The following is a 41,461-nucleotide window of genomic DNA, read 5'->3' as shown; positions in this document are numbered from 1 at the left end:
TTCGGAAAATAAGGCTGAAGGCGCGCCATCTGTTCGTCAGTCAACCAGAATAGATTGCTCATGATATACCCCTGAAAATCAGGGGCTTGAATCACGCAGCCGAGATGGCGGCAACCAAATTAATGGGTCCAGAACCTAGGCATCGTGGGGTTTGGTGCGTTCGGACAACTTGCAGCACTTCATCTCGGACAGCACTTCGAGATATCGGCCTATGATCCGTCGCCGGACCTTGCCAAGATCGCAAAGAAGCTCGGCGTGCGTCTGTCATCCTTGCACTCAGTATCGCAGGCTGATGTGATCCTCATTGCGGCACCAGTGTCCTCTTTCGAGCAGGTTGTCAGAGAGATCGCGGTTGCTTGTGAACCCGGCGCGCTGATTGTCGATGTTGGCTCAGTTAAAGTAATTCCCGCGGAAATCATGCGGCGGCTGCTGCCGAACCATGTAGACATCGTCGCAACCCACCCCTTGTTTGGTCCTCAGAGTGCCGCGACGGGTATTGAGGGTCTAAAGATCGCGGTCTGCCCCATTCAGGGAAACCGGCATACAAGGCTGGCTGCGTTTTTACGCAAAGCGCTCGGTCTGACCGTCATCATGACGACACCAGAAGATCACGACCAAGAAGCAGCAGTTGTCCAGGGACTCACGCACCTCATTGCCAAAGTGTTACTGCGAATGGGACCGCTGCCAACGCGCATGGCAACGAAAAGCTTTGACTTGTTATCTGAAGCAATATCCATGGTTCAGCACGATGCGCCAGAAGTATTCGAAGCGATTGAGAAGGCCAATCCTTATGCCGAGACGGTGCGACGACAGTTTTTTGATTTGGCCGCAAGTTTGAGTGTTGAGCTGGAAACAGCGTCGAGGACGCTACCGCACGATGAAAATGGAGATTGATGGAGCGGCATCCAAGGGTAGGTTTGTCCGCATATCGGCCGTTCCTCTTGATCGAGCAAACGTCCGCACCGAGGCCAGAGCGGTCATTTGGTCCCGAAGCTACTTATCCTCAAACAGTGCCTTTGCACGTTCTGGATTCCAGCGGCGTTGCGTCAGTCCCTCGGCCTCCCATTCGAGGCGTTCGGCCTCAAAGAAATCACCCCCATAGATATGGATTGCGCCGGTGTACTTGGTGAGCGGGTTGATCACAGAGTGGATCACGTCCTTTCCCAACGGTGCCACATCGCCCGCGCTCAATGCCTTTGCTCCAGCCGCCTCAATACGGCTATTTGGGGAACCTTCGGAGCGACGCCAAAAGATATTGTCTTCGCGCCCTGTGTAGATGCCTATGACGGCCCACATGTTATGATCATGGGGCATGAGTACCATCTCGGGTCGCCAAACCATATTGAGGATAGTCAGCTCTGGCGATTTGTAGATCGTATTGAGGACACCAGATGTCGGCTCTCCGAGAGCGTTGGTTACAGCACCGGGGTCGGACATCGCGGACCTCAGGAGTTCGGAAATTGCGCCCTGCGTCGCATCCTTCCGAATTGTAGTTTTACAGTCCTCAACGAACTTTTCGAGATCAAACATTCCAGCATCTCCGGCAAGCACTTTCGGTCGATTTTGACGATCTGACCGCTATGCACTTGAAGAAGCTTTTTAGAAGCCCTTGGGATTTCATTGATTTGTTCCCTAATATCGGAGGCAATCACGGCTGGGTTTTGATAGGAAGTTTTTAAGCTATGCGGTTTTTCTTTGCCGATTGCGTTCTCGACATCGCGAGCCACTCATTCTCGCGGGAAGGCAAAGTGGCGACTATCGAACCTCAAGTATTTGATCTGCTTCATTTGCTCGCGTCGCGAGCCGGTCATCTTGTCACAAAGGACGACTTGGTCGATACGGTTTGGAAGGGGCGCATTGTATCGGAAGCGACAATCGGTGCCCGCATAAACGCAGCCCGCAAGGCCGTCGGCGACAACGGAACAGACCAGAAAGTTATACGGACAATCCCGCGCCGCGGTTTCTCAATGGTTGCTCGGGTCTCCAGCGACGCTGGCGGGCCTCGAAACTCAGAAACGACGGTGAAGCAAGTCGTTCAGTTCGCGACTTCTCAAGACGGAACCCAAATCGCATATGCGAAGTCGGGAGAAGGTCCGCCTCTGCTGCGTGCCGGACACTTTCTCACGCATTTGAAGCGAGATTGGGAGGGATCGGTTTATCAGCCGATGATAGCAGCGCTCAGCGCGTCGCATGCCCTGGTACGGTACGATCAGCGCGGCACAGGGCTGTCGCAGACCGATGTCGACGATTTGTCCCTCGAGGCGTATGCGAATGACATGCTTGCGGTAGCGGACGCGGCTGGCTTCGACAGGTTTCCCATATTTGCCACGTCGCAGGGCGCACCCGTATCTGTCCATTTCGCCGCGACATACCCGGAACGTGTCAGTAGGCTCGTGCTATTTGGAGGTTTCGCACAAGGCCGGATGGTCCGCGAAGATGATTTCTCTCGCGACGATGCGGACGCATTGATGACCCTTATCAACAAAGGGTGGGGCAAACCAGATAGCCCTTTCATGTCGGCGTTCGTGTCTCTGTTTTGTCCGGACGCATCACGCGAGGAGCGAACGAGTATTGCCGAAAGCCAACTCGCATCAGCCACGCCCGAAATGGCGGCCCGCATTCGTAGGACAATCGATCAATTCGATGTGACCGACCGGCTGCACAACGTTCAAGCGCCTACCCTCGTCATTCATGCCAGTGGGGACGCGATACACCCCTTGTCACAGGGACGTTTGCTGGCGGGGGGAATAAAAGGCTCAGAGTTTCAGATGGTTGAGAGCAACAACCACATTATCTTACAGTCATCGCCGGTCTGGGATGAGATCGTTGTGGCAACGCTGGAGTTCATCGCTCGGGGTTCGAAGGCTAACAGCCCATAGAGCGGGAATATCGGAGGTGGGATCTGATGAGCGGCTGCTTTGCCCGCATCTCGGGATTTGCAAAGCCTAGTTTGGAATGTCCGGTTTGGGCTGCCATCGGTCACAGATGAGAAGAGCTACGGACTGACACCTTTAGAATTGATATTTCGAAGTGAACCTTAGTTAGCATCGCGAAATGCGTTAATCACTCACCTTAATTCTAGGTTTCGCCAGCCAATAAGACATTTTGCTCGGCTGTGTGTTTCAACGTAAGTTTGGGAACTTGCAGGCTTAGCAAAATGCCCAGGCACAAGTTTTGGTCACAAAAATCTATTCGTCTGTTAACTTTGGTTCAGAGGAATTGGTTTAGCTAAAAGGATCACATCGACTGATGAAGCGGAAAATTGCTGCGATCCTAAGCCTAGATGTCGTCGATTATACCAAGCGCATGTCAGAGGATGCTGAGACCACGCTGAACACTCTACAACGCATTTTGGACGATGTGATCAGACCGTTGGTCCATGAAAACAAAGGACGAATATTCAAGCTGATGGGAGATGGTGCTTTGGTTGAGTTTGTTGCAGCCACAGACGCTATTAATGCTGCCAGCCAGATTTTCAATCAGATGAGAGATGAAGACGTAACACTTCGAGGAGGTCTCCACGTTGGCGACGTAATGCCAAATGGCACAGACTTGTTCGGAGAGGCCGTTAATGTTGCGTCGCGCCTTCAGTCCAGCGCGCATATTGGAAGTTGTCTCGTCAGCAAGACAGCTGCTGAAGTTGCGGGAACTTCGCTGGCGGTTGCTTTGCGACCAGAAAGCTCGATACGGTTGAAGGGAATTCCAAATCCAGTGGAAGCCTACTCTATTGATTTAGATGGTGACAAAAGATGCGCAAAGAACAAGCTGCTGGCTAACTCTCAAGACGTCCGCTTTGCAAAATCAAAAGACGGTACAACGCTTGCCTGGACATCCACTGGAAGCGGTAGAAAGTTACTGGTCACACCAAACTGGCTCAGGCATCTGGAATACGATTGGACGATGAACACCATCGCCGGGTGGTTGCCGCTGCTTTCTGAAAATCACCGCCTTTATCGGTTTGATGGTAGAAACAATGGCTTGTCCCAGCGGGGCGTGCAGGATGTGTCTTTGAATCGAATCGTCGAAGATGTTGAGGCCGTATTGGACGCAGCCGGGATCGAAAAAGTGCCATTGTTTGGCATTTCTTTTGGGGCAACCATTGCGGCGGCTTTTGCCGCACATAATCCTGACCGTGTTTCGGGGTTGGTTCTACTCGGTGGATTTGCACAAGGACTCGCGGTGCGTTCACAGCCCGGAATTGCCGCGCTTGGGCAAGCAATGATGGATATGAGTCTCGAAGGCTGGAACGATGAATACCCTTCTGCAAGAGACTTGATGGCCCAATCATTTGCTCCAACCGCAAGCCCGCATGACCAGCGCACTTATGCAGAGTTTATGAAAGTGGCAATGGACCATCAGGATTGGCTCAAGATTGGACCGCTGGTCGCCGAAGTCGACGTAACCGACCTGCTTCCGCAGATCACCTGCCCAGCTTTAGTCATGCACGCTAACCGAGACAGGATGCATAATGTTGAACAAGGTAGAATATTCGCCTCCGGCATCGAGAATGCGCGCTTCATTGGCATTGAGACGGCAAACAATACAATGCCAGAGTATGATCCTGCTTGGCCGAAAACCTTAGTGGAAATAGAGCGTTTTTTGAGTTCAATTTGAGCAGTGTATGTTGTTCTTCGCCACGTCTACATTGTTCATAGGTAAGAGGATGCCGTGCGCCCTTCGATTTTCGATACTGGAATTTTAAAACTCTAGGCTTCTCGTCATCGACCGCTTTGTCCTGATCTCGGAAATTGCAAAGTCTTGTTACGAATGTCCGGTTTGGGCTGTGAAAAGTCATAGGCACGGGAGGCAGCGAAGGTCGATGACGAGCCCATTCTGAACAATGCTGCGCGGGGCACGAAAGACAGCGATGCGCAGTGACCGGACTTTGCAAAGTCTGAGCGATTTACCTAAAGCGGACTTTGAACCTCGTCGCGACTAATGACAGCGATGAGCCGTCTCCAACACGGGAGCAAAATGCAGCCCATGCCATAAAGGGGAGCGCCTTGGGTGTCGTTGTAAGGTGAAGTTGGCCAGCGAAACTCAAAAGTAAGCAAAGTGACCACTTCCTACTTTAGTTCGATACTTAGATGTACGGCCAATCCCGGAAGAAGAATGAGGTCAGGATTTGGTATTTCCACCCAAACCGGTAGTGCGCCATCAGAATTCAACTCTGTTCCAACGAAAGCCACTTTCCCAGATTGTTCATACCGCTCACCTGTTGGCAATGTGACGTGAACAATGAACTGATTCAGATTCTCAGAAATGCGGTTCGGCGCGGCCTGATGCAGTTCCAATAAGGAATCATACGGATGCACATACGAAACCAGAGCAGGGTCGACCTGAACAACTTCCGCTAGGGGCCTTCCGGTCTCGGTTTTCAGGAATGCGCCACGGCTTAGTCGAGGCGACTCGACGTATCCGGAGATGGGGGCTGTTATCGTAGTACTGTTCAACTCGAGCTTTCGCAGTTCCAAGCTGGCCCGCGCCTCTTCGACTGCAACCTTTGCAAGCGCAAGCCTATCCGAAGCTTCGTCAGATTGCACTTGCGTTGCCGTCCCTCTATCCTCGAGCAATCGGACGCGCTCTGCATTTGCCGCGGCGGCGTTCAACTCAATACGTCGTCTTTCCAAATGCACTTGCGCCGCCTTCAACTGAACTTCGTACACTGCGCTGCTTAGGGAAAAGAGTAATTGGCCAGCCTCGACGAAGTCTCCGGTCGTAAAGTGTATTTCGTTGAGGAAGCCGTTTACTGAATTTGCAACCTGCATTCGTTTGCTGGCCTCGACGCGCCCCTCAAATCGCATCTTGGCCAACTTTTCACCAACCAAATCTGTGCTTTGAGCAAGCACCGCGGCTGGGAAGATCAATAAGAGAGCTAGCAAAGCACGCGTTTTCAAAATCCAGATTCTCCAAATAAGGAAGGTGGCCAAGAAAGCATACCATGGACAAAGACTGTCACAACATTAACATATATCGAATATTGAATTGCAGTTCAGGAAGGTACGTGGTTTTGAAAACGCGAGTAGCAAATAAAGTGTACCAAATCGTTGCCTGCGCATTGTTGGGGGCGTCGACGATTGGCACCCCTTCCTATGCTCAGTCGGCATGCTCCAATGAATCCCTGCTACAGCTACCGGATGTTTCAATTGCTTCACTGACGGAAGAGACCGTTCCTGTACCTCATTGCAAGGTTTCCGGGGTAATCGGCGGAAAGATCAACTTCGAACTCCTGTTGCCGGAAATCTGGAACGGAAAATTTGTTATGGGCGGCGGCGGCGGATTCGTCGGGTTGGTGATGAATACTTCACTTCTCTATGGTTCGCTTCAATTGGGATATGCCACAGTCGGCACCGATACGGGGCATCAGGGCCACCCCGTCGACGCCAGTTGGGCTCTCAACGACTTGGAAGCGTTGGTCAATTTCGGGCATTTGGCTGTACATAGAACGGCAGTGACGGCAAAGGCCCTGACAAGCGCTTTCTACGAAAGACCGATTTCCCGAAGTTACTTTACGGGGTGTTCCCGAGGTGGTGGTCAGGCAATAATGTCAGCGCTGCGCTACCCCGAAGATTTCGACGCAGTCGCAGCAGGTGCGTATGCTGTGGATTGGACCGGTATCGCGGTGCAGGCGACCCAGATCAGTCAGGCGATGTATCCGGACCCAAACGATATCGAGCAGGCGGTTGTTGGGCCGGAGGCACAGGCTTTGGTGGAGACATCATATCTGGCTGCCTGCGACGCGGCAGATGGGCTTGAGGATGGCATCCTGAATGATCCCCGGCAGTGCAATTTTGAAGTGGCTACTCTGCAATGTGTAGGCGACAAGTCTGAAGGCTGCCTGACTGTTGAGGAAGTCGCCGCGTTCAATGCCGTCTATGACGGACCCAAGGATTCTGACGGGAACAGCATGTACTTTGGATTCCCGTTTGGAGGGGAAACTGCCGAAGGTGGTTGGAGCCGCTGGTTGACAGGCGGTTTGAAGTACCAAGACGATAATGGAGACTTCCAGGAAGGCATCGACACGGGCGAATTTGACGAGCCGATCTCGCCCAACGCCTTCTTTAGCTTCGGCAACGGCATAATGAAGAATTTCGTCTATCACGACCCGGATTGGACATATGAGAACTTCGATTTCAGCACATATGCACAGGATTCTTCGGCGGCGGCAGAAACCCTGAATGCCACAAATCCAGATTTGTCTGAGTATCGTGCGCGTGGTGGCAAGATCCTATTGTACTCCGGCTGGTCCGATAACGCCCAATCCGGACTTGCGATGGTTGGATATTACGAGGACCTTCTTGCCCATGATCCAAGCGCGGTCGACGATGTTCGCTTGTTCATGATGCCGGGAGTAGAGCACTGCTTTGGTGGCCCCGGACCATCCTGGGTCAACTATCTGGATGAAATCGACAAGTGGGCTGAAACAGGACAGGCGCCGGACGAAGTCACTGCCCTTTGGTTGGATGCCACGGCCCAGCCGGACGGAGGCCGACCTGTCTGCGCCTATCCAAATGTTGCGAAGTATGACGGCCACGGCGATCCGCGCGCGCCCGAAAGCTTTGCCTGTAAATCTGGTGACTGATGGGTTTCACATGACTTTTAATGTCTGCTTCCGCTATGATCGCACAAGAATGCGGTTTCCGCTTCGGGCTGATTGCGGTCATTGAAGCCGCTGCGGTGAACGGCAGAAAGGTCCCGCAAGGCGGAGGTCACCACGCTTGGATGTGAAGCTCCGGTTTGGAGCTCAATCCATACTTTGAAGACTTACGAGAACGGCTCAAATGAAATTGCCTTTAACCAAACGACGAACTTGCTGGGGTCTCGTTAGGCAAACCTGCCGTTCGTAGTGTTCCAACGGAAATTCTGTGCGGAACCCGGATTTGCGTTAAGGTTGCGTACACATCGTTGCTTCCTCATTTTGAGACGAAGTGATCCAAAACAAGATTGAAAGAGAATTGAATGAAACGCCTGTTTCCATCTCTGCCCGAGAACGCAACACTGGGAAGTGTCTATCAAGCCTTTCCGGATAAACTTTCTCCGCTTTGTGCGTACGAAAGTCTGGTTATGAGGGGCGAGAGCGATCTCTCGGTTGCTGAACGTGAATTGATTGCAGCCTATGTCTCTGGCTTGAATGCTTGTGCGTATTGCCATGGGGCGCACATCGTTTTCGCCAAAGCCTACGGAATTGAGGTCGAGACAATCGAGGCACTGATGGAGGACCGCGATACGGCGCCGATTGAGGACCACCTCAAACCGTTACTGGCATACATTGAAAAGCTCACTGTCTCTCCATCACGAATGACGGAAGCCGATGCAAAAGCGGTCTACGCGGCAGGCTGGTCGGAGAGTGCGTTGTTCGATGCAATCCAAGTGTGCGGTGTCTTTAATCTCGTGAACCGCTTCATAGAAGGAACAGGTGTCCAAAACCCTGGCAACGACCCCAGACAAGCAGACGAAGCTACTCTAAACCGATGCCGCAGTGACAGCTTCTATACCGATTTCGGACGAGAGAACGGCCTCGACATCCCTTGAATTGATGCTGTTCTAACGTTCGAACCGCTATGAAAGGCTGGTCCGATAAAGCGGCAGAAGCGTCCTTATCTCCCCAGGTTAACCAATTCGTCGATACCAGTCGGAACCTTCAGTTATTTTGGTGGATCCATGCTCAAGACTCAACGATCCGTCCTGCTTTTCGTTGATAACCCATTTTCTGATAAGGTTTGGAGACTTGTGGGCTTTGTAAGGGGGAAGAATTGCTTAAGTTTAACGCGGAGACAACGAAATTACTTGAAATCGCCTATCAAGGAGCGGAATTGACTCGGCGAAGACAGGCTTCATTTGATGCGCTGTGCCCTGCTCCCGGTGAAACCATTTTGGACATCGGATGTGGCAACGGGATGTTAACAGCAGAGTTGGCTCGCGCAGTTGGCTCGGATGGTCATGTCATCGGGATCGACCCAAGCGAAGATATGACAGCAGCCGCAAGAGAACGATGCAGTGACTACGCAAACGTGGAGTTTCGTGCTGGTGCCGCAAATAACTTGCCCGTTGAGGATGAAAGTGCTGACAAGGCCGTCTCGGTACAAGTCCTTGAGTACATCGACGATGTAGAAGGAGCGCTGGCTGACACGCTGCGGTGCGTCAAACCCGGCGGGCGGCTTGTCATCAGCGATCTACACTTTGGCAGCTTGATTTGGTTCAGCGACGAGCCTGACAGAATGCAAAAGATGCTGACATCCTGGAACCAACACTTTGTGAGTGGTTCCGTCCCGGAGAGACTGCCTGCACTAATAAAGGCTCGCGGCGACCATGTGGAAGATGTCTTGTCGTTCACTATGACGGATCACCAGCTAAAGCCTGATGGCCTCGCAATCATGATGATGCACCTCATGAAGCAATACGCTGTCGCAAATGACCATGTTGATCCCGCTGTTGCGCAATCGTGGTTCGACGAGCAGTTCGGCCTTGCAAAGGTTGGACGCTTCTTTTTTTCGATGACCCAATTTGTCGTCGTGACCGGCAAACAGGGTTGATCGTTCTACAATGCGCCACTTGACCTCGGCCGTGCGCGCCAAACCATCGTTATCGAGCAAAGTTTGTGGCTGGCAACTGTTTACTGTCGCGACTCGAATGCCAAGAGTTTATGGCCGCCTCGCAATCAGTGTTGCAAAGACCTGATAGCCAAAAAGTATCCCTTCTCTTGCTCGACGGCGATACTCGGCGATTAATCCATTGTGCAGATCCTCCCCAATTTCACCGCGTTTCATCAGCACTTTTCCAGCCTCTTCGACCCAGGTGAGCATTTGGTCATTGTCCAGAACACTTCTACTTTGAAGACTGAAGTCTTCGACTGTGAATCCCGCATTTGAGGCCAGGCCGCGCAACTTGGCGACAACAAATGGGTCGGTGACAAACTCGTTCACAAATATCTTGGCGCAGGCGTCCAGAGGATCGTTTGACAAGTTTCCCAGGGACGCTTTCGAAAAGTCAGCGTCACACACCACGAGATACCCTCCCGACCTTAGAACACGCCTTGCCTCGGTCAAAAGCGGCGCTGGGTCTGCCACATGGGTAAGCACCGTGTGCATTATCACGTTATCAACTGAGCCATCATCCAGGGGCAGCGACGCTCCTCCTGCGACCTCAAACGCCACATTGTCGTGGCTCCCGACCCGCGCTCTTGCTTCGGTCACAAAGCCGACAGACGGCTCAAAACCAATGACGCGCGCGGGTTTGGCCTTCTCCGCAATGCGGCGCGTGACAGCTCCTGCACCGCATCCGACTTCAATCGACAGGCTATCTTTGGCAAACTCAAGTTTGGCCAGATAATCTGAAACGATCTTTTCCATTGTGGGGTCGGCTTGACGCGCGTCCATCGAGTCGGCAAACGCGGAAACGAACTCCGCTCCCGCAGCATCAACATCTTGAAACGGATCAGCCATCCCTACCACCCTCCAACACCGCTCAGTATTCTCTACCAAAAATCCTAGCATCACCTGAACTAAGAACAAGCCGTGCCGAAATGCTTAACTTGGGGCAAATAGGAGGTTTATGCCAAGGGCAGAGAGCTTCAGTAAAAAGCCCTGAGCGAACCTCGTATTCAAGCATTTGGAGTAGAGGGCCGCATCATCTATCGTCGAACGCATGTCGGACAAGGGACAACAGTTGCAACGAAGGTTGGCGGCAATACTGGCCGCGGATGTCGTTGGGTATTCGGCGCTGATGCACAAAGATGAGCAAGCCACAATTCTCATGCTTAATCACCTGGAAAGCGACATCGTCACCCCAACAATAGCAGGCCAATCAGGTCGTGTCGTGAAGAGCATGGGCGATGGCTGGCTGGTGCAATTTGACAGCGCGGCGCAAGCGGTAACTGCTGCAATGCAGCTACAAGAGCAGTTGGCTGAGCACTCGTTAATGAACATGCGGATCGGTGTTCATGTGGGCGACGTCACAGAAAAAGGTGATGACATCCTGGGTGACGGAGTGAATATTGCCGCACGGCTTGAGAGCATTGCGCCAGCCGGTGGTATCGCAATTTCTGAACCGGTACATTTGAACCTTGAACACACTCTGGCAGACGCCTTCAAAGCAGTTGGGAAAAAGAAGCTCAAGAACATCCAGCGCAGCTTGGATGTGTGGATTCACGATGGACCACACCTGGGTGCATCGCAAAGCTCGCATTCTTTCACAGAGACGAGCTTGCCAAAGCTCTTCATTCATCCCGTCATGTGCAGCGACCAACGCACAGAATTACAAGAAATGGCTGCGGCTCTCACTTCAGACTTCGGCTCTTATTTTCGAACGATCAACTGGTTAAACGCAGCGATATCCTCCGCGGAGCCTTCAGAGGGATTTGCGCTTCACGGCATGCTGCGTGGGCACGGCGACCGATTGCGCTTGGAAGCCCGCTTAAATGACCCTTCTGGTTCTGAAATCTGGACGCAGAAGTTTGACGGTTCGGTCGAAGCTATCTTTGATTGGCAAGACGAAGTTGTAGAAAAACTGTTGGATGCGGTTAGTGGGATCTTGATCCAGTCGCTGACCGCAAAGCTCTCCGCTTTGCCTGAAGAAGAACTGACTGCCGAACAGTGCGTTCTGATGGGCATGATCACATGGTCGGAGGCCAGCATCGACAGTTATGAAGAGACGTTGTCGTACCACGCCAGGGCCATCGAAGCCAAACCAACCCTCGCTGCCGCCTATGCCGAAGCTATTTGGACAATGAATGGCGCGAGAACCTATGATCTTCGTCGCCAGCTGTCATCCTACTATGAGAAATTGCCAGGCTGGATCGAGGCCGGGCGACAAATGGCGGGGCAAAGCCCAACGCTTGATTTGAGTATTGCAGTGGCTGACTACAATGTTGACGGGGACGCGGATCGCCTTTCCGTGGCGCTGGAGCAAATCCGGCAACGAGCGCCGTTGGATGCCCGCCTGCATTTGTTTATGGGGTGGGGTTATAACTGGGCCGGGTTTCCTAAAATGGCATTGAGCTGTTTTCAGACGGCGCTTCGGTTGGGCCGGTATGGAGCTGTTTTCGTGGGTGCTTCCGGGGGTGCCGCCACCTCTTGCGTAATGCTTGGTCGAGACCATGATGCTATCGCCTTCGCAGAGGCAGGATTGCGCTTCTCAAAAAACTATGCCGCACTTCACAGCACGAGGGCCGCTGCTCACGCAATGCTTGGGGAAACTGAAAAAGCGTCAGATGCGTTGGCGCAAATGCTGCAAATGGAACCTGATGAAACGATCTCGAAGTGGCGTAGCAACGTGGACTATGGTGGCTCTGAAGGCGCTGAACGCTACTTTGAGGCGCTTCGCCGGGCAGGATTGCCAGAATAGCGGTTTGGAACCAAGTTGCGATGCTAAAATCGACGGCTTGGTTGCGCATCTTGGTAGCTGCAAAGCTCGGATTTGAGGGTCGGCTTCGGGCTGCGAGCTCTAAAGCATCAATCTGCAATGGAAAGCTCTCAAACTGGGCTTTAGGGCAATTTAAGTTGACAATTCATCTGTGAAATCGCCGGATTTCTTGGGCAACAATCTTGGAGGTGGTGAGCGCTCGCCGCTTGGGGTCGATACGATTTATTCAAATGCCGGGTCAGCCCATGATCTAGGGGCGAGTATTTTAGAACTCAATGCAAGCCCGGACGAAGTACAGTGTGTAGTCGCAGAGGTAGAGGCTGCTTTTACAGTCGAGGAAGCTACCCGAGACGTTGAAAACTGGTATCGGTTGTAGCCTCGTGTAAAAGTTCGCTCTTTGGCGTCTTGGAAACTGCAAAGTCTAACTGTGCATGTCCGCTTTGGGTTCGCGCCGCCGAAAAAACAAAGCGCAGAGAAACGCGTCATTGAGGCCGCGCTGTTTGGACAAACGAGTTAATGTCGGTGTCAGCCGGTCAACCCTGCCGCCCGTAGCCCATCGGCAAGACGTTTGAAATCATCCGGTCGCCGCCACATCGACCTGAACCCGCGGGCAAGACTATCCACTGTGTCATCCTCAACCACAATACCTCGACTTGTGAACTCATCGCGACGTTCGGAGACGAATTCTCGCAACGCGTCGGAAGCGTCCCGCTCTCGTTCGAGCTGCGCGTAAGACGCGGCGACAAAGGCAGTTGCCAGTGAGTTGAGCCGCGCTGCTCCCATCAGAAAACTAAGCGATGCTTCCAAGTTACCGTTGAAGAATTCGACCTGCCCCATAATCCAGTCGATGGCGGGCGGATGCAGCGGGTCCAGCCCCATAGCTTCCGAAACTACGTCGCGCGCCTTTTCGTGCTGGCCTAGCAGTAGGAAAGCATAGCCGCACCAAGCCATCGACTCCGCTTCGGTTTCTATCATGGAAAGTGTTTTGTTGAATTGCGCTTCGGCCTCACCCCACAGTCCGGCGCAGAGATAAGCAAACCCAAGTTGGTCCTGAATGTAGACGTCCCGGTTATCCAGTGACACGCCCTTTCGGGCGATTTTCAACGTGTGCGTGGGTGCGTCGGCGTCTGCCAGCCCAAGCCACAAGTCTATGACATATGTGTCTGAAAGATACATGTAAGATCGTGCGATGGTTGGATCGAGTGCGACCGCTCGTTCCAACAACGCTCTCGCCTTGGCCGTATCTCGTGCGTTCAGACCATCGCGTAGCGCCTTGCCCTTGAGCATCAGTTCATAGGCCTTCATCTGATCCGCTGGTATCTGTGTCGAACGGTCGACGACGTCGTGCTGGACCCTGCCCGGCAACACTGCGACAATATTTCGGGTCACCTCATCTTGTACTGCCAGAACATCCTCCAGTTCATGGTCGTATCGATCCGACCAGAGTTGAGTCCCCGTTCGTACGTCAGCGAGTTGTACCGAGATTCTAACGCGACTGCCGGACTTCCGAACGCTGCCTTCAACCAGGTAATCTGCGCCGAGAACTTCCGCGATTTTAGCCGGATCTGTGTCCTGTGCCCGGAACCTGAAAGACGCATTTCTGGAAACAACCTTAAGTGTCCGAAAACGCGATAAGCCCACAATAATGTCTTCCGCAATCCCGTCGCTAAAAAAGGCCTGCTCGGGGTCATCGCTCATGTTGTGTAGAGGCAAGACAGCAATAGTGGCTTTTCCTGATGATTCAGGCTGAGGCGGCTCAGCGCGTACTGCGCTTGACCCCCCAATGCGCCAAGCATGTACCGGTTCGGCAACGTTCTTTACCGTGTGCTGACCAGTATCCTCCCAGGCGACCGGTATACGGTTCCCGACCACACGATAAACAGCGTCCGACACCAACACACCGCCGGGTGGGGCAAGCTGCTCCAACCTCGACGCAAGGTTCACACCGGACCCAAAAACATCTCCGTCGCGCATGATAACGTCGCCAAGTGTGATGCCGATGCGAAAGCAAAGCGGGTCGGAACCTACCACTGGCACATTTTGCCATTCAACCGCGCAAGAAACGGCATCGACAGCGCTGTCGAAGCTGGCGAGCAGACCGTCACCCATCTGTTTGACGATGCGGCCGTGATGCCGACCAACAAGCGGAACTGCGGTTTCGTCAATGTATGCTGAGAAGACTTCGAGCGTGCCTTTCTCGTCCCGCTCCATCCGTGCGGTAAAGCCGACAAGGTCAGCAATCAGGATGGCCGCCAGCTTTCGCTCCACGCGTTGTCCTCCTTTCTGTTTCATACCGGTCGCTACGTGTTTAGACTATGCGAAAGTGAACACGGGCGGTTTCTGAACTTGTTTGAAGTCTGTTTCAGCTTTGGGAAGCGCTGCGATACGTCTGCTTAAACAGCTCAGTGGGCAGACGGTTTTTTTTGTCCTCATCTTGCAAAAAATCATGGCCGCTTAGGGTTGTTGTTATCCATTCACGTTGAACACCAAAAACATTATATCAAGTGAGCAGGCGTCCATCTGAAAAGGCATTTCTCATATTCGGTAATTGAATTAGAAAGCCACTTCTGAAACACTTTTGCCGCTGGGCGAACTGGTCCAGGCAGCGTGACGAGGTGATATCCGATCTGCGGGATTGGATCATCGAATAGCGCCACGAGTTCCCCAGACTTCAACTCAGCAGAGATGAATGCCGGCACCGTTGCCCCGACACCATCACCACGGCGGATTCCATCAAGCAGCATGTTGCCCGGCAAACGAACAACTCTCCTATCGGCACCAGGTGGTACTCCAACCTTTTCCAACCACAGGTCAAATTCGACCGAAGCCTGTTCCTGAAGAAGAGTAAAGTCGAGCAATTCAATTGGGCCTTTGAGCACCCGTTCTCCAATCAATTCTTTTGCAGCAACCACTGTCAGACAGCCAGGTAGCAACATTTGCGAGACCAGTCCCGACCAGCGCCCGGTGCCGTATCGAATGGCTATGTCAATGCCCCCTGGTTTGAGGTCGACAGCCTGGATTGTTGAGTCGATCCGAAGCTCAATATCCGGGAATTCCTGAACAAACGCCGATAGACGCGGCATGAGGAATGCGCTTGAAAACATCGGTGTCGCACTGACCACCAGCGGGCGAACCGCCTCTGCACTTGATATGCTCTCAGTCAGGGACGCTATTGAGGCGAATGCTTCAAGTAGGCCCGCCGCTAAGAATTCTCCCTGCGCGGTCAGAGCGATACCGTGTCGCGTCCGAGTAACAAGCTGGGTTCCTAGATGCTGCTCCAGTCCTCGGATTTGTTGGCTGACCGCGGAATGGGTCACGTTCAGCGCCGCTGCTGCGCGGGTCAAGTTTTTAAACTCTGCGGCGGCAGCAAAGGCTCGGAGAGAAGTCAGCGAGGGAAACGTGTGCCAATCCATGAGTCAGAAAATCTAACAATAAAGAAAAATTTACAACTACGCGATTTCTCGATTCTTACGCATGTTGACTGAAACACCAATGACCAGAACAGGAGGAAACCATGGCAACGCTTACGGTACTCGGATTGGGCAACATGGGTTCGGCGCTGGCGCATTGCCTGCTCAATGCAGGTTACAGCGTCTGCGTCTGGAATCGGACACCTGAAAAGACAAAATCGTTTGCAAAGGTAGGTGCAGTTATTTGCGCATCGCCAGAAGATGCTGTTGCAGCGTCCGATTTCGTCATCGTTTGTATCAAAAGTCACAAGGAAACCGTCGATTTGATCAGCGGTCTAAGTGTATCGTTGAATGGGAAAACAATCTGCGACATGAGCACCGGCGATACGTCCGATGCCGATTCATTAGTCTCATTCCTTAGCAATAAAAACGCCGACTACATGCTGGGCATGATCAATGCATACCCTTCGGGCATTGGCAGCAGTGACGCCACCATCCTCACCGTGGGTAGTGCCGGAACTTGGGACCGCCACGGCGAAGTCATAAGGTGTCTTGGGGGAAAATCCGCTCAGATCGGTGAGAAACCCGCAGCTCTTGCAGCACTTTTTGCTGGTCTCTTCACTGTCCGGCAAGGGTTCATGTTCGGGATGATATACGGCGCACTGGTTTGCCAGAAAGCAGGTGTTCCGATGCAGGTCTATGTCGATCAACTCCCTGCCACGATCAAATTGGTAAATGACTACTATGATCTCTTTGCCCGAACTGTTCCGACCGAGGACTATGACGACTCTGAAGCCTCGTTGAAAGTCTACGCATTGGCCCAGGAGGACGCTCTAAAGACCTGCATATCTCTGAATGCACCAGCTGACTTCATCCGAATGATGCATGACCGCACAAAAGCCGCGTGGGCGGATGGATATGGGGACAAACAATTGACCTCGTTGGTCAAGCACATGACGGATGCCGGATGACGTCGGGCGATTTCTGTCAAATTGGTCGTTCGACTTGGAAAAAAAATCTGCTGCAAAGTTGCGTACATAGGATTGCGAAGTTTTGTCGCCAATTTCCGTTTTGGGCTGGTTGCGGTCAACCATGCTCATCGTAGAGACTGGTAGTACATGGTTCCGCAGAGCAGTGTTGGGGAAATGCTTATCCGGGGCGCTTTGGTTCCTAGCAGGAGAAGCGCTTAGAAGAAGCGCGCACTACTACAACGACAGTCGCCATAGACTTCTTATGTTAAATATTGGGTAATGGCGGCAGGTAAGCTGTACTAGCGGTCTGGGTCTGTATCGAGTTTGCCCCAGAGATCATCAACCAGATCTGAGAAGCCATCATTCGAGGCCTCCTTGGGCAGTAGACCAGCTCTTCGCCGGCATTCGACCTCGGCCATTAGTTCCTCCTCTGTTGCTGTCTCAACCACATCACATCGAAGAGCTTCAATCTCGTCCGCTGTCCACGACTTAAATTTGTCAGCGTAGAAGCCCAGGGAATACGGTTCGTCATCAGAAATCTGTTTGATCACAGCATTCCAATCGTCATTCTGGTTCGATGCCTTTTCGATCCTCTCGTCTGGTTCGCGAATGGACTCACGGATCAACGGCAGCAGCTTTGCCTGAGCGCTTTCTTCACCAGCACCAGTCCCTGCAAGCCAAAGGTCTGCGATCTTGCGAACAAGCGACCAAACAGTTTGATTTCGTGGGTGGTCTTCGATTCTGCCGCCAAGGCCTCGTTCTTCAACACCGAGCTGTTCAGATGCCCTCTCATTCATGCGGATATCGTAATTAGACACGTCAGCCAGATCTGAAGCGTTCTCAGCCACAGCTCGGGCGACCTCTTGATCACCAACATAGACAACCACCTTCAACATCCCGCTACCTCTTCCTTCGCCGGTTCATCACTCGGTCCAGGTGGCTGTAGTCTAGATCTCGCATTATCCTTTGAACTCGCTCTGGATCGACTTCGCGATCTTTTCCAGCAGTGTGGACGATTTGTCTGACTTAGATCGTCAACGCGACAATGATCACGGCGGATAAGATCAAGCTGATATGCTCGTCCCCCATCACTAAGTCTTCTTCCTTGGGTCTTCGATCCCGAGGTCGTCGAACACGTTGCCGCTGCCATCAGTGATCTCGACATCATCGTCGTCAGTCACTAGATTCCAGTTGTTCTCTTTGACCCATTCATCCCGCCATTTGGGCGCATCGGTCGGACGCTGTGCAAAATCGGCGATTTGCTCGAAAATCATTTTGCGCAATGCAAGCCAGACCTCCGGACCCTCTCTGCGACGAGCTTGCAACTCTGCGATCAAGTCATCCAGAGGAACATCCTGTAACGGGCGCCCGAAGATCTCTTCTTCTGAAAAATCATCTGTCATCACTCAACATCCTCGACACTGGTCGTCAAGACTAAGATCTTGTTTGGTTTTACAGTGATCTCCTTTCCTTCAATCTCTCGAAGTTTGCCGTTCACCAAAGTCTCGCAGATTACGAAAATTGGGCTTTCCTCTTCTGTAGTCTCGTTACTCATCTGCCTTACCCTTCGGCTCAGCAATCTTGCGTGCCCGGATCTCATCTGCGCTGATCGGCTTGGTTAGTTTTGCTCGACCGGCCGCGATTTCAGCTTCCAATAGCTTCAGCAAACGCATCGTCTCTTCGTCCACCTCAACGTCGTCGTCATCACCCATCAGACTTCTCCCGAGTACAGTAACAGTGAGAACAAAGCGCTTGAGAACTGTCGGTTGTCCGAACGACGTCACCAACGTGGCCACACTCTTCACACGTCACACCGCATCGAAATTCCATCCAGTCAGCGTACTCCTGAATGAGATCGTGGTATCGACTGAAACCGATGGAAATCTTGCCATCCTGGCCTTTCTTAATATCCGAGATGTGAATAGTTCCAGGGTCCAGTGCCTTGAAATCCTGACTGAAGGAAAGCTTGTGGAGTGCTAGCGAAATCATCATGAGCCAGCCTGGGCCGACCGCAGGAACAAGAGATGCGCAATCTGCGGAAACGAGGTCCGGATAGTTTGCCGCAATGTCCAGCTCCAGAGATTGCGGCCAGGATGCTGGTGCGCAATCGTAACGACGACGCAGCTCTGCATTGTAGCACCAGCTGCACAGAGTCGTCACGAAGCCCTGAACATGCTGACGTTGGGCAGAATTAGAACAACCTTCACAAGTTTGCTCAATCTCATCGACGCGCCACTGGATTTCTTCCATCGTAGACTGTTTGCAGCCCGGGCCCTCATAGACGCGCAAGCCTCCCAATTTTTGCTTGATCTGAACGATGGATGGGTACTCGTCACCAAAGAGGTCAGGCCGTTCATCGATCAGCCTCTTCACTTTCTCAAGTGCAAGCGTAAGCTGCTCCGCCCACCCGGTACGATACTCACCAAGCTGCTTGAAGACGCTTCCATGAATATCATTCCAGTCGACAACACTGCCCATCACTGACCTCCGGGCCCGCGCCTCTTTGAGATCGTGTGAAACCTCCGCCATAGCAGTCATCATACGGTCGACCACTTCGCGGTCATCACACTCGACATGCAGACCCTCGGTCGACCATGTGACGTCAGAGACGTGCGGAGCTAGGTAGTTGTGTGCCATCACCAAACGCATCTCTTCGGCGTACCAGGCGTCAAATGAGCGGAGATCATCTTGAGCTCCATGGTCCTCGATCACACCTCGAACCTTTTCCCGGAATTCCTTCCAGCTCTTTTCGACATCATCCATCAGTCACATTCTCCAGAACTTGGGCTGGTTGAGATGGAAGACCCCTCCCGGGATCAGGCAAAGGGCAATCGGAGGGACATGACCTGTGGCCAGCGAGCCCGTATCCATGAGCTTCCGGGCGTAGTCCTCATCATCGTAGGCTTCCATAATCTTATTGAAGATCACTTGTTGTTCGGCGGTCATCACCAGTCCTTCTTCACGCACGCGGTGCACAGATTACGGTCATCCGTTCGGTCAATCTGGCGGTAATATTCGCAACACCGCAGGCCATTCGATCTCGAACACGCTTTTTTCGAATGCCCCAAAGCCTCTTCCTTTCAGGGTGGCGCTTGCTCGCGACATCATGCGCGCACCAACAACACAGAGTCGTGTACCAGCCGTCCAACAGCTGGGTCTCAGCAGCGTTTGAGCATCGCTCAAAGGTACGATTTGCTCGTGCAATCGTGGCGGTGATCATCGACTGGATGTGTCGATCATCACACCTGTGGTAGATGCGGAGCTCTCCCAGCTTCTCCTTGATCTGGAGGATGAAGGGGTAGGTGGCATCGTTCTGATCACAGTGTTCTTTGATCTCTGTGAAGAGCGTCGTGACCAAGTAGGACCAGCCTTCGGGTGCGCGTCCGAGGCTCTCCTCGACCGATTGCTTGATGTCGTTGAAATCAATTGCGTTCGTAACTTCGTCCGCCATGTCGGACACCTCCTGAGGATGGTAGGAGGCGTCGGAATCGAACCGACTCGTGCACTCTAATCTGGAGCAATTACAAGGATATAAGCCTCGCCCGCATACCAATGCTGCCTCCCACGGATTTCGCGTGGGTTATCGACCTCAGGCCGATATTCGTTGGCAGTAGATGCGTGTGTACGTCATGAGCAGAAGCTGAACCAGATCGTATCGCTATGTCAAGACGGAGTGTGCTGCACTTCGAAATTCACCGCGTAGTTCTGGGAACCTTCTAGCTTAACGTGTGCCCAAATGACTGAAGCAACTTATTTGGAGGGTTGGTCAGCATGCTGTAGGTCTCACATAGTGAGACGATTCGACACTCGATGTTCAAGGTTAGAACGGTACAGCCACGCTTGTTCAGAATCTCCGGTGGTTCGCGCCTAGATATGCCTAGCCGATACCGCAAATGCAGAAAGCGTCCGAACGGACAAGTAAACACCTCAGTTTTGCAGAAGATCTGATCATTGTTATTGTGGATGCGGAGTAATGCCGGTGTTCGAGGGGTGCAAAATGGCGCGGAGACTTCCAGGCGAGGGTGACAAGAAATTTTTGGTTTATGCAGGTACAGGTACGGACCTGATTTTTAATCACGGCATCGAGCTTCCGGGTTTTGCGTCGTTTCCCTTGCTGGAGAAGCCTGACACCCGGGCTGTTCTGGCCGGACAAATGCAAGCGCTCGTGCAATTGGCCGGCGATATGGGTGTTGGGTGCATTCTCGACGCACCGACATGGATGGCCAATGCAGACCGTGCTGCACCTCTGGGCTACGATGCTGAACGTCTTCGTGAGGTAAACAAGGATGGTGTCGCACTGATGGAGGAGGTGCGCAATGCTTCTGGGCGGGAAGACGTTTTGGTTTCCGCCTGCGTTGGCCCAAGATACGATCCTTACGCTGACATCCCACCCATGACAGTTGAACAGGCGCGCAGCTACCACAGTGTGCAACTCGCTGTTCTGAAAGAAACCAGTGTTGATCTGGTGACCGCGTACACGTTCAACCGCCTAAGCGAGGCTGCTGGCTGTGTTCTGGCCGCAAGAGATATTGGTTTACCCATCATTTTGTCATTGGTCGTCGAAACCGATGGTTGTTTGGCTGACGGCACAAAACTTGTTGATGCCATAGACCAGATCGAAGCAGAAACAGACGGCGCAGCTCTGTTCCACATGGTCAACTGCGCACACCCGACGCACTTTGCCGACGCGCTCAACGCGCATCCAAGGCTCAAAGGTGTTGTTGCCAATGCATCAAGTTGTTCGCACGCAGAATTGGATGAGGCCGATACCTTGGATGAAGGAGATCCCGCGCAGCTCGGCCAAGAAATTGCGGATGTCCTGCGGGAAAACCCGTCTATCAGGGTGTTTGGCGGTTGCTGCGGTACGGATATGCGACACCTGAGGGAAATGGCTTTGGAGGTAGGTCGCAGATAGCGCTGCTATTTTACTTACGGCGGCGTATCACCGTATGCGTGAAGCTTGATGATAGGCTTTAACGGGAAAATCAGTGATCAGAGAAGTAATTCCGATAAAATGCAGGCGAAGCGTCAAGACAGGTGCTTGATTTTGCTTTGATAGACCGTGGACCGAACGTGTACTACGGTCTCGATCACGCAACTCAATTTGAGAAGCTCAACTGATACATTCAGGATGGAGACTGACGATGTTTGCCTCGAGGATGAAGAGCTTTCGCACTCATATGCAAGAAGCCGGAATCGACGTTGCTCTCATCACCGATGACGACAACGTTTATTATCTGACAGGCTATTATGACTACCTCCATATGGAGTTCGGACGCCCAACCATTCTGGTTGTGCACAGGTCTGGCGAAAGCCTGCTGATCACGCCGACAATAGACCTGAACGCGGCACGTTCGGCGGCTCATGTTGATCGTATCGCGGCCTGGAATGACGGTATGGGTGAAGAGTGGCGGCTGGAGTTACCCAAAGCGGTCAAGACTACAAAGCGTGTTGGTATCGAGCCTGATCATATGCCACCAGTTGTGCGGGCATACCTGGATACGTTGGTCCCGGTGGAAAATCTGCTCAGTGCCGCACCGATATTGGCTGAAATGCGAATGATAAAATCCGCCCAGGAACTTCAATTGGCCCGGCATGCCGGGCAAGTTGCAAGCGCTATGATGGACGCCGGCCGCAACGCCATTGCAGACGGAGTGCCGGAATTCGAAGTTGCGCTTGCCACGTCCCGGGCCGGAACACGAAAGGCCGCGGAGCTTTTAGTGGCGCATTACGATGACGCGGATATGTCGCCCAACACTCATTTTCTGCAAATAATGGCGTCGGGCGATACCATCACCAAAACCCATCATCGCGCCTCAACCCGGATTATGAAACGGGGCGAACCGGTGTTTTTGTGCTTTTGCGGTATGACCAATTTTCACCGCTTCAAACTTGGCTTTGACCGCACCTTTTGGATCGGTGAGATAGCGGATAAACAACAAGAGCATATCTATGAGATTGCTGTAGCAAGTCAGGCCGCCGCACTGGCTGAGCTGCGCCCAGGTGTGACCGCCGAAAGTGTCCATGCGGCCTACGCCGAGGTTATACAGGGGGCGGGGTTTGAATACCCGTTCCGATGTGGCCGCGCGACTGGCTATAGCTTTTTGGAAAAGCCACAGTTGGTCACCGGCGACACGACAGTATTGCAGCCAGGGATGGTTTTCGCTGTTGATGGTTCAGTATCAGTCGATACATTTCGTGCGCAGGTCGGCGACAGTTTCATAATCACCGAAGATGGCTGGGAAGCACTAACAGAACATCCAAAGTCCTTGGATGCAGTTATCCTTTGACTTTCCAACCAGCGCCGTCTTTTGAATGCACTTACACAGCGAATGGTCGAGATGGCGAGCCGGGCCTCAACATTTTGAAAATTTTACTCCACGATCTCGCGATTACGTTGCATCTTTAGACATCCGCAACGCGAATGAGTGCGCGAAGTTGGAAGGACAATCGGCACCTTCGAAAGTGCAGTTTCAGAGGGGAATAAGCTACTTTGGGACCCGGCGATTGGAATGTATAACTGACAGGGCATTGGAGAAAAAGGCGTAGCGGAAAACTTACGTTAACAGCCATTGCTCGATTGGGGGGTAGAGGGAAAATGAGTGCCGATACTGAAACCTACCAAGGAATCTGCTATTGCGGCGCATGTGGTGTTTCTGCTGCCGGTAAGCCGATGGTCATGGCATATTGTCATTGCCACTCTTGCAGAATATGGCATTCGGCGCCTGTCAATGCTTGGTGCCTCTGGTCGGCAGACAATGTCTCGTTGTCAGGGCCGACGGTTCAATCGGACAAGAATGATGAAAGCCATCGTGTTTCCTGCGGCAAATGCGGGGGTGCGTTGGTAAATGTCAAACCGGGTAAGGACGTTGTCGCGGTCTACGCAATGTCGCTGGCCGAATCTGGTTTGAGCTTCGAGCCGACTTTTCACATCTTCTACGGCGAGCGTGTTTTCGACATGGCCGATGGCCTGCCGAAGTGGAAGACGGTTCCGACATCGTTCGGAGGGGATGGGGTCGCTGTGCCTGAACCGGATAGAACCGGTTGGATTTCCTTGGACACGCGAGCCGAAGGGTGAAACGCAAACTCACCTCGATCTTGGCAGCCGACATTGTCGGCTTCTCGCGGCTTGTGGAAGCCGCCGAGGAAGCCACGCTGGCCCGTCAGAAAGAACTGCACCTGTCCGTGTTCGACCCCGGCATCGAGCAGGCTGGGGGTAAGATCATCAAGTCGACAGGCGACGGATTTCTGGCCGAGTTTTCAAGCGTGGTGCAAGCAGTGCGGTTCGCGATAGCCGCACAAGAAGCAGTTCGCGCAGAGGAAGAATCCACGCCTCAGGATCGGCAGATCAGTTATCGCATGGGCCTTCACATAGGCGATGTGGTTGTTGATGACGGCGATATCTATGGCGACGGTGTGAATCTCGCGGCTCGTTTGGAAGGCGCTGCCCCAACGGGCGGGATCTGCATCTCCGCTGCCGTCCGTGACCAGATTGTTGGCGTAATGGACGAGCTATTTGCGGATGTCGGTGAATTGACATTAAAAAACATCTCGCGCCCGATCCGCGCCTTTGTCTGGCCTCCCGACCAAGGTGGAGCACTTCACACTGCCGCCACACCGCCCATCGGGATAACATCTAAGAAACCAACGATAGCCCTCGCGGCATTCGAAGCCCTTGGCAACAATGACGACGCCAAGATGCTGGCAGAGGCCTGCAATCACACGGTAGAGGCGGCGCTTGCCAATCTGACCGGATTGGATCTGATCGCTCTCGATGCGGACCCGGACCATATCGCCACGGCAGTGTTTCAGGCGTCTGGCAACCAGGTCCGTGCCACCCTTAAGTTGCGTGAAACAAGCACGTCAGCAACCTATCTGACTCAGCGGATGAGCGGTGATCTTTCCGACCCCTTCTTGGCAGAAGATCTGTTGTCAGGTGAAATCGCGACAACAATCCGTTACGGAATTCTGCAACGAATTGCTGAGCGCGCAGCTGAGACAGAGACAAACGATCCTGAGGCAATGCTGAATCTTGCGGGGCACTACATGATGGGATCGCAGCCTGAAGAATGGGAGGCTGCGGGCCGTCTGTTGGACAGGATCCTGACACTCCAGCCACGCAATTTCATGGCCGTTGGGATGAAGGCGAACACGTTGATCGGCGAATTGGTATGGGGTTACCGTCCGATACGCCCGGAGGATATCGAAGCGGCGGACGCCGGGTTGAGCAAGGCGGTGTCGTTGAATGATCAAAGCGACTACGTGCATCTGATCCGGGGGATTTTTCACTACGGCATTACCGGCGATTTGGATGCGGCGGTGCGGTGTGTTGAACGTGGGTTCGAAATCAGTCCGCAGTTTGCCCAGGGGCATATGGTGCTGGGCTGGATTCAGAACTTGATGGGCCAACCAGAGTTAGCACTGAAGTCCATCAAAAGGGGCTCATTTTCTCTGGCCAAGAACCGGATATATCACCGTGTCCCGCAAGCGTTGGCCCAGACATATCTGGTTATGGGCGACTTCGAGAATGCCATCTCTAATGCCAACCGGGCTCTACAAAACTCGCCGGGGTTGCCGGTCGCACAATTATATCTTGCCAGCGCGGCTGGTCAGGCTGGTCTACATGATCAAGGAGCGAGGGCACGGGAGGCCCTTTTGGCATCAGATCCGGACTTCCGGGTTAGTGGTGTGCGCTGGTTCCATTTTCAGGATCCCACACGGTGGGACGCAATCCTGGATGGGCTTCGCGCGGTGGGGCTGCCCGAGTAAGCTCTCTCGGGAATTTCTGTGTTGAAGTGTGCTAACATGAATCCCCGAGGGGGACATTATGTACAACAAAGTAATGGCCGTTTTTGTTTTACTCGTGAGTTCGGGGCAGGCAATCGCCCTTGATTGTGGTGACAAAACAAAGTCGTGCAAAATTGAAACTGGAGAATATCATATCGTCCTTCCGGACGATTGGCAGGGTGGACCTGCTGTGATGCACCTGCACGGTTATGGGGGTACAGGTGAGAAAATTGTAGGGAACACTGCGTTTGTTGAAGAATTTACCAAGCGAGGATACGCATTTATCGCGCCGACCGCGCTCCCTTGGTTGGATGGTAAACCCACCGACTGGTCTGTTCGAGACGGTTGGAACACCTACCCCCGCTCAGACGTAAGGTTTCTCCGTGAAGTTTTGGCTGACGCTGCCCTTCATGCAAACGTGAATGTGGGCCGGGTTTTGCTGACAGGGTTTTCCAGAGGCGGATCAATGGCTTGGGAAGTTGCTTGTAATGCACCGGATTTGGCTCTTGGTTACGCGCCGGCGTCCGGTGGTTTCTGGCTCCCGGCGACCGAAGATTGTCTAAAGCCGGTACACTTGCTTCATACCCACGGGTTTGCCGACAAAGTTGTTCCGCTTGAAGGTCGCGCAATACACAGCGAGGAGTTTGACGTTACCATCACGCAAGCAGATATCTGGCAAGGCCTGTCGATGTGGCGGCAAGAAAACAAATGCCCACCCAATGCTGCACACCACGAAATGACCGAAGGTCTGTGGCGCAAACGCTGGAACTGTGAGTACGGTAGTCTCGAAATCATTCTGCACGACGGAGGGCACGGTTACCCAAAAGGATGGAGCTCCATAGCGCTTGATTGGTTTGAAAGTCTGGAAAACTGACGCACCATCAATTCCAATGAAATTTGGTTTTGCCACGGTGAGACCTAGAAGAGCTTGTGGGTCGCTCGGCTGGCCAAAAGGCACGTCTTCTAGATTTTAGTTAGAAATGCAGAGCGGATAGCTGTTTTCATGGCATCCAATGGCCCGGTTTCCTGTGAACCGGCTGCCGCCATCACTAGCTTCGAGGCGGGCGTTCTGTTGAAGCCAAGCGTCTCGCCCACTATCGACAGATTGGCATGAAGTGAGGAACGCCCCAGCAGACCAGCCGCGATCCCAGCTTCTACTGCCGCGATTACGCCAGAAACACTTTGGCTTGAATAGATGATGCGATATGGTTTCGAACGGCGCTCCAGAGAAGCGATTGCCGCATCGCGCCACCAGCAGGCGTGATCGAACAAGGCAACGGGCAGAACTTTTTCTGCGCGGAAATCCCGATGCGCGGATGAGACCCAGCATGTTGGATCTTCGTACAACAGTTCCTCATGTTTCCCTAGGCGTTCCACCTCATAGATTGCGAGGTCCAGAGATCCTTTGTCGAGCGCTTCGGGAAACCTCGCACTGATAGCGCAGGTTACCTCCAGTTCGACTTGCGGATGGAGACGCGTAAACGCGGCGATAATCTGCGCCAGCTTAGCTCGGCCATGATCATCGGGAATGCCCACGCGCAGTTTTCCGGTCACGGCAGTTTGGGAAATGTCCCGCAATGCCACGTCGAGGCGGTTGGTCACGTCCTGAGCAACAGGCAATAGCCGATGACCCGCATCACTTAGGGTAACTCCGCGCCCGTGCCGCTCAAATACGGGTTGGCCGAGGATGGATTCGAGGCGTTTGATTTGAAGGCTCGTGGCGGATTGGGACCTATAGATGCGTGCGGCGCCATCCGTGACGCTGCCTGCTTCGGCAACAGCAACAAAGGTGCGCAACAAATCGCTATCAAGATTTTCCATTCGAAACACCAATACCAGTGATTGAAACTATTTGTTTCACACATGTCTTTTCATCTCCTATTTTTCAAGATCAAAGGAGTATCCTATGACCGCTCAGACAATTGTCCGCCGGCAATCAGGTAAGGCCTACATGGTCTGGGGCGTGTGCCTATTGCTGCTGATCAGCATCGGTTTCGTCTGGCCGGAACACATTGCGCACGCCACTAGGTTTGTCCTCTGTGGCCTCGTTGTCGTTGCCCCGATAGTTATCCCGGGCATCGTTCTGGCGGCCTGGATTATCGCCAGTGGAGCAGATACCCACATCGCAGGCGTGTTCGAAGGCAAGACTCTTCGGACGGTTGTGGCCGCATCATTGATCGGGGCCCTTACGCCAGTTTGTGGTGTCACCGTACTGCCATTGATGGCCGGGTTGTTGGCTGCTGGCGTGCCGCTTGCCCCGATCATGGCGTTTTGGCTGTCATCCCCAATCACAGACCCTGCAATGCTCGCAACGACGGCTGCCACTTTGGGATTGAGCTTTGCAATTGGCAAAACGTTCGCAGCATTCGGATTGGGTGTGTTCGGAGGGGCGGTTACACGCTTGTTTGCCAAAGCACCTTGGGCATTGAATGCGCTTCGCAACAATGTTCTGGCACGCCAATTGAGCGCTGCGCGATGTGGCAATGACCAAACCTTCGATCCATGGATTTGGAGAACTCAAGCGCGTCGGCATTCATTCAGCAAACAATTCTGGGCGACGGCACGGCTTATCTCAATCTGCCTGATCCCTGCCTTTGCGGCCGAATACGCGTTGAATGCTGCTCTGACCCCAGGAATGCTTGCGGGGTACGTAGGCGAGGATCAATGGTGGGCCATACCCGCTGCGGTTTTTGTTGGCGCCCCAGCCTATATCGATGGCTACGCCGCACTCCCTCTAACGCGCGGACTGATTGACAACGGCATGTCTGAAGGTGCCGCCATGGCCTTTTTGGTTTCAGGTGGTGTGGTCAGTATCTGGGGCGCAATGGCCATCGCCCCGGTTCTCAAACTGAAGCCATTCTTGCTCTATCTTTTGCTTGCCATTTTGGGATCTCTCGCCGCGGGATATGCTTTTGGGTGGATCGCCTGACCGCGCACGAGAACTTGGGCAGGTATCGGCAAAGCACAATTCAATTCCGTAATTCGGCCATAGAACCGTTGTCGAGGAAACCGACCGCTTTTGGCTCGTTCGGCTAAATCGAATAGAATGCACGTCACGGCCTTCCGCTGAAAATGGGCTTCAGAAACTGGATTCCAGTTCCGCTATTTACCACAAGCGCTGACGGGCTTCGTCCTTCAGATAGGGTTGAATTTTGCTGCCCAGAATGCACCTATGATTGAGAGATAGCCTTTAAAAGCTGAAGAGGGTGCGCGACAGCTGCCATCAATTGAGAGCGTTTTTCGAACCGCGCAAATTTATGGGCAAATCGTGCAAGCTTATGCGCAAATACTACGCAGAGTTATGGGCGAACATAGCCGAATTTTCTGAATGAATACAATGACAGCAATGCAGCGTTATGAGCGCACCTACAACCTGATCAGAAATCCAAATTTTCTACACTCAAAGCGTTTTTCTGGATGAACTCTCGACGAGGTTCCACGACGTCACCCATCAGTTTTGTGAACAGATCATCGGCTTCAACCATGTCATCCACGCGTACTTGCAGTAGCGTGCGCGCATCCGGATCCAGTGTGGTTTCCCACAACTGATCAGGGTTCATCTCACCCAGACCTTTATAGCGCTGCAGGGACAAGCCTTTTTCACCCTCTTCCAGAATGGCGCGCAACAAGTCCAGTGGGCCGTGGATCATCTGGCTGCGATCACGACGAACCAAGGTGGCCGGGGAATTATAGATTTCTTGCAGGCTCTGCGTAAAACTCCCTGTCTTGCGCGCCTCGCCCGAACGCAGCATCGGGCCGTCCAGCGTGCGAACCTCTTCGACACCGCGTAGAATACGGGCCAGTCGGATGCCGTGATCCTGTGTGATCCGACCCTGCCAACCGCGTTCGTATTCCAAAGCGATCAGGTCCAGCCGAGCGGCGACTTTGTCAGCCACGCCTTGCAGGTCGGCATCAACGGCGCCGGGAACAAAGGCCCCTGCGACGGCGGCCTGTTCCAGAATGTGTCGCGGGTAATGCGTCGGAAACGCATCAAGCACACGTTTCAGCTGACGCGCCTCGTCAACAACGCGGGTCAGGTCCTGTCCGATGATTTCTTCGCCCGAGCCGAGCTTCAGAACCGCACCCTCGACGCCCTGATTGATCAGGTAGTCATCCAAAGCGGCCTGGTCTTTCAGGTACACCTCTGACTTGCCACGGGAGACCTTATAGAGTGGCGGCTGAGCGATGTAGAGGTATCCACCCTCGATCAGTTCCGGCATCTGACGGTAGAAGAAAGTCAGCAGCAATGTCCGGATATGTGCGCCGTCCACATCCGCATCGGTCATGATGACGATCTTGTGGTAGCGCAGCTTTTCGATGTTGAATTCATCGCGGCCAATACCAGTGCCCAGCGCCATGACGAGGTTGCCGATTTCCTGCGACGACAGCATCCGGTCAAACCTTGCGCGCTCGACGTTCAATATTTTCCCGCGCAGCGGCAGAACCGCCTGGGTCAGCCTGTCCCGGCCGGTTTGGGCAGACCCGCCGGCCGAGTCCCCCTCGACTAGGAAGACTTCGGTCTTGGATGGGTCCTTCTCGGAGCAGTCTTTCAACTTGCCAGCCAGATAGTTCACATCCATCGCGGTCTTGCGCCGGGTGAGTTCGCGCGCCTTGCGCGCAGCCTCACGGGCCAAAGCGGCCTCGATGATCTTGCCAACGATGCTCTTGGCTTCTGTGGGGTTCTCTTCGAACCACTCGGCCAGTTTTTCATTCATCAGACCTTCGACCGCCGGACGGACTTCGGACGAAACCAGCTTGTCCTTGGTCTGCGATGAGAATTTCGGGTCCGGCACTTTCACCGACAGCACGCAGGTCAGACCTTCGCGCGCGTCGTCACCCGTAAAGCTGACCTTTTCCCTCTTCGCAATCCCGCTGGACTGCGCGTAGTTGTTGATCGTCCGGGTCAGCGCGCCGCGGAACCCAGCCACGTGGGCACCACCGTCTCGCTGCGGGATGTTGTTGGTAAAGGGCAGCACCGTCTCGTGGTAGCTGTCATTCCACCACATTGCGATCTCGACGCCGATATCGTCGCGCTCACCCTTGATATAGATCGGCTCGGGCATGGCCGGAGTTTTGGACCGGTCGAGATACTTGACGAATTCCTTTACGCCGCCTTCATAGAACAACTCGGTTTCAAGCCGTTCTGCCGGGCGTTCATCGATCAGGATGATACGCACGCCCGAATTCAGGAAGGCGAGTTCGCGCAGACGCTTTTCCAGAGTTTCGAACGAGTATTCGAGGTTCGAAAACGTGTTGGTTGACGCCAGAAACCGAACTTCGGTCCCTGTGCGATCGCCACACTCACCGACGACCTTCAGGTGCTCTACTGTTTCGCCACCCTCAAAGCGTGCCACGTGCTCTTTGCCCGCGCGCCAGATGCGCAGTTCCAGCCAATCTGACAGCGCGTTTACCACCGAAACACCCACACCGTGCAAACCGCCCGACACTTTGTAGGAATTGCTGTCGAACTTACCGCCCGCATGCAGCTGGGTCATGATAACCTCGGCTGCCGACACGCCCTCTTCCGGGTGAATATCCACGGGAATCCCACGTCCGTTGTCACTGACCGAAACGCTGGAATCCGCGTGAATTTTCACGGTCACATGGTCGGCGTGACCCGCCAGGGCTTCGTCAATCCCGTTGTCGACAACCTCATACACCATGTGGTGCAAACCCGAGCCATCATCCGTGTCCCCGATATACATGCCTGGGCGTTTGCGAACGGCCTCTAAACCCTTGAGAACTTTGATGGAATCTGCGCCGTATTCTTGGGGAGCCTGTGCGTCTTCGGACATTCAGTCAGTACCTATATTATTTTGGTACCTTATACGTTTTCTGGTGGGGATTGTCACGCGATCCCCCAATATTTTGTGTATGCTGGGGTCGTTTTCTGCGCATCCGAATCCACCTCATAACTGGTCGATGTCAGAAGCGATATCCGCCGCGATTTCCAGCGCATCGACATCCTTGCGTTCAGCCGACAATCGAAGCCCCAGAATATCCGACTGATACCGCGCCGCCAGCCGATCCGGGTCATGTTGGGGCCGGATTTCACCGGCAGTCTGGGCGCTGCGGAACAGGTCGGCGAAACACGCTTTCATTTCCGCCATGTGACGCGCGGCCTGATCCGCAAGCGCATGATCCTTCGCCTGCAACTCGGCATATGTCTTTGCCAACATGCAGGCCTTTGCTGGATTCTCGACCGCTTCGATGACCAAACGTGGTTGCGCCTTAAGCGCTGCCTTCGGCCCCAATCTGTCGGCAAGAGCTTTCAGGCGCGCCACACCTTCTTGCGTGTAGCTTTGCAGCGTCAACGCATAGAGCGCATCCTTCGACCCGAATGCCGCGTAAAAGCTTCCGGGTTTCAGCTTCAATTCCCGTTCCAGGTCCTTCAGCGACGTTCCAGCCCAACCCTGACGCCAGAAGATGTCACGGGCCTTCGCGATCAACGCGTCACGATCATATGCGGGTTTGCGGGGCATCGGCATCACCAATTCTTGAACGTTCGCTCAAATATATACTTGAGTGATCACTCAAGAAACCCTAAATACCACCCATCGCGCCAGAAACAGGAGTTCCGACATGGCCAATTTCCCGTCTCATGACCTCGAATCCGCACCCGAAGCATCCAAACCTCTGCTGGAAAAGTCTCAGGCCGCCTTTGGCCGTTTGCCGGGCCTGCATAAGGTGATGGCAGAAAGCCCCCAGCACCTTGAAGGCTATCAAGTTCTGCACAGCCTGTTCTTGCAGACCGATTTCGACAACGATGAAAAGACCGTTGTCTGGCAGACTATCAACGTGGCGAACGAATGCCATTATTGCGTGCCCGCGCACACCGGCATCGCAAAGATGATGAAGGTATCAGACGAAATCTCCGAGGCACTGCGCAATGAAACTCCACTGCCTTCCGCCAAGCTCGAAGCACTGCGCACCTTCACCCTGCATGTGATGGAAACCCGCGGCAACCCGACCGAGGAACAGCTTCAGGCGTTCTTTGATGCCGGCTACTCGCACCGTGCGGTTCTGGACGTGGTGCTGGGTCTGGCACAGAAAACCATGTCGAACTACGTCAACCACATGGCCAAAACGCCAGTCGATGAAGTCATGCGCGGCTTCCTGTGGGAGCGTAAAGTCAACGAACCGGCCTAAGTCGCGACCACCGAGCCCTCATCGCCTTCGGTAACGATCAACGACTGGGCCCGGCCACCCAACTCCACAAACAGTTCAGGCCCGGTGCCCGTCATCCAGGCCTGAGCGCCCAGCGCACAAATCTCGTCATACAGGGCTGAACGCCGATCCGCATCCAGATGGGCGGCCACCTCATCCAGCAAGACAATCGGTGGCGCGCCCACCATTTCGGCCAATGCACGTGCGTTCGACAGGATCAGAGAAACCAACAGTGCCTTCTGCTCACCGGTCGAGCAATCCTTGGCCGGAACGCCCTTGGCAGCAAAAACGCCGTAGAGATCCGACCGATGCGGCCCGACCAAAGTCCGGCCCGCTGCCAAATCTCTGAACCGGCTTTCATTCAAAGCCTCGCGCAAATCCTCAACCGTTTCGGGCATCGCGCCGTCGGTCTGCACCAATTCCAACTCGGCAGACGGGAAAGCCGTTTCCGCCTGATCCTGCGCCACCCGCAGATGGCTCAACGCCGCCAATCGCGCTGCGTGGATGCGATGCCCCATCACGGCCAACTGGCCCTCAAGCGCGGCATACCAATGGGCGTCACGCACCTGCTCTTTCAGCAAACGGTTACGTTCGCGCATCGCTTTTTCGTAGGTCAGCGCGGCCTCTGCGTGAGACGGATCAAAGCTGAGCGCAATGCGATCAAGAAACCGGCGCCGGCCTTCTGCCCCTTCAATCCAAAGTCGGTCCATGGATGGGACCAGCCAAACCACCCGCGCAAGTTTGCCCAGATCAATCTGGGAGGCGGTCTTTCCATCAATCCTTACCTGCCGTGCTGCACCGCCCTCAGACCAGGTTTCGATTTCGAAATTCTGCCCCTGCGACTGCAACAGCCCGGACAGTTTCCAGCCCAGCACCTCGGGCCGTCGCGTCATCTCGGCTGCACTCGCCCTCCGCATTCCTCGACCGGGCGAAAACAAGGATACCGCTTCCAGAATATTGGTCTTGCCCGCCCCGTTCGGTCCGTGAATGGCCACTGGCCGCCCGTCCAGAGACAACCGCACCAGCTTGTGAGACCGAAAATGCGAGACCGTAAGCTCGGTCAGGGCCAGTGCCATGACCCCTCCCTTCTTCTGTTCAAGAATACCTCCACCGGAGGCGTCGCGCGTCCGCGCGATCAGACGCGCATCGGCATGACAACATAAACTGCGCTCTGATCATTACCTTCGCGCATCAGGGTCGGATCGCCAGCTGAATTGAACATGAACACCGCATTCTCTCGATCCACCTGAGACGCAATCTCCAGGAGATATTTTGCGTTGAACCCAATCTCCAACCTTTCGTCACCGTACGCGACGGCCAGTTCTTCCTCGGCCGCGCCACTATCCGGTGCGTTCACCGACAGAACCAGTCTGTCGCCATCCAATTGTAGCTTTACCGCACGCGAGCGCTCGGAAGACACCGTCGCCACCCGGTCCACGGCCTGCGCAAATTCAGCAGCATCCACTTCCAGCTTGCGGGTGTTCCCTTGTGGAATAACACGCGTATAGTCGGGGAAAGTGCCGTCGATGACCTTCGAGGTCAGCGTGATATCCGGCGTGGCGAAGCGCACCTTGGTTTCACTGACCGAAACGGCGATATCCATTTCATCGTCATCCAGCAGCTTGCGAAGCTCGCCCACGGTTTTTCTGGGAACAATAACGCCTGGCATATCCGTCGCACCGTCAGGCAGATCGGCATCGATCCGAGCGAGACGGTGACCATCGGTGGCCACGCAGCGCAGCACTTTACCACCTTCGGATCCGTCGGACACGTGCATGTAGACACCGTTCAGATAATACCGTGTCTCTTCTGTTGAAATTGCGAATTTCGACTTGTCGAACAACCGACGCAGCAGGGCCGCAGATGCGGTGAAATTCGATTGATACTCCGAGGACGCCATGACCGGAAAATCCTCTTTCGGCAGTGTCGCCAGCGAGAAATTCGACCGCCCGGCCTCAACCGTCAGACGCCCTGCTGCACTGTCCGCGGTCAGCGTGACCAACGCACCGTCGGGCAGTTTGCGCACGATCTCATGCAGGGTCGTTGCCGCAACTGTCGTGGCTCCTGCCTTTTCGACCTGTGCCGGGGCCTTGTCGACCACTTCGATATCCAGATCGGTCGCCCGAAACAGCGCCTGATCGCCTTCAGCTTCGATCAGCACATTGGCAAGTATGGGAATGGTATTGCGACGTTCCACAACGGATTGGGCCTGTGAAACGGCCTTAAGAAGGGTGCCGCGTTCGATGCTGATCTTCATACCCTCAGTTCCTCTGACTTGCGTACCGACATGGGCGGGACTGGCACGTTAGCGGTTCCACCCTGAGGCACAAGGATTTTTTACGGATTTCTGGGTCGGAATGTCCCAAGCGTCAAGGGCAGCGTGCCCGACAGGCATCAGTTCTGATCCAACCGTGGATTAATGCGCACAAGAAGCGCCCCGGGCCCGAGGATCCGGGGCGGTTTCTTGCATTGCAGGCGCGGATCAGGCTTCTAGCGACCGGCGCAGCATTTCCACATCTTCAGCGATCTGACCATCGGTCAGCTTCAGCTCTTCAATGCGCTTGACGCCGTGCATGACCGTCGTGTGATCGCGCCCGCCAAAACGGCGGCCAATCTCGGGCAGGGACCGGCTGGTCAACTGTTTGCACAGATACATAGCCACCTGACGCGGACGCGCGTAAGAACGCAGGCGCTTTGGGCCGATGATGTCGGAGAGGCGAATGTTGTAGTATTCAGACACCTTCCGCTGAATCTCTTCGACGGTGATCTTGCGCTCGGAGGCACGCAATACATCCGCCAGACAATCCTGGGTCAGTTCCATGTCGATCTCGCGGCCAACCAGTGACGCGAACGCGAACAGACGGGTCAACGCGCCTTCGAGCACGCGCACATTGGTCGAGATACGATGGGCCAGGAACTCCAGAACACCGTCGGCAATAGCCAGGTCAGGATAGGATGAGCTGTATTGCTGCACCTTGTTTTGCAGAATGCCCAGGCGCAGTTCATAATCGGTCGGGTGCAGGTCGACCACCAGACCACATTGCAGACGGGATTTTACCCGATCTTCCAGATCCTTGATCTCACCCGGGGCGCGATCGGCCGAGATGATGATCTGCTTGTTCTGATCTACCAGCGCGTTGAATGTATGGAAAAACTCTTCCTGAGTGGAATCCTTGCCAGCGATGAACTGCACGTCGTCAACCATCAATACGTCAACCGAACGGAACAGGTGTTTGAAGTCCATCATCCGACGCTCGCGCAGGGCCTGCACGAACCGGTACATGAACTGTTCCGCCGACAGGTACAGAACGTTCAGTTCCGGGTGTTTGGTTTTCAACTCCCATGCAATGGCGTGCATCAGGTGGGTCTTACCCAGGCCCACACCGCCGTACAAAACCAGCGGATTGAAGGTCACCGGCCCGCCCTCGGATACCCGACGCGCGGCTGCATGGGCCAGTTCATTGGGCTTGCCGACTACAAAACTGTCAAAGGTAAAACGAGAATCCAGCGGTGCGGCCTGTAGCGATTCCAAGGCGTCCTGCGCTGTGTGCTGGTTCGGCGCGGTGACAGGTGCAGGCTGTGCCTCAGGTGCTGCATTGGCTGCAGGCTTCGGGCGCATCGGCGAGTTTGCTGCCACGCGGAAATCCAGACGCCGCACAGTTTCACCTGCGGTATTCAGTTCGTACAGAATGAGGTCCGCAAAATTCTGGCTGACGTAATTGCCCATAAAATTGGTCGGCACGGAGAAAACCGCCACGCCATCCTGAAGCTCTTTAAATTCCAAAGGCTCGATCCAGGTCGTATAGTTGTTACGACCGATGGCCTTCAGCAATTTGTTACGCAGTAGTCCCCATTTCTCTTGTGTCATTAAGCGCCTCACGCATCCCATTCTTATTGGCCTGTCAGCCTTATTCAGACGAAGCCGGTTTCCCGGTATTGTATTCACACGCAATAGGAATCCTGTCGTCAAACCAATTGGTTTGACGGGACTGTCCCGGAGTGCTCGGTAAACCCCAAATCTGGCGCTCAAGAATAATAGAGCGTCCCGATAATCGGGTTGCACGTCGCAATCTCAATTTTTAGACAGGGCCGAGATCACCGGGCATAACCCGGAAACCACGGCAGATCGGCAGCCTGGCTTGCGCCAGTCGTCGACAATTGTCCCCAGATCGTTCTGATGCCCGTCAGTTCAATCGGGTAAACAGCCTGTCCCCCCAAGCGAGTGAATCGCTGACATCAGTGGTAGCAATTCGAAGCGGGGCGCGGCAACGAAACTCTTATATTGACTCGGGTCTTTGGCCGAAAGAATCTCTCGGTTTCGTGAAGGCGCGGTTTTCTGGCAACACGAAAAAAGGCGTCGCAATGTGCGACGCCTTTCAGAATAGTTCAGCTTTTCTGACATGACGCAGGGTCACACGAAAGCTTAACCCAGCGCTTTGACTCGCGAGGACAGACGCGACATTTTGCGGGCCGCAGTGTTTTTGTGGAAGACGCCTTTGGTGACGCCACGCATCAGCTCGGGCTGAGCCGCACGCAGGGCCGCGGTCGCCGCGTCCTTGTCGCCGGATGCGATCGCTTCTTCGACTTTCCGCAGATAGGTGCGGATGCGCGAACGACGTGCTTTATTGATTGCGAAACGCTTTTCGTTCTGACGGGCGCGTTTCTTTGCCTGAGGCGAATTAGCCATGTGTCTCTGACCTTTTGTTCGGTACGGTTGTCTAGGGTTGCGCGCCACGGACATATCCGCACCGGATCAGAAATCACGAGTGTGAGTCGGGCCAAGCGGGCCGCACGCGCATGTATAGCGGCGCTCTTTACCCAAGTTTGGGGGGATTGCCAAGTTGATTCTTCACACCATGGCCGGAAAAAAGGGGCGGGTTCAAGCCCACCCGCCATAGAGGTCCAGCGCGTTACTTGTCGCGGAATTGCGCCGTGCGCTTTTCGAGGAACGCGGCCATACCCTCTTTCTGATCTTCGGTTGCGAACATCGAATGGAAGACACGACGCTCGAACAGCATACCTTCGCTTAGCGGAAGCTCGTAGCTGCGGTTCACCGCTTCTTTCGCGGCCATCGCGGTCAGCTGAGACTTCTCGGCAATTTTCTGCGCTGCGCTCACAGCTTCTTCGATGAGCTTCTTGGCCGGCACTACCCTGCTCACGAGACCTGCGCGTTCAGCTTCGTCCGCATCCATGAAACGCCCCGTCAGGTTCATGTCCATCGATTTGGATTTACCCACAAACCGCGTCAGACGCTGACTTCCACCCAGACCGGCAATGACGCCCAGATTGATCTCGGGCTGGCCAAACTTCGCGGTGTCCGCCGCGATTATGAAATCGCACAGCATGGCAAGTTCACATCCGCCGCCCAGCGCATAGCCTGCGACGGCCGCAATGATCGGCTTGCGAATCGCGGTCACACGATCATTCGCGTCGGCAAAAAGGTTGATGTTGTAGACGTCGACAAAACTCATCTCGGACATCTCCTTGATGTCCGCGCCGGCGGCAAAGGCCTTGTCCGAGCCGGTGATAACGATGCAGCGCACTTTGTCATTGCTGTCCGCATCTTCCAGCGCGGTGCAGAGCTCACCCAGCAACTGGATGTTCAACGCGTTCAGCGCATCCGGTCGGTTGAGTTTGATAAGTGCGACGTGGTCTTCGATTTCGACGATGATCGTCTCAAAAGCCATGAGGAGAAAGCTTCCGGTTGTTCCGTTCAGGTACGATTCCTTACCACGCGAAAAACTTGGATCAAGCTATCTTTGGCATTGCGCACAATAGAAGGATGAGCGACCGGACTGGGTGATTCTCTTGATCGGCGCTCCGCACCCTTGGGTCCGGCAGGCCTCGCCCTCGCGGCCATAGACATCAAACTTGTGCTGAAAATATCCAAGTTCTCCATCGGCTTGGCGGAAATCCCGCAGCGATGACCCACCGGCTTCTATGGCGTCATGCAACACCTGCCGGATGATCGGAACAAGCGCCGCCACGCGGGATGCAGAAATCTGTCCGGCTTTGCGACGTGGCGACACTCGGCCGCGATAAAGAGCTTCACAAACATAGATATTGCCCAGACCGGCAATGATTCCCTGATCCAGCAGGGCGGATTTGACAGGAGTGTTCTTGCCTTTGAACGCATCGATCAGGTGTTGGTCGTGAAAATCGTTGCCCAAGGCTTCAGGCCCCAGAACCGATAGCAGCTTGTGATCTTCGGCGTTGGCGGTTTGCAACAGGTCCATCGCGCCAAACCGGCGCGGATCGTTGAAGGTGATGCGCGCGCCATTGGCCATATGAAAGACCACATGGTCATGTTTTTGCACGGCGGGATGGTCTTGGACGAACTGCCCCACCGGGTCGCCCGAAACCGTCATCCGCCCCGACATACCCAGGTGGATCAGCAACGTCTCACCGCTGCTGAGATCCGCCAGGATGTATTTCGACCGCCGCCGCAGCCGCTCCACCCGCTGCCCGGTCAACCGTTCGGCCATACGTTCGGGGAACGGCCAGCGCAGATCGGGGCGATTCACATCAGCCCGTTCGATCACGACCCCTTCCATCGCAGGACTCAGGCCGCGTCTTACTGTCTCGACCTCAGGTAATTCGGGCATTACAGGGCTCCTAATTCAAAGGGCCGCATTGTGCCCGCCTCTCTTGGCCCTATAACAGAGGCGAAATTCGACAAACGGCAAGGCAAATGTCCGACAACAGCGACAAGACCACTCATTTCGGTTTCGAAACCGTCCCCGAGGCCGAAAAGGCCGGGCGCGTGCAGGGCGTTTTCAACTCAGTTGCCTCGAAATATGACGTGATGAACGATGTCATGTCGATGGGCATCCACCGGGTCTGGAAAGACGCGATGATGGATTGGCTGGCCCCGCGCCCCGGTCAACGCCTGCTGGATGTGGCGGGCGGCACCGGAGACATCTCATTCCGGTTCCTCAAGCGCGCGGGTCATGGCCACGCCACCGTGCTGGACCTGACCGAACCGATGCTCATTGAAGGCCGACAGCGCGCCGAGGCTGATCGGATGTCGGACAGCCTGAACTGGGTCGTGGGCGACGCCATGGCCCTGCCCTTCGAGGACAACACCTTTGACGTCTACACGATCTCGTTCGGCATTCGGAACGTCACCCGCCCGCAAGAAGCCCTGAACGAGGCTTACCGTGTGCTGAAATCCGGTGGCCGCCTGATGGTTCTGGAATTCAGCCAGCTGCCCAATGACGGGCTGCAGAAACTCTATGACCTCTACAGCTTCAACGTCATCCCGCGCATGGGGAAACTGATCGCCAATGACTATGACAGCTATCAGTATCTGGTCGAATCGATCCGAAATTTTCCCGATCAGGAGACGTTCCTGAACATGGTTCGCACTGCAGGCTTCGAGAACGCCAAATACCGCAACCTGAGCATGGGTATCGCCGCGCTGCACTCCGGCTGGAAAATCTAGATGCGCGGCCCCCACAATATCATTCGCCTGATCCGTACAGGCGCCACGTTAGAGCGCACGGGTGCCATGAATGTGGTGCTGGATGCGTTCGAAGCGCCGCGTGCAGTTCGCATTCTGGCTCACACTTTAGGCAAACCCTTTCAGTGGCTTGGTTATAAAGGCGACCCCGACATGCCGCCCGCCACGCGCGCACTGACCGCGCTGGGTCCTGCCTATATTAAATTCGGGCAAGTTCTTTCGACCCGCCCCGACGTCGTTGGAAATGAGCTGGCCGAGCAACTGCGCGTCCTGCAAGACAAGCTACCCCCTTTCTCCAAAGCCGAGGCCATGGCCGAGGTCGAGAAAGAGCTGGGCCAACCGATCTCAGAGATGTTCAGCGATTTCAGCGAACCCATCGCTGCCGCCTCGATCGCTCAGGTCCACAAGGCCAAGCTGACCAGCACCGGAGAAGACGTGGCGGTCAAGGTCCTGCGTCCCAATATCGAACGCGCCTTCCGCAAGGATGTGGATGCGTTCTATTTCGCTGCCCGCATCGTCGATTTGTTTGCGCCTGGCGCACGCCGTCTGCGCCCGATGGAAGTTATCGAGCATTTCGACGGCGTGGTGCGCGGCGAACTGGACCTGCGCCTGGAAAGCGCCGCCGCCTCGGAATATGCCGCCAACACCAAGGACGACGCCGGCTTCTGGCTGCCGCCCGTTGTGTGGTCGCTGTCCGCGCGCCGCGTCATGACGCTCAGCTGGGCGGACGGGGTCGCGCTCGGTGACAATGATGCTCTGGATGCCGCAGGTCATAACCGCAATGATCTGGCCGAGCGTGTCCTGCGCCTGTTCCTTCTCCATGCTCTGCGCGACGGCTTTTTTCACGCCGACATGCACCAGGGCAACCTGAAGGTGGCCGCGAACGGAGATATCATAGCCTATGACTACGGCATCATGGGTCATATCGATGAATACACACGCCGGGTCTATGCCGAAATCCTGTTTGGCTTCATCCGCCGTGACTACAAACGCGTAGCCGAGGTGCATTTCGAAGCCGGCTATGTTCCCGCCAATCAGGACGTGGACGAGTTCGCCCGCGCTCTGCGGGCCGTGGGCGAGCCGATCTTCGGCATGGATGCCACGCATATTTCCATGGGGCGGTTGCTGAGCTATCTGTTCGAAGTAACCGAACGGTTCGGGATGGAAACACGAACCGAGTTGATTCTGCTTCAACGCACCATGGTTGTCGTCGAAGGCGTCGCGCGCTCACTCGATCCACATATGAACATCTGGGAAGTTGCGCGCCCCGTAGTCGAAGACTACATCAAACAATCCATCGGCCC

At 54.5% G+C, this 41,461-nt stretch carries 37 protein-coding genes and 1 tRNA gene (1 of these 38 running past the window's edge); 17 read left to right on the top strand and 21 right to left on the bottom strand.

All coding sequences use genetic code 11. From position 1 onward, the window contains the following. Positions 1-144: 144 nt before the first annotated feature. Positions 145-894 carry a prephenate dehydrogenase/arogenate dehydrogenase family protein gene (locus AC2FFA_RS18290; protein WP_496852661.1) on the top strand — a complete coding sequence of 250 codons (750 nt, stop codon included), beginning with the start codon at positions 145-147 and terminating at the stop codon, positions 892-894. Between the two features lie 99 nt (positions 895-993). Here the strand turns inward: AC2FFA_RS18290 and AC2FFA_RS18285 are convergent, their stop codons facing one another. Beyond that, positions 994-1,530, bottom strand: a complete 537-nt coding sequence (locus tag AC2FFA_RS18285) for a hypothetical protein (protein WP_496852660.1) — start codon at positions 1,528-1,530, stop codon at positions 994-996. Between the two features lie 152 nt (positions 1,531-1,682). Here AC2FFA_RS18285 and AC2FFA_RS18280 point away from each other — a divergent pair, with 152 nt between their 5' ends. Together AC2FFA_RS18280 and AC2FFA_RS18275 are read left to right on the top strand one after the other, a co-directional pair. Further along, positions 1,683-2,879: an alpha/beta hydrolase gene (locus tag AC2FFA_RS18280; protein WP_496852659.1), complete on the top strand. Its 1,197-nt coding sequence runs from the start codon at positions 1,683-1,685 to the stop codon at positions 2,877-2,879. Positions 2,880-3,249: 370 nt separating this feature from the next. Continuing rightward, complete coding sequence (locus AC2FFA_RS18275; RefSeq protein WP_496852658.1) at positions 3,250-4,614, top strand: alpha/beta fold hydrolase; 1,365 nt, start codon at positions 3,250-3,252, stop codon at positions 4,612-4,614. Positions 4,615-5,066: 452 nt separating this feature from the next. Here AC2FFA_RS18275 and AC2FFA_RS18270 read toward each other — a convergent pair whose 3' ends face one another. Then, positions 5,067-5,897, bottom strand: a complete 831-nt coding sequence (locus tag AC2FFA_RS18270; protein WP_496852657.1) for an efflux RND transporter periplasmic adaptor subunit — start codon at positions 5,895-5,897, stop codon at positions 5,067-5,069. Positions 5,898-6,034: 137 nt separating this feature from the next. Here AC2FFA_RS18270 and AC2FFA_RS18265 point away from each other — a divergent pair, with 137 nt between their 5' ends. The 3 genes from AC2FFA_RS18265 to AC2FFA_RS18255 all read left to right on the top strand — a co-directional run bounded on the left by AC2FFA_RS18265 (position 6,035) and on the right by AC2FFA_RS18255 (position 9,533). Then, complete coding sequence (locus AC2FFA_RS18265; protein WP_496852656.1) at positions 6,035-7,582, top strand: tannase/feruloyl esterase family alpha/beta hydrolase; 1,548 nt, start codon at positions 6,035-6,037, stop codon at positions 7,580-7,582. Between the two features lie 377 nt (positions 7,583-7,959). Then, positions 7,960-8,532 (top strand): carboxymuconolactone decarboxylase family protein, encoded by a 573-nt coding sequence (locus AC2FFA_RS18260; RefSeq protein WP_496852655.1) that lies wholly within the window; start codon positions 7,960-7,962, stop codon positions 8,530-8,532. Between the two features lie 221 nt (positions 8,533-8,753). Then, positions 8,754-9,533, top strand: coding sequence for a methyltransferase domain-containing protein (locus AC2FFA_RS18255; RefSeq protein ID WP_496852654.1), 780 nt, complete (start codon positions 8,754-8,756; stop codon positions 9,531-9,533). A gap of 108 nt (positions 9,534-9,641) precedes the next feature. Here the strand turns inward: AC2FFA_RS18255 and AC2FFA_RS18250 are convergent, their stop codons facing one another. After that, positions 9,642-10,442, bottom strand: coding sequence for a methyltransferase domain-containing protein (locus AC2FFA_RS18250; protein WP_496852653.1), 801 nt, complete (start codon positions 10,440-10,442; stop codon positions 9,642-9,644). Between the two features lie 202 nt (positions 10,443-10,644). On the opposite strand from AC2FFA_RS18250, the gene AC2FFA_RS18245 reads away from it, so the two are divergent. Further along, the gene (locus tag AC2FFA_RS18245; protein ID WP_496852652.1) at positions 10,645-12,342 is read left to right on the top strand and encodes an adenylate/guanylate cyclase domain-containing protein; all 1,698 of its coding nucleotides are present in this window, start codon (positions 10,645-10,647) and stop codon (positions 12,340-12,342) included. A gap of 543 nt (positions 12,343-12,885) precedes the next feature. Here the strand turns inward: AC2FFA_RS18245 and AC2FFA_RS18240 are convergent. Together AC2FFA_RS18240 and AC2FFA_RS18235 are read right to left on the bottom strand one after the other, a co-directional pair. After that, complete coding sequence (locus tag AC2FFA_RS18240; protein WP_496852651.1) at positions 12,886-14,652, bottom strand: adenylate/guanylate cyclase domain-containing protein; 1,767 nt, start codon at positions 14,650-14,652, stop codon at positions 12,886-12,888. A 203-nt stretch (positions 14,653-14,855) separates the two neighbouring features. Beyond that, entirely contained in the window at positions 14,856-15,773 is a 918-nt protein-coding gene (locus AC2FFA_RS18235) for a LysR family transcriptional regulator (RefSeq protein WP_496852650.1), read from the bottom strand. Positions 15,774-15,874: 101 nt separating this feature from the next. On the opposite strand from AC2FFA_RS18235, the gene AC2FFA_RS18230 reads away from it, so the two are divergent. After that, a complete protein-coding gene (locus AC2FFA_RS18230; protein WP_496852649.1) occupies positions 15,875-16,741 on the top strand; it encodes an NAD(P)-dependent oxidoreductase in 867 nt (288 codons plus the stop codon). Between the two features lie 299 nt (positions 16,742-17,040). Here the strand turns inward: AC2FFA_RS18230 and AC2FFA_RS18225 are convergent, their stop codons facing one another. The 7 genes from AC2FFA_RS18225 to AC2FFA_RS18195 form a co-directional block, all read right to left on the bottom strand. After that, on the bottom strand, positions 17,041-17,634 hold the full coding sequence (locus AC2FFA_RS18225) for a hypothetical protein (RefSeq protein ID WP_496852648.1): 594 nt from the start codon (positions 17,632-17,634) through the stop codon (positions 17,041-17,043). Between the two features lie 198 nt (positions 17,635-17,832). After that, positions 17,833-18,144, bottom strand: a complete 312-nt coding sequence (locus tag AC2FFA_RS18220; RefSeq protein ID WP_480856412.1) for a hypothetical protein — start codon at positions 18,142-18,144, stop codon at positions 17,833-17,835. 144 nt (positions 18,145-18,288) lie between these two features. Beyond that, positions 18,289-18,453, bottom strand: coding sequence for a hypothetical protein (locus tag AC2FFA_RS18215; protein WP_010443179.1), 165 nt, complete (start codon positions 18,451-18,453; stop codon positions 18,289-18,291). After that, complete coding sequence (locus AC2FFA_RS18210; RefSeq protein ID WP_496852647.1) at positions 18,446-19,504, bottom strand: hypothetical protein; 1,059 nt, start codon at positions 19,502-19,504, stop codon at positions 18,446-18,448. The genes AC2FFA_RS18215 and AC2FFA_RS18210 overlap by 8 nt, the downstream gene beginning before the upstream one ends. Before the next feature lie 3 nt (positions 19,505-19,507). Next, on the bottom strand, positions 19,508-19,687 hold the full coding sequence (locus AC2FFA_RS18205; RefSeq protein ID WP_496852646.1) for a hypothetical protein: 180 nt from the start codon (positions 19,685-19,687) through the stop codon (positions 19,508-19,510). Positions 19,688-19,700: 13 nt separating this feature from the next. Next, entirely contained in the window at positions 19,701-20,192 is a 492-nt protein-coding gene (locus AC2FFA_RS18200) for a hypothetical protein (protein WP_496852645.1), read from the bottom strand. A 19-nt stretch (positions 20,193-20,211) separates the two neighbouring features. Next, positions 20,212-20,305, bottom strand: a tRNA-OTHER gene (locus AC2FFA_RS18195). 433 nt (positions 20,306-20,738) lie between these two features. On the opposite strand from AC2FFA_RS18195, the gene AC2FFA_RS18190 reads away from it, so the two are divergent. From AC2FFA_RS18190 to AC2FFA_RS18170, 5 genes are all read left to right on the top strand, one after another. Then, positions 20,739-21,656, top strand: coding sequence for a homocysteine S-methyltransferase family protein (locus AC2FFA_RS18190; protein WP_480422615.1), 918 nt, complete (start codon positions 20,739-20,741; stop codon positions 21,654-21,656). A gap of 229 nt (positions 21,657-21,885) precedes the next feature. Then, complete coding sequence (locus AC2FFA_RS18185; protein ID WP_496852644.1) at positions 21,886-23,031, top strand: M24 family metallopeptidase; 1,146 nt, start codon at positions 21,886-21,888, stop codon at positions 23,029-23,031. Between the two features lie 308 nt (positions 23,032-23,339). Beyond that, a complete protein-coding gene (locus tag AC2FFA_RS18180) occupies positions 23,340-23,819 on the top strand; it encodes a GFA family protein (protein ID WP_496852643.1) in 480 nt (159 codons plus the stop codon). After that, positions 23,816-25,510 carry an adenylate/guanylate cyclase domain-containing protein gene (locus AC2FFA_RS18175; RefSeq protein WP_496852642.1) on the top strand — a complete coding sequence of 565 codons (1,695 nt, stop codon included), beginning with the start codon at positions 23,816-23,818 and terminating at the stop codon, positions 25,508-25,510. Before AC2FFA_RS18180 ends, AC2FFA_RS18175 begins: the two co-directional genes overlap by 4 nt. 58 nt (positions 25,511-25,568) lie before the next feature. Next, positions 25,569-26,402, top strand: coding sequence for a CE1 family esterase (locus AC2FFA_RS18170; protein ID WP_496852641.1), 834 nt, complete (start codon positions 25,569-25,571; stop codon positions 26,400-26,402). A gap of 89 nt (positions 26,403-26,491) precedes the next feature. Here AC2FFA_RS18170 and AC2FFA_RS18165 read toward each other — a convergent pair whose 3' ends face one another. Next, a complete protein-coding gene (locus AC2FFA_RS18165; protein ID WP_496852640.1) occupies positions 26,492-27,349 on the bottom strand; it encodes a LysR substrate-binding domain-containing protein in 858 nt (285 codons plus the stop codon). An 85-nt stretch (positions 27,350-27,434) separates the two neighbouring features. Between AC2FFA_RS18165 and AC2FFA_RS18160 the strand changes: the two genes are divergently transcribed. Next, positions 27,435-28,457, top strand: coding sequence for a permease (locus AC2FFA_RS18160; RefSeq protein WP_496852639.1), 1,023 nt, complete (start codon positions 27,435-27,437; stop codon positions 28,455-28,457). 448 nt (positions 28,458-28,905) lie between these two features. Here the strand turns inward: AC2FFA_RS18160 and gyrB are convergent, their stop codons facing one another. Next, positions 28,906-31,323: a DNA topoisomerase (ATP-hydrolyzing) subunit B gene (gyrB, locus tag AC2FFA_RS18155; protein WP_117870905.1), complete on the bottom strand. Its 2,418-nt coding sequence runs from the start codon at positions 31,321-31,323 to the stop codon at positions 28,906-28,908. Positions 31,324-31,437: 114 nt separating this feature from the next. Continuing rightward, the gene (locus AC2FFA_RS18150) at positions 31,438-32,010 is read right to left on the bottom strand and encodes a TetR/AcrR family transcriptional regulator (RefSeq protein WP_496852638.1); all 573 of its coding nucleotides are present in this window, start codon (positions 32,008-32,010) and stop codon (positions 31,438-31,440) included. Positions 32,011-32,110: 100 nt separating this feature from the next. On the opposite strand from AC2FFA_RS18150, the gene AC2FFA_RS18145 reads away from it, so the two are divergent. Further along, positions 32,111-32,677 (top strand): carboxymuconolactone decarboxylase family protein, encoded by a 567-nt coding sequence (locus AC2FFA_RS18145; RefSeq protein WP_496675131.1) that lies wholly within the window; start codon positions 32,111-32,113, stop codon positions 32,675-32,677. On the opposite strand, the gene recF is transcribed toward AC2FFA_RS18145, so the two are convergent. The 6 genes from recF to mutM form a co-directional block, all read right to left on the bottom strand. Further along, positions 32,674-33,771, bottom strand: coding sequence for a DNA replication/repair protein RecF (gene recF, locus AC2FFA_RS18140; protein WP_496852637.1), 1,098 nt, complete (start codon positions 33,769-33,771; stop codon positions 32,674-32,676). The two genes, AC2FFA_RS18145 and recF, sit on opposite strands and share 4 nt — an antisense overlap. A gap of 59 nt (positions 33,772-33,830) precedes the next feature. Further along, complete coding sequence (dnaN, locus tag AC2FFA_RS18135; RefSeq protein WP_117870911.1) at positions 33,831-34,952, bottom strand: DNA polymerase III subunit beta; 1,122 nt, start codon at positions 34,950-34,952, stop codon at positions 33,831-33,833. A 225-nt stretch (positions 34,953-35,177) separates the two neighbouring features. Then, complete coding sequence (dnaA, locus tag AC2FFA_RS18130) at positions 35,178-36,563, bottom strand: chromosomal replication initiator protein DnaA (protein ID WP_496852636.1); 1,386 nt, start codon at positions 36,561-36,563, stop codon at positions 35,178-35,180. 555 nt (positions 36,564-37,118) lie between these two features. Beyond that, positions 37,119-37,382: a 30S ribosomal protein S20 gene (gene rpsT, locus AC2FFA_RS18125; RefSeq protein WP_152459792.1), complete on the bottom strand. Its 264-nt coding sequence runs from the start codon at positions 37,380-37,382 to the stop codon at positions 37,119-37,121. Between the two features lie 223 nt (positions 37,383-37,605). Beyond that, positions 37,606-38,382 carry an acryloyl-CoA hydratase gene (gene acuK, locus AC2FFA_RS18120; protein WP_496852635.1) on the bottom strand — a complete coding sequence of 259 codons (777 nt, stop codon included), beginning with the start codon at positions 38,380-38,382 and terminating at the stop codon, positions 37,606-37,608. 66 nt (positions 38,383-38,448) lie between these two features. Continuing rightward, positions 38,449-39,300 carry a bifunctional DNA-formamidopyrimidine glycosylase/DNA-(apurinic or apyrimidinic site) lyase gene (gene mutM, locus AC2FFA_RS18115; RefSeq protein WP_496852634.1) on the bottom strand — a complete coding sequence of 284 codons (852 nt, stop codon included), beginning with the start codon at positions 39,298-39,300 and terminating at the stop codon, positions 38,449-38,451. A gap of 86 nt (positions 39,301-39,386) precedes the next feature. On the opposite strand from mutM, the gene ubiE reads away from it, so the two are divergent. Together ubiE and ubiB are read left to right on the top strand one after the other, a co-directional pair. Next, entirely contained in the window at positions 39,387-40,139 is a 753-nt protein-coding gene (gene ubiE / locus AC2FFA_RS18110) for a bifunctional demethylmenaquinone methyltransferase/2-methoxy-6-polyprenyl-1,4-benzoquinol methylase UbiE (RefSeq protein WP_496852633.1), read from the top strand. Beyond that, positions 40,140-41,461, top strand: partial view of a 2-polyprenylphenol 6-hydroxylase gene (gene ubiB / locus AC2FFA_RS18105; RefSeq protein WP_496852632.1) — the 5' portion only. It continues 208 nt past the right edge of the window; only the first 1,322 of its 1,530 coding nucleotides appear in the window; the start codon lies at positions 40,140-40,142; its stop codon lies off the right edge, out of view. It abuts the gene before it with no gap.

Source organism: Ruegeria sp. YTSB088 (genome assembly GCF_059609825.1).
This window is presented reverse-complemented; position numbering and strand designations above follow the sequence as displayed.

What these genes read in the sequence shown, in the direction of transcription:
- AC2FFA_RS18285 (WP_496852660.1), bottom strand. Translation starts at nt 1,530, where the DNA reads ATGTTTGATCTCGAAAAGTTCGTTGAGGACTGTAAAACTACAATTCGG.
- AC2FFA_RS18280 (WP_496852659.1), top strand. Translation starts at nt 1,683, where the DNA reads ATGCGGTTTTTCTTTGCCGATTGCGTTCTCGACATCGCGAGCCACTCA.
- AC2FFA_RS18275 (WP_496852658.1), top strand. Translation starts at nt 3,250, where the DNA reads ATGAAGCGGAAAATTGCTGCGATCCTAAGCCTAGATGTCGTCGATTAT.
- AC2FFA_RS18260 (WP_496852655.1), top strand. Translation starts at nt 7,960, where the DNA reads ATGAAACGCCTGTTTCCATCTCTGCCCGAGAACGCAACACTGGGAAGT.
- AC2FFA_RS18250 (WP_496852653.1), bottom strand. Translation starts at nt 10,442, where the DNA reads ATGGCTGATCCGTTTCAAGATGTTGATGCTGCGGGAGCGGAGTTCGTT.
- AC2FFA_RS18245 (WP_496852652.1), top strand. Translation starts at nt 10,645, where the DNA reads ATGTCGGACAAGGGACAACAGTTGCAACGAAGGTTGGCGGCAATACTG.
- AC2FFA_RS18240 (WP_496852651.1), bottom strand. Translation starts at nt 14,652, where the DNA reads ATGAAACAGAAAGGAGGACAACGCGTGGAGCGAAAGCTGGCGGCCATC.
- AC2FFA_RS18235 (WP_496852650.1), bottom strand. Translation starts at nt 15,773, where the DNA reads ATGGATTGGCACACGTTTCCCTCGCTGACTTCTCTCCGAGCCTTTGCT.
- AC2FFA_RS18230 (WP_496852649.1), top strand. Translation starts at nt 15,875, where the DNA reads ATGGCAACGCTTACGGTACTCGGATTGGGCAACATGGGTTCGGCGCTG.
- AC2FFA_RS18220 (WP_480856412.1), bottom strand. Translation starts at nt 18,144, where the DNA reads ATGACAGATGATTTTTCAGAAGAAGAGATCTTCGGGCGCCCGTTACAG.
- AC2FFA_RS18215 (WP_010443179.1), bottom strand. Translation starts at nt 18,453, where the DNA reads ATGGGTGATGACGACGACGTTGAGGTGGACGAAGAGACGATGCGTTTG.
- AC2FFA_RS18210 (WP_496852647.1), bottom strand. Translation starts at nt 19,504, where the DNA reads ATGGATGATGTCGAAAAGAGCTGGAAGGAATTCCGGGAAAAGGTTCGA.
- AC2FFA_RS18205 (WP_496852646.1), bottom strand. Translation starts at nt 19,687, where the DNA reads ATGACCGCCGAACAACAAGTGATCTTCAATAAGATTATGGAAGCCTAC.
- AC2FFA_RS18200 (WP_496852645.1), bottom strand. Translation starts at nt 20,192, where the DNA reads ATGGCGGACGAAGTTACGAACGCAATTGATTTCAACGACATCAAGCAA.
- AC2FFA_RS18190 (WP_480422615.1), top strand. Translation starts at nt 20,739, where the DNA reads ATGGCGCGGAGACTTCCAGGCGAGGGTGACAAGAAATTTTTGGTTTAT.
- AC2FFA_RS18185 (WP_496852644.1), top strand. Translation starts at nt 21,886, where the DNA reads ATGTTTGCCTCGAGGATGAAGAGCTTTCGCACTCATATGCAAGAAGCC.
- AC2FFA_RS18180 (WP_496852643.1), top strand. Translation starts at nt 23,340, where the DNA reads ATGAGTGCCGATACTGAAACCTACCAAGGAATCTGCTATTGCGGCGCA.
- AC2FFA_RS18170 (WP_496852641.1), top strand. Translation starts at nt 25,569, where the DNA reads ATGTACAACAAAGTAATGGCCGTTTTTGTTTTACTCGTGAGTTCGGGG.
- AC2FFA_RS18165 (WP_496852640.1), bottom strand. Translation starts at nt 27,349, where the DNA reads ATGGAAAATCTTGATAGCGATTTGTTGCGCACCTTTGTTGCTGTTGCC.
- AC2FFA_RS18160 (WP_496852639.1), top strand. Translation starts at nt 27,435, where the DNA reads ATGACCGCTCAGACAATTGTCCGCCGGCAATCAGGTAAGGCCTACATG.
- gyrB (WP_117870905.1), bottom strand. Translation starts at nt 31,323, where the DNA reads ATGTCCGAAGACGCACAGGCTCCCCAAGAATACGGCGCAGATTCCATC.
- AC2FFA_RS18150 (WP_496852638.1), bottom strand. Translation starts at nt 32,010, where the DNA reads ATGCCCCGCAAACCCGCATATGATCGTGACGCGTTGATCGCGAAGGCC.
- AC2FFA_RS18145 (WP_496675131.1), top strand. Translation starts at nt 32,111, where the DNA reads ATGGCCAATTTCCCGTCTCATGACCTCGAATCCGCACCCGAAGCATCC.
- recF (WP_496852637.1), bottom strand. Translation starts at nt 33,771, where the DNA reads ATGGCACTGGCCCTGACCGAGCTTACGGTCTCGCATTTTCGGTCTCAC.
- dnaN (WP_117870911.1), bottom strand. Translation starts at nt 34,952, where the DNA reads ATGAAGATCAGCATCGAACGCGGCACCCTTCTTAAGGCCGTTTCACAG.
- dnaA (WP_496852636.1), bottom strand. Translation starts at nt 36,563, where the DNA reads ATGACACAAGAGAAATGGGGACTACTGCGTAACAAATTGCTGAAGGCC.
- rpsT (WP_152459792.1), bottom strand. Translation starts at nt 37,382, where the DNA reads ATGGCTAATTCGCCTCAGGCAAAGAAACGCGCCCGTCAGAACGAAAAG.
- acuK (WP_496852635.1), bottom strand. Translation starts at nt 38,382, where the DNA reads ATGGCTTTTGAGACGATCATCGTCGAAATCGAAGACCACGTCGCACTT.
- mutM (WP_496852634.1), bottom strand. Translation starts at nt 39,300, where the DNA reads ATGCCCGAATTACCTGAGGTCGAGACAGTAAGACGCGGCCTGAGTCCT.
- ubiE (WP_496852633.1), top strand. Translation starts at nt 39,387, where the DNA reads ATGTCCGACAACAGCGACAAGACCACTCATTTCGGTTTCGAAACCGTC.